Source organism: Blautia sp. RTP21359st1_E11_RTP21359_211015 (assembly GCF_040910705.1).
Taxonomy (GTDB): Bacteria; Bacillota; Clostridia; order Lachnospirales; family Lachnospiraceae; genus Blautia_A; species Blautia_A fusiformis.
In genome coordinates this window covers 1-57224 of sequence record NZ_JBDGAB010000022.1, presented here as the reverse complement: position 1 = coordinate 57224, position 57224 = coordinate 1, and the positions used below count along the sequence as shown (strand labels likewise).

The 57224-nt window shown below is 40.2% G+C and carries 40 protein-coding genes and 1 pseudogene; 3 read left to right on the top strand and 38 right to left on the bottom strand.

The features are described from left to right. Positions 1-259: 259 nt before the first annotated feature. The 11 genes from AB5026_RS09580 to AB5026_RS09530 form a co-directional block, all read right to left on the bottom strand. The gene (locus AB5026_RS09580; RefSeq protein WP_173734078.1) at positions 260-1009 is read right to left on the bottom strand and encodes a hypothetical protein; all 750 of its coding nucleotides are present in this window, start codon (positions 1007-1009) and stop codon (positions 260-262) included. A 20-nt stretch (positions 1010-1029) separates the two neighbouring features. Further along, positions 1030-2796 carry a hypothetical protein gene (locus tag AB5026_RS09575; RefSeq protein WP_173734077.1) on the bottom strand — a complete coding sequence of 589 codons (1767 nt, stop codon included), beginning with the start codon at positions 2794-2796 and terminating at the stop codon, positions 1030-1032. A gap of 111 nt (positions 2797-2907) precedes the next feature. Then, positions 2908-10230 carry a phage tail tip lysozyme gene (locus tag AB5026_RS09570; protein WP_368213216.1) on the bottom strand — a complete coding sequence of 2441 codons (7323 nt, stop codon included), beginning with the start codon at positions 10228-10230 and terminating at the stop codon, positions 2908-2910. Positions 10231-10244: 14 nt separating this feature from the next. Beyond that, positions 10245-10661, bottom strand: coding sequence for a hypothetical protein (locus AB5026_RS09565; RefSeq protein ID WP_265191238.1), 417 nt, complete (start codon positions 10659-10661; stop codon positions 10245-10247). A 390-nt stretch (positions 10662-11051) separates the two neighbouring features. Further along, entirely contained in the window at positions 11052-11876 is an 825-nt protein-coding gene (locus AB5026_RS09560; protein ID WP_368213215.1) for a hypothetical protein, read from the bottom strand. Further along, positions 11870-12409 carry a hypothetical protein gene (locus AB5026_RS09555; protein WP_195656735.1) on the bottom strand — a complete coding sequence of 180 codons (540 nt, stop codon included), beginning with the start codon at positions 12407-12409 and terminating at the stop codon, positions 11870-11872. The genes AB5026_RS09560 and AB5026_RS09555 overlap by 7 nt, the downstream gene beginning before the upstream one ends. Beyond that, positions 12376-14571 (bottom strand): AAA family ATPase, encoded by a 2196-nt coding sequence (locus AB5026_RS09550; RefSeq protein WP_173734074.1) that lies wholly within the window; start codon positions 14569-14571, stop codon positions 12376-12378. Before AB5026_RS09550 ends, AB5026_RS09555 begins: the two co-directional genes overlap by 34 nt. Before the next feature lie 63 nt (positions 14572-14634). Next, a complete protein-coding gene (locus AB5026_RS09545; RefSeq protein ID WP_173734073.1) occupies positions 14635-17283 on the bottom strand; it encodes a type IA DNA topoisomerase in 2649 nt (882 codons plus the stop codon). A 14-nt stretch (positions 17284-17297) separates the two neighbouring features. Further along, positions 17298-17549: a hypothetical protein gene (locus AB5026_RS09540; protein ID WP_110102571.1), complete on the bottom strand. Its 252-nt coding sequence runs from the start codon at positions 17547-17549 to the stop codon at positions 17298-17300. A gap of 143 nt (positions 17550-17692) precedes the next feature. Further along, the gene (locus AB5026_RS09535; protein WP_368213212.1) at positions 17693-20242 is read right to left on the bottom strand and encodes a VirD4-like conjugal transfer protein, CD1115 family; all 2550 of its coding nucleotides are present in this window, start codon (positions 20240-20242) and stop codon (positions 17693-17695) included. After that, positions 20232-21332 (bottom strand): hypothetical protein, encoded by a 1101-nt coding sequence (locus tag AB5026_RS09530; protein WP_368213210.1) that lies wholly within the window; start codon positions 21330-21332, stop codon positions 20232-20234. Before AB5026_RS09530 ends, AB5026_RS09535 begins: the two co-directional genes overlap by 11 nt. Before the next feature lie 134 nt (positions 21333-21466). Between AB5026_RS09530 and AB5026_RS09525 the strand changes: the two genes are divergently transcribed. Together AB5026_RS09525 and AB5026_RS09520 are read left to right on the top strand one after the other, a co-directional pair. Continuing rightward, on the top strand, positions 21467-22147 hold the full coding sequence (locus AB5026_RS09525; RefSeq protein WP_368213208.1) for a hypothetical protein: 681 nt from the start codon (positions 21467-21469) through the stop codon (positions 22145-22147). A 164-nt stretch (positions 22148-22311) separates the two neighbouring features. Continuing rightward, positions 22312-23913 (top strand): zinc ribbon domain-containing protein, encoded by a 1602-nt coding sequence (locus AB5026_RS09520; RefSeq protein WP_368213206.1) that lies wholly within the window; start codon positions 22312-22314, stop codon positions 23911-23913. A 350-nt stretch (positions 23914-24263) separates the two neighbouring features. Here the strand turns inward: AB5026_RS09520 and AB5026_RS09515 are convergent, their stop codons facing one another. The 27 genes from AB5026_RS09515 to AB5026_RS09385 form a co-directional block, all read right to left on the bottom strand. After that, positions 24264-25415 (bottom strand): hypothetical protein, encoded by a 1152-nt coding sequence (locus tag AB5026_RS09515; RefSeq protein WP_368213205.1) that lies wholly within the window; start codon positions 25413-25415, stop codon positions 24264-24266. A 165-nt stretch (positions 25416-25580) separates the two neighbouring features. Further along, on the bottom strand, positions 25581-26450 hold the full coding sequence (locus AB5026_RS09510; protein WP_368213204.1) for a hypothetical protein: 870 nt from the start codon (positions 26448-26450) through the stop codon (positions 25581-25583). A 181-nt stretch (positions 26451-26631) separates the two neighbouring features. Next, positions 26632-27729, bottom strand: a complete 1098-nt coding sequence (locus AB5026_RS09505; RefSeq protein WP_195656726.1) for a hypothetical protein — start codon at positions 27727-27729, stop codon at positions 26632-26634. A 100-nt stretch (positions 27730-27829) separates the two neighbouring features. Further along, positions 27830-28684, bottom strand: a complete 855-nt coding sequence (locus tag AB5026_RS09500) for a single-stranded DNA-binding protein (RefSeq protein WP_110102564.1) — start codon at positions 28682-28684, stop codon at positions 27830-27832. A 158-nt stretch (positions 28685-28842) separates the two neighbouring features. Then, a complete protein-coding gene (locus AB5026_RS09495) occupies positions 28843-29907 on the bottom strand; it encodes an SPFH domain-containing protein (protein WP_368213203.1) in 1065 nt (354 codons plus the stop codon). A 1738-nt stretch (positions 29908-31645) separates the two neighbouring features. Continuing rightward, positions 31646-32662 (bottom strand): sigma-70 family RNA polymerase sigma factor, encoded by a 1017-nt coding sequence (locus AB5026_RS09490; RefSeq protein ID WP_368213202.1) that lies wholly within the window; start codon positions 32660-32662, stop codon positions 31646-31648. Further along, complete coding sequence (locus AB5026_RS09485; RefSeq protein WP_368213201.1) at positions 32625-32921, bottom strand: hypothetical protein; 297 nt, start codon at positions 32919-32921, stop codon at positions 32625-32627. Before AB5026_RS09485 ends, AB5026_RS09490 begins: the two co-directional genes overlap by 38 nt. Positions 32922-33048: 127 nt before the next feature. Further along, positions 33049-34125, bottom strand: a complete 1077-nt coding sequence (locus AB5026_RS09480; protein WP_368213199.1) for a hypothetical protein — start codon at positions 34123-34125, stop codon at positions 33049-33051. 2 nt (positions 34126-34127) lie between these two features. Then, a complete protein-coding gene (locus AB5026_RS09475) occupies positions 34128-35366 on the bottom strand; it encodes a leucine-rich repeat protein (protein ID WP_368213197.1) in 1239 nt (412 codons plus the stop codon). 13 nt (positions 35367-35379) lie between these two features. Next, positions 35380-36270, bottom strand: coding sequence for a hypothetical protein (locus tag AB5026_RS09470; RefSeq protein WP_368213195.1), 891 nt, complete (start codon positions 36268-36270; stop codon positions 35380-35382). A gap of 62 nt (positions 36271-36332) precedes the next feature. Beyond that, a complete protein-coding gene (locus tag AB5026_RS09465) occupies positions 36333-38201 on the bottom strand; it encodes a hypothetical protein (RefSeq protein WP_368213194.1) in 1869 nt (622 codons plus the stop codon). Positions 38202-38465: 264 nt separating this feature from the next. After that, positions 38466-39326 (bottom strand): LPXTG cell wall anchor domain-containing protein, encoded by an 861-nt coding sequence (locus AB5026_RS09460; RefSeq protein WP_368213193.1) that lies wholly within the window; start codon positions 39324-39326, stop codon positions 38466-38468. A gap of 79 nt (positions 39327-39405) precedes the next feature. Beyond that, the gene (locus AB5026_RS09455) at positions 39406-42834 is read right to left on the bottom strand and encodes a hypothetical protein (RefSeq protein ID WP_368213192.1); all 3429 of its coding nucleotides are present in this window, start codon (positions 42832-42834) and stop codon (positions 39406-39408) included. Between the two features lie 454 nt (positions 42835-43288). After that, positions 43289-44125, bottom strand: a complete 837-nt coding sequence (gene srtB, locus AB5026_RS09450; RefSeq protein WP_195656717.1) for a class B sortase — start codon at positions 44123-44125, stop codon at positions 43289-43291. A 66-nt stretch (positions 44126-44191) separates the two neighbouring features. After that, positions 44192-45427: a hypothetical protein gene (locus AB5026_RS09445; protein WP_368213190.1), complete on the bottom strand. Its 1236-nt coding sequence runs from the start codon at positions 45425-45427 to the stop codon at positions 44192-44194. Between the two features lie 180 nt (positions 45428-45607). Continuing rightward, the gene (lepB, locus tag AB5026_RS09440) at positions 45608-46180 is read right to left on the bottom strand and encodes a signal peptidase I (RefSeq protein ID WP_368213188.1); all 573 of its coding nucleotides are present in this window, start codon (positions 46178-46180) and stop codon (positions 45608-45610) included. Between the two features lie 18 nt (positions 46181-46198). Then, positions 46199-47581, bottom strand: coding sequence for a peptidoglycan binding domain-containing protein (locus AB5026_RS09435; protein ID WP_368213187.1), 1383 nt, complete (start codon positions 47579-47581; stop codon positions 46199-46201). 56 nt (positions 47582-47637) lie between these two features. After that, positions 47638-48303, bottom strand: coding sequence for a hypothetical protein (locus tag AB5026_RS09430; protein WP_195656714.1), 666 nt, complete (start codon positions 48301-48303; stop codon positions 47638-47640). Positions 48304-48599: 296 nt separating this feature from the next. Beyond that, positions 48600-48974: a hypothetical protein gene (locus AB5026_RS09425; RefSeq protein ID WP_368213186.1), complete on the bottom strand. Its 375-nt coding sequence runs from the start codon at positions 48972-48974 to the stop codon at positions 48600-48602. Between the two features lie 226 nt (positions 48975-49200). After that, positions 49201-49929, bottom strand: coding sequence for an NAD-dependent protein deacylase (locus AB5026_RS09420; protein WP_368213184.1), 729 nt, complete (start codon positions 49927-49929; stop codon positions 49201-49203). A 94-nt stretch (positions 49930-50023) separates the two neighbouring features. Beyond that, positions 50024-50626, bottom strand: coding sequence for a hypothetical protein (locus tag AB5026_RS09415; RefSeq protein WP_368213182.1), 603 nt, complete (start codon positions 50624-50626; stop codon positions 50024-50026). Next, a complete protein-coding gene (locus tag AB5026_RS09410; protein ID WP_368213181.1) occupies positions 50613-52436 on the bottom strand; it encodes an ATP-dependent metallopeptidase FtsH/Yme1/Tma family protein in 1824 nt (607 codons plus the stop codon). Before AB5026_RS09410 ends, AB5026_RS09415 begins: the two co-directional genes overlap by 14 nt. 664 nt (positions 52437-53100) lie before the next feature. Further along, a complete protein-coding gene (locus AB5026_RS09405) occupies positions 53101-54561 on the bottom strand; it encodes an RNA-guided endonuclease TnpB family protein (protein ID WP_368213179.1) in 1461 nt (486 codons plus the stop codon). 423 nt (positions 54562-54984) lie between these two features. Continuing rightward, on the bottom strand, positions 54985-55203 hold the full coding sequence (locus tag AB5026_RS09400; protein ID WP_110102544.1) for a hypothetical protein: 219 nt from the start codon (positions 55201-55203) through the stop codon (positions 54985-54987). Between the two features lie 115 nt (positions 55204-55318). Next, positions 55319-56074, bottom strand: a complete 756-nt coding sequence (locus tag AB5026_RS09395) for a hypothetical protein (RefSeq protein WP_368213177.1) — start codon at positions 56072-56074, stop codon at positions 55319-55321. Between the two features lie 6 nt (positions 56075-56080). Then, positions 56081-56461 carry a hypothetical protein gene (locus AB5026_RS09390; protein ID WP_173734051.1) on the bottom strand — a complete coding sequence of 127 codons (381 nt, stop codon included), beginning with the start codon at positions 56459-56461 and terminating at the stop codon, positions 56081-56083. Between the two features lie 112 nt (positions 56462-56573). Further along, a complete protein-coding gene (locus AB5026_RS09385) occupies positions 56574-56753 on the bottom strand; it encodes a hypothetical protein (RefSeq protein ID WP_195567579.1) in 180 nt (59 codons plus the stop codon). A gap of 269 nt (positions 56754-57022) precedes the next feature. Here AB5026_RS09385 and AB5026_RS09380 point away from each other — a divergent pair. After that, positions 57023-57224 (top strand): annotated as a pseudogene (locus tag AB5026_RS09380) (RNA-guided endonuclease TnpB family protein); the annotation flags it as partial.

Here is a 57224-nt window from a genome sequence, read left to right as displayed (position 1 = left end):
AACCAATATCAACAGCAATGACCCAGTGTGACACCATTGGGTTTTTACATGCAATAATTTCCTGTGCTGTATTAAATGCTTTTAAATCCATTTTTATCCTCCTCTTTTTTCTGCAGTTGTAATTTCAAAACTAAGCAATATATGCTGTGCATTTCCTGTTCTCTTTTAATATGCAGAAAAAATTGCAGAGTGTTATATGATTTATTTTTTTTTATACAAAAAAAAGAGAGCCGTATATTTTGGCTCTCTTTTCCTTTTTTTAGAATTGTTTTTTATAAATAGAATATGTAACAAGTGCAATGCCTACTGCTAATAATACCATAAACACAAGTTTTATGCGGTTTGCAAGAGAACTTGGTTTTTCGTCTTCCTTCTCTGCTTGCTCCTCTTCTGGCGTTACTGTGATTGTATTATCGTCTTTAGACGTACTCATATCGGAAGATGCATTACTATCTGTACTTGCATCCGATGATTGTTCGCTGTTCGTACTGTCTGAAACATTTTCAGAGTCTTCTGTCTGACTGTCTTTACTATTTTTTTCAGAAAGTGCCTGTTTCTGGTCATATGTCAAATATGGATTGTCTTCTTCTTTCATTTCTCCATCTTTGATTCTTTGTTGTACAATTTCTTTTGCATTTTTATCCAACGCTTTCATGTTATCGCCAGTCATATTGTCAATAAAATCCTGAGCCGCTGGTGTCCAGTCGTAATCAGAATCCATATATCCCATGTTATACATTCGCTTGCAGTATTCTTCATACTCGTAAGATGATTGAAATAATGATTTTGGACGATAAAAAGACTGCGTATACTCTTCGTCTTTCGTGTAATCATAATCACCATTCGTCGCACTTGTATCTTCTTCTCCATTATCATCTGTAAACGTCGTAGAGTCTTCTTGTTCCGCAGCAAATGCTGGTACTACCAATGCTGACGCTACTATAGTAGAAAACATGAAAGAAACTATGATTGTTCCGGTTATTAACACTGTCATGTATTTTTTTTTCATTTTTTTACCTCCATCAAGAATTACAACCCAGGATATCTTCCGAAATGAGCAAATCCTGAATAGTTATTTATTTTAATAGCTTTTCCTGGCGCATGGTATATTCCGTCTGTATATCCTCCAGTACAATGAAGCCAATATTTTGTACCATTTACAGTTCCTATATAAATTCCCACATGGTCTTCCCCGCCAGCATTGCCGGGCCAATGCTTTTGTCCGACATCTCCTGGTATAAGTTGACTTTCTGATATCTCTGTAAACGTGCTTGAAATTGATGGAGTTGCCCAATCCGCAGCCGACTGCCCTTCTTTAGCTGCTACTCCAGACCTCCAATAGCACTGACCTACAAATGATGAGCAATCAAGATATTTGGGACTTTCATATGACGGTGAGTTCCTTGCGTTCATATCATACGTCACGCCATACAGCATAACTCCCTGCTGTATAATCTCACGCCTTTCTTTTGTCACTTTGCTATCCCATGTCGCCATACACTTTTTCAGTATCTCTTTCATATCATCCGGTAATTGTCCCATATCCAGGTTTCCAGAACCACCGCCAGAGCATTTATAATTTTCAAATACCTTTTGATAAAACTTCTGGTCCGAATATTTATATTTGCCATTTTCATCATCAGCATTAGCTCTTTCTTCACCATGGGCGATTACTTTTGCATAAGCCTCAATGATAGAGTCATAATCCACCTCTTCTTTTTCTGCGGATTGGTTTTTACTACTTGACGCCTTGTTGTTACAATAGTCCGTAAATGTAACAAACCCGGTTTCTTCATCAAGTTTTAGTGGCGACCTATTATATTGATTTTTTATTGCTTTAGAACTTCCACCAAATTCAAATCCCTGGACAACACATATCAATGAATCAGTATTATAAGGTGATGGATAGACTGCTTCTTCCACTATATTCGCAAAGGCCTTTGCCGCGGCATCTATGGATTCCTGCACTGTGTATTTTCCAGCCTCTTTTTTCTTATTTGCTAGGTTTAGCCTTTCATCTTCTCCATATTCGTCTTTCGGCGAGACATTTGCTTTGCTGCTTACCGGAGTAACGTCTCCGTTGCTTGTATCTGCCAGCCATGAACCATTGATATGAAATAAATCAAACTTATCGCTGCCCTCTCCTTTTATATCTTTTTTCATGGCTTCATACTCATCTTTATGCTCATTAAACCTTGCTTGCGCAATTGCCTTAAATATCTCCTTATACGTTTTAAAACCATTATCTTCCGCCGCTTTGTCCATCAGGTCTTCATACTTTGCAACCTCATCAGACAAAACCGCTTCGCAGCTATTACTCAGCTCAACTGTTTCATACATTCCTTCAAATTCATTCCAATTCGTAGAAGAGTAAAAATCTTTCATTTCTGATTCTGTATCTTCATTTTTCCAAAATATTGGCGTTTTTGTTCCATCAGTATTTAAATCAGATATATTATAAATCCCCTCCGCCAAAGCGAACGGCATGCCTCCGACGGTTAATCCCGCCCATTCGTATGCTTTATAATGAAACGTAGATAATCCTTTCATTATTTTTTCCAATGCTTTTTTTTCTTTTTTTGGCATTGTCGTTGGTGTTGGGGTCGCTTTTTTTTGCCCGGATTTATTTGCTTTTGATTTGACGGTTGAAGTTCCTGTAGTAGAGGCCCCAGCCGCATAAACCGGTACGCGAGACGCGGCAATACTTGTGAGTATAAGTGCTAAAACAAGGATTATGGCCACGACTCCCGCAATTAAGCGTTCTCTATGTTTATTTTGTTTTTGTTTTTTTCTCAATTTTATCATCCTCCTACCGCTTACAAACACAGCTTGCGGTTTCCTTGCCTGACGCAATGACGGGCGGAGTACTCCGCCCGTACCACAATCACGCGTCGAACATACACAATATTACGACTGTAGCATTGCCTGAATAGTAGCGATATCTGAATCCATCTCGGCTAAACGCTGCGCTTTATATTGTGCACCAGGCCTTTCGTAATTCGTAATGAAGAATTCGCCTGCTTCTCTTGCAGTCGTACATGCATAGAATCCTTCTATTCCGCTCGGGGACCAGTCACTCGTATCTTCCGTAAATTCGCATTCCAAACGTTTTAGCTGGCCTTCAAGCGTATTGTACTGATATCCATTTGCATTACACCATTGAACAAGTTTTGTTCTGCGTCCAAACGACCATTGAGTTAAGCCATATCCAGTACCGCCAGTTTCTTCTTCTGTATAATTGAATGAGCATTCTCTATAGATATTTACCAATACTCCCATTGCCTGTTCAGAGGTTAATTTTCTCGACATTTTTGTTGTCAGGAATTCATATACCTCTTTAGCAACTTTTGCTTGGTCTCCATCCCACGTTCCAGGATTGAAACTGTCTGTGGTAGAATTTTCTCCTTCTGAGCATGTTCCACTCAGACTCTTATAATAATCCGGCTTTTTAATATACTGGATTGTTCGTTTTAGCGTATTCTCTTTAGCTCTATATGTATCTGCACTTGCGTCACTGCTTTCATAGTTAGGGTTTTCCTTATCAAAATCATCTACTCCATAGATGTTTTTCTCCCACCAGTCATCAAGATTTAACAGACTATCAAAATGCAGGGTAATAACTGCTCCACTGTACTTTGTATGGCCCGGACACGGTGCATACTTTGTTTCATAAACGATGTTTCCATCCGAGTCCGTTTTATATCCGGTGTAGTATTCGATTTGGATATCTCCGTGCTCGTTTCTGACTTGTCTTGTCTTCGTTTCCATAACCGGTACTTGATAAGACATACCATCGGTATTATTTTGACCAACAATCCTTCCATCATCGTTATATACTGGATTGATTGTTCCGTCTGGGCCTGCATGGTACTGCTTAACGGCTGTTCCCGTGATAATATGTGAAGCATTAAAAAGACCAATCAAAGCCGAATATCTCAAATCATCATAGCCGCCTGCTTTGTAATTTGTCAGGTCTAAGCCTTTTTCATTCAGGTATTCTATCAGCTTCCATTTATCATCAACTTCTTTATCCGTCATACCTTTTTGATATGTGTCGTTTGTTTTTGCCTCGTCAAAGCCGGAAGCATCTTTTTTGCTAATGATTGTGCTTTTTGTTGAAGTACTAGAACTTGCCTCAAAATCAAACATAGCCATTACCATAGAAATCAGCTCTTGATTATTATTATAGAATCCATACACTTCACCTTTTGCATCTGCTTTTACATATCCTTCCGGAGTAGGTGTTGGGGTAATACCATCTGGTACTTTTTGCTCTTCCGGAAAAGTGTAGTATATGTTTTTATCTCTGTTTAAAATGTCGCGATAAACATCCTGGTCTATTTCCTGACGATACAGGATATCGGCATTTACGCTTACCGACGAAGCAGCTGAACCAGTTCCTATCGTTGATGAATCAAATGTTCCATCCAAAATACTTCCCATATTTGTTGCAGTAGTAGGAATCAATCCATTTCCATTCAATCCTGCAGGTTTAGAGCCATAACCAATAAATTCTGCAAAATCTCGGTGGCTTCCTAAGTGATGTCCATATATTCCTTCTTGCTCTGCTGGATAACCAGTATCTTTCCAAGCCTTTTCATCCGCAATAATAATGTACATAGTATTGGATGCTGGTTGGCTGCCTATTGTGAACTCGTTATTAAATTCCACTTTAAGGACATCTCCTACTTTTCCCCAATACGAGCCAAAAGCCGCCATATACATCTTTGTTCCGTTCTGGTCGACGACAGCGTAATTTCCATTGCCTTCAACTGTTACCTTGTTATCCAACGCCTGTTGCCGTGTTCCGGAAGCCCAATTACCATGAATATATTGGTATGTAAACTCATAATTCCACCAGGTCCCCTCAGTCACATCATATAACCCCTGAACCTTAGAACTATCACCCTTTTGTAGCTGTGGTGCATTCATCGTTGAGCCATCTGTACCAGACGCCGAGCCTGTGCTTGACGTTCCACCAAAATGATTCGATAATTCACTTCTGAATGAATTGTGGCACAAGGTTAAGACGTCAACCATTTCTTGTAAAACTTCAGTAGTGTCTTCATCGCCTGCATCATAATAGACTTCATTTCCTGCGTTCTTCACATATGAAATAATGCAAAGGATGATTGCCAATACAATAATCAATGCTATGATTATAGGTCCTAATGCTGCTACTAATGCTGAAATCAATGTCTGTATCAACTTTATCGCAGCCTGGATTGCTTTAATCGCGGCCTTTTGCGCTACTTTGGCGACTTTTAAAACGCCTTTTCTGACAACTTTCGTGCCTTTCATCCGTAATTTTTTTACACCTTTTTTTAGCGTTTTTTTAAGTCCGTTTTTCCTAAGATACTGGAAACCTTTTCTCGCCGCTCTTCCGCCCATATGAACTGCATGAATACCTGCTTTTGCACCTCTATATCCTGCGACCGCAGCATTTCCTATTGACTTTCCAAGCCTGATTGAGGAATTTAGCAACCTTCCAGCGTTCTCTCTCATCCATTTTATTTTTCTTGATGTGCAATACGCTTTCATAGCAGAGCCAACAATGATTGACTCCATCATGAGGAGTCCTCGCATCGTATAATCATCGCCCATATATCTATTAGCCAATGATTTTATTTTTCGGTATCCATTTTTAACCGCTTTGACAGCACCTTTGGCATATGCCGTTAATGTTGTTTCTGTCAAATTAAGCAAAAACATCCTTCTTTGCAGTTTAAATACATTTCTTATCAACTCTTTCGTTTCTTTTGAAGTTGTTCCTGCTTTTAATAATTTTTTTAGCGCCTTTTTATCTGACGGAAGTCCCCTTGCTTGAAGCACATATGGCAGCGCGGCAGCATAAAACGCTCTTTCTACTTTGAAATCGCCTATGCTCTGGTCCCCGAGCACACCTTTTCGTATAATTTTTTCTCTTGTATTTTCATATACATTCAGATAATCCGTTATTGCACTTGCTGCTTCTGGAGACAATCCGCCGCCAGCCAGAAGTTCTTTTAATGTATCTGTATTCTCAGTAAGACCAAGGTGCTTAAGTTTTGCCTTTGCGTCAAACAGATATTGACGTTCAATATCGCTCAAATAGCGTGTTTCCAAAAACACATTCATTTGATAAAACTGTTTGCTGTTTCCACTGATTGATGTCAATATTTTATCGTAATTTGCAACCAGCGTATTTAGGTCTAATTTCAAATCAATCGACTTCATATTAGCTGCTGCGCCTGCAAGCAGCTGTGCTCGGAAGACGGAATGCATTGCCATTTTTTGTTTAAAAATAAGCTGAGAGACCTTGCCTTTGTTTAATGCTTTCTGGTATAAAAGTCCACTATACGATTCTGTTACTTTGTTTGATATAAACTTATCTCCAACTTTCACAAAATCTGCGTCTGTAATAGGCTGGTTTAATGCTGGGGCTATTGTCATCGCCATTGTCATTTGTTTTGCATTGACCTTAACATCTCTTTTAATATGGAATTCCAGGCCAGCCAACGTTTTGGTCGTTCCTATGCTTCCATCCGTACTTATATCAAGGACAGTGCCTGTAGCCGTATAAATCTTGCCGCCATATACAGCCGCGTTTTTCCAACCAACAAAAGCTCTGTCTTTGTCTACTGAATATACGTTCAATACAATTCCATCTATTCTGATAGTCCCGTCAGAACGGACTGTGTATCTTTTTGATTTTCCATTTCTGGATATAGTTACCTGATTTCCTTCTTTTAGGACAAACATTCCAACGTCTGTGAAATTTGAGTTCTTTACGACGCCTGGAATTCCCAGTGTATGTATAGACGGTCTCGTTATATTAAAATTCTGTGTTGCGCCAGATGAGGTTGGTCCCACTGGGCCAGATGTAACGCCTGGAACGTTCAATCCGGAACGAGTCCCCGCTGCTATCTCTCTCGCATTCGCAAGAGCCTGCTCTACATTTATCTTTATCGTTTCTACATCAGCCTGACCTGCCAAAGCATAGGAATCGGCGATTTGTTTTCCGCTTATCTGCGTTGCTGCCTGCGCACTGTTCACTGCACTGGCATATGCAGCAAGTTCGCTGGCCGACATGATTGATGTATCTTTCAGCATCACCATGCCTTCCGCTTTGTCTGTAGCAGTCTTTGCGGCATCAGAGGTGGCCTTCGCAGCTTCTCTTGCCGCTAACGCGGCTGCTACTGCAGTTACAGCTGCAGCTCCGGACACAGTACCTCGTACAGTATGTGTCTGACCTGAGCCTGACGGTACTGTGATTTCAATAACTTTCGTTTCGTCCTTTTTTTTGATAGATTGAAGGCCATTTTTGCTTTCGCTCGAAACCGAAGAATCTCTCTTTTGTGGATACACCACATCAGTTTTATCAGACTTTAAGACACGGTTTTCGGCGACTTTTCTGTCAGCCTGTCCATCCTTTCTGCCAACGTAGCTATAGGTCTCTCCTGGACCGTATGGTTCTTTCCTCTTCTCATCTACTGGAGCCTGTCCCGAAGATTCATATGAATCCCTGCTATATGTCTGCTTTCGTTCATTGATGCCGCCAGACGCCCTATTCGCATCTTGATTTTCTTGATTAGCAGCCCTATTCCTGAGAACCTCTTCAATAGCACTCGCTCCAGGCTTTTCATCCCGATGGTTTCCTACATCTTGCCGCTGGTCATGCGTCATTGTTTTTGCTTCGGAAGGCTGGTGACTGTCCCCATCTAATCCTGGATATTGATTCGAGGCAGTATGTGAAGCTGGCATCTGAGAGATTGGTCTTCGGACAATGTTATCGGCCTGGACCCTTTCACTTTTAGATAAATCATCTACTGCAGATTGACGCCTAGATGTCACCTCTGATGCACTATTTTCTCTTGTACTACTCTTTTCATATTTTTTTTCTACTTCTCCAATTCCGTCAGAGAATGGTGGCTGCACACTTCCTGTAAGCTTATCCGCAAGCCCCTGTCTTTCCAGATTTTCATAACCACGGTCTTTACGCTCGGCTTCTCTCTGTCCAGCCATTTCATATGAACTGCCTACATATCTTTTTGCATTTTCTGAAGCCGGTTCAGCAGACGGACGTTTATCTGCGCCAAAGTTTAAGACAGAGTGTGAATCTCCATTTTCTTTTCTTGCGATGCTGTCCGTACTATTCGCTGTGGCATCATAGGCTCTTCTTTCATTCCGTGCTACGAATGTCGAAGATTGGTCTTCATTCTTAGTAGCATCATATGCCTTGGGTTTAAACGATGCGTACGTATCCTCACCGGTATCCTTGTGAGATTGAATATCAGCAGATTCCCGTTGCCCAGCCTGCTCATATGAATCATTAATGTATTTTTTACTTTCTGATGCTTCTCTTTTATATTGTGCGGTTCCATTTGACGCGTTTCCTGAGTCTGGATTGCTGATGGCATTCCCGTCATATACTGATTCCTTTTCATGCTGAGGAATGCTGCTCGCTTTATACGGTTCGCTGCTATTCGACTTATCGAATCCCTGTGTGCTTCTATAACCTTCTGTATCATGCTCTCTGCGTTTTTCTACAATAGAGCCATCTGACTCCGCGTGTTTGTTTATACCGGCATCCTTCTTGTATATAAAACCTTCGTTATATTCACTGCCTTGATTTGGTCCAACCCTTTCAGTCTTGCGATTTGTGTGGTTATTCTCAGCTTCATATAAACGGTTTTCCTTATCAGTACCACCATAACCTCCGTCATATTGATGGCGCTTATAAGTTTCACCAGTATCTCTTTGTCCAGACTTCTCATACGAATCAGATATATATTTGTTTTCCGATTCAGTCCTTCTTGTATTATCTACTGCCGCTTCTGAGCCTGCCTCTGAATGATATTGAGACGTATCCTCAGCCTTCTTTCGGTCAAGTACGCCAGCACCCACCGAATCCTCACGGCTTCCCCGCGATGACTGGTACCTTGATTCGTTATGAACGTCTGCACGATTTCTTTCATCCCTTACCTCGGGTCTGTCCTGTCCAAAAAAATCAGAATAAGTATCTCCTTTTACAACATGACTTACATCCTGAGCGCTTTTCGTGTTAAGTTCTTCATGACCAGATATTTGTTCTACATTTTCCCGCTTTGGTTCAAATACTTGAGGACCAGTTCTATTTATGTCTTCTGTAATATGGGAATCTTTTTCCGCATAGTCATTTGTGATACGAGAAGAATACTCATTTGTCGCAGACCTGTTATTATCTTTCTTTTCAGGCTCCGGCCTTTCATCTCTCTTATCATTCTTATGCGACCTGTCTTGTGCATCTGATAATGTGTCATTGTCCTTGGCCTGCATCTGCTGATACAAATCAGACGACTTATTGATAGTTCGAGCTTCGCGCTCGTACCCAGACGCTGAACGTGGATTCAAACCCTCGTGCGAAGTTAAAATTGAAGTATTTGACTCATGGGCGGATTCTTGCCGGTCATGGATTCCCCGTTCTTCGTTAAACGTATCTGGTTCATAGTATTGAGTTTTACTCTCATTGTGTTTTGTCGATTCGTCTGGAATATTACCTTTCACCACATTTGTAACACCATCTGCACTCTTGCTCTTATCGTGTATACTTGTGATATTAACGGTTGTTTCAGGTCTCTCAGCCAGTTCCTTTTGCCTTAAAGCTTCTCTTTGCCGTTGCTGTTCTTCAGCCCTGGCTATGGTCTCTCCACGTTCGTCTTCAAGTTTGGATTCCAGAGGCATACGATGTTCATTATCATATCGCTCCTGTTCAGCAGCACGAGACAATGCTTCACGGCGTTCTTCGTCAAGACGAGCCCGCATCTCGTCACCTTTTCGGTATTTTTCACTGTCCCTCTGGTTTCCGGTGTGTTCTCCACCTACGATATTCTTTAAAACTTGGTCTTTCGTTGAAAGCTCATGTGGCTCTTCCGGTCCTGGCTCCTCTTCGCCCTCTTCTACCTCTTCATCTGCAGAGACATCCTCAATGGTTCTTTCACCATGTCCATCTTCTTGTCTCTCAAGCTGAAGTTCTCGCAGATATTCATAAAATTCCGGATACTTATCTGGAATTTCTAAAATTTCCGCATTATCGAAAAGTTCATCTAGGTCAACTCTGCTCAAAGCCTCATCTGCCGCTTTAAAGTTAATCCTTTCCTCGTCTGATATATCTGGGGAATCCTGTTTTCCGTCTATATCTATCATATCCAGACATAAACCTCTCTGAAACAGATTGGCCAATAAGCTTATATATTCTTCTTTTGGCAACATCCTTTTCACCTCCCTTAATCTGAATTTTTTGCTGCTGCAATAATCTTCGACAGCCTTAGTGTATGGATATTACGAACTTTGAACATCTCGTATTTTCTCGGGTCATCCAAAATCACATCAATTTTATTTGTCATTGCATAAAGTATTGCATATGCTTCATCTTCCGATAATATTTCATCATTTCCGATAATACTTCGGAGAACTATCTTACTCGTTTTAAGCTCTGCTCTTTTGATTTCGCTCCTGAATATCTTTAGACTGTCTAAATCCAGGTTCTTCGCAAAATAGTCGTATATCTCCGGAGTCGTGTAGACCTCATCGTATAGATTCAAAATCAGGTATTCATAGCCTGAATGAAATAAAGTCTGTATAATTTCTTTATCAGCAATGAGTGCAGATTTTGCTTCTGGCAAATCACTGTATTTTGTCAATTTCCTTTCCTCCTTGCCTTTGCTTTTTCTTTTTTTTTGCATTTTGTGGTTGTCCCTGTTGCTATTTCAGAAACAGGAATTAATTACCGCTTATTCTAATATGCTAAATTTTTTAAAAAACGAATGCATTTTGTACACAAAAAAAAGAGAGGTAAGGTTTTGTCCTCATCTCTCTCCTTCCCTATTTTTCTTTTTTTTGCTATCTTGATAGCTCACGCTTCGCGCTCGTGATACATTGCCGTATCGGCTCGGTACCAATTTGCGCAGCAAATGTCAAACGAAGCCGTAAGGCTGAGTGGTTCGGCGAACTTGTGTTCGCCATCACCAGACGTTGACTGCCGTCCAGCAATGAAGCGTGTTTCGAATGGGGATTCAGACCCGCGTGCGAAGTTAAGACCTGAACCTTTGACCTACGGACGGCTTTTTGTCAGTCAGGGATTTTCGCCATTCGTAAATACTTTGTTTCATTGCTGTATCTAGCGCTATAGCCCATATCACTCCAAAGCACATTGCGCTTAGCATAAAAATACTTGCGCCCATATTCACGAACAGTCCTGAAATGCAAGCAACAGCAGAAACTAAAGCATTTGCCCAATTTCTTTTCAATAGAAAGATAAGCAACACAATTAGCATCCCTGCAATTGGAAAATACGCCAACCACCCTTGCTGCAATGGGCTTAACATTAAATGACAGTCTCCTACATGTAAAATTTCAAAAATGGCTTTTTTTACTTTTTCGAAATACCATGCACCTTCTCCTGCATTATTAAAGACAGAATCCCACTGCTTATCGTTTAAATACAGCGCCATTTTAAACAATGATTTTTTATTTTGTACATTGTCTGGCAAATTTAATGCAAATAAAAACGCATGGCGGTTTGTTTTAAATGACAGCACGTATTCAAAATTCGACATCACGCGCTGTAGCTTACTGTTCCATGTATACGCTGTATTAACAAGATAATTTATAAAATACGTGATTAACAACATGATTCCAATATACACCGGAAAGAATAAATTTACTTTTGCTGTTTCCGTCTTTTTTTTATTCTTTTTTATCCCTATTACCCAAAATAGTCCCTTCACCGTTGACCCGATAATCACTGCCGAACAAAAAGCGACAAAAATAACAGACCATGCGATTGACGTTGCACCAAAATATTTTTCAAAGAAATAAGAAGACTCAGCAAGCAACGATTTTAATATTCTCAACACATTCCTGCCCTCCTTATGTCTTCGAAAATCTTACAAATTGACTCCCTGCATTTTGAACTTGGATGCAGTGTGTCCAGATTTGAAAAATAGAATTTCGACAATTCAATTATCATAAGTTCAACATATCTTTGTTCCTTTTCTGTCATCTCCCCTCTTTCACTTATATCTTTAAACCATACAGCCGCATCCATATATTGTTTTACTTTTTCCTCCGCTACAGCATTGACTTTTTGTTCTACCTGTGCAGTTCCTTTTTCTGATTTTTTTCTTTCTTTTTCTTTCTTATCTTCGTCACTCCAGAGGTCGTCTTCTGTGGATTCATCTTCATCAACAATCTCATCATCTCTGTTATCTTTATACATCCACATGCGGTCCGTTTCGTCTTCGCACTTTTTATCAATCTTTGCCTGCGCATGAGATGCAATAAGAGCCTCTCCGCTCTCATTATCAACAAACTCCATGTCTGAATAATCAGCTATATGCTCTACCAATGGATTAATTACTTTTCTGCTTTTTTTTCTTCCTCTGGACATATTATTTCCCCCATGTTTTTTAGTTTTTCTTTTAATCTTGTTATCCTGTTCCTCTTAAAACGATTACTTGCGGCAGTCTGTAAAGCATCATTAACCACTATAAGGACAACGCTCTTGCGCGCCCTGGAAATCGCTGTATTCACCATATTCCTTGTTAACAATGAAACTGGCTTATCCGGGAGCATAATATAAATATCATTATATTCGCTTCCCTGGCTCTTATGGATGGTAATCGCATCTGCGTGTTCCATGTCCACCGCATCATCTTTGTTTATATCTATTACTTTATCTTCACCCTGCATCCTGACTTTAACTGGATTTGTCAGCGTTTCAATAAATCCAATATCACCATTACAATACCCGGAATCGTAATTATTTTTTGTAAAAACAACCTTGTCTCCAATCTTAAAATGGTCTCCGTGAAACCAGATACCGGGTTGTTCCACATCCTCAAATTCTTTATTTAAAGCCATCGTACCGACCACGCCCTTTTTGGTCGTGGATAAAATCTGCGTATTGTGAGGGTCGCCGTGATACCGTGATTTTAAATAGGCCCTGGCTTCCTCTTCCGACTTACATGTTCTTACCACAAATGATTCATTTTCAATGAAATTGCTCTTGCCAGCAAGCACTTTCCCGCAGTTATCAATAACCGCTGAGCCTTCTCCCTGACGCATGATTTTTTTGAGTTTCACCTTTGGTATAACGTCTGAATCAATCATATCTCTTAAAACTGCACCGCATCCAACACTTTCAAGCTGGTCAGGGTCTCCGCTTAGAATCAGTTTTGCACCTGATTTGACAGCTTTCAAAAGATGATATATCAGGTCTGTATCTACCATCGACATTTCATCAACTATAATAAGTTTTTCATTTAATGGGTTCTCCTCATTCTTACCGGCATCATCCGGCATATATGGATTCAACTCAAGCATTATATGTATTGTTGAAGACTCATGCCCTGAATGCTCTTTCAGCACACCTGCTGCACGTGCAGTTGGTGCGCACAGCCGTATCTCTTCATCTGGGTGTCTTTTTTTAAAAAGGTCAATAGCGCCACAGATTGTATGCGTTTTTCCGGTTCCGCCTCGTCCAAGGAGCAAGACAACACTGTTTTTATCAAAACTTTTCAGAAATTCGAGCTGTTCTTTATTGTATTTATCTTTGATAGATTCAAATACCTCTTCCTTTGTTCCCATCTCGGTATTTATCTGCATCAACCTGCTAATCTGGAACGCGATATCGGCCTCCTTATCCATTGTCCGGATAAACCCAAGCATGCCATTTTCACAATACACGCTCTTCATATCTACAAGAGTCGCCAAAAGGTAATATGGAGATACAACATAATCCTTCCATGCTGAATATCGATGAAGCCTCGCACAATTGATATAAAAATCTTTCAATTTGATTGCTGTGTTTCCAGACTGTTCGTTATTTACCAATACCTGATATATCATTGACCTGACCCGTTCTGTAGACAAATATCCAAAGCCGAGGTCCTTTGCAAAATTATCTGCAACCTGAAAATCCAGTTCCATTTTTTGCAAGACAGCATAAGGGTTCTGACACAACTTTTCTTCTGCTTCCAGCCCATACCATGCAGTCAGCATATCTATTTGCGGATACCCGATTCCATACTTTTGATACTTTTTTACGAGATGGTCTTTTTCCATCATCGCTCCCACTGTCTCTTTAAGTTCAGACAAGTAACGCTTTGAGCCCTTCAGTCCTTTCCAGAATTCCTTGTCATTCCACACATCAGAAAGCCTGCTTATGTCACCATCAACAGCATCCAGTATTCGGTTTGCAGTTTTACTTGATATTCCTTTCACCTTCACCAATAGCGTTTTTGCATATTCTTCGTCGTTATAATTAATACACGTATATGCGACTCGGTTCATGTATTTTTCTTTTACATATTTTGTAATCTTTTCAATCTTCAATTCACGAAAATCTATCTTCAAAATCTTGTCCATATTATCTGCTGCAAATTCTGTAGTAATCGGGACACCTGGGACAACATCCGGGATTTTTCCGGCGCACAACGCTTCAAATCGCGGGCAGTCTTTATCGTAATCACTTTTAAATAAAAATTCAGCATACCCGTCACTACAACGGTCTATTAAAAAATCGACAATCCTACCTCTTACTGGAATCATTGATGATATGCTCCTTTCCTGTCCTTTTTGCAAAATCAGTATGCTGAATTTTTTTCGATGATATTATTTTTGCGGTTTCTTTTTTCTCTCTGTGTCTGCGAATTCCATACCTCTTGTAAAATCGTCTTTTAAGGTTATATAAGCATTAAATGTGTTTCCACCTTTACTTTTTAAATCCTTTTTGAGGCCTGTCTTTTTCTTTTCAAGCAAATCCTTCATATCTTTTTCTGTCAATACGACCTTATCGCCTGGAAGCATTCTCCAAATCTGAAAATCGCACTTGCCGTCTTTTTTATCTGCGCAGGAGAAAGCCTTGTCTGTTGCAACAATTGGCTTTCCGCATTTCGGACACTTGAGACCGGTATCTTTTGCAATGCTATGTTCCCATTCCAGTTTTCCATCTTTCATTATCAGACTGGCATTAAAGGATGTACCATCTTTTTTCTTAAATCCTTTGATTGTTCCGGTAGACTGCCCAGAAAGCAATTTTTTCACCTGTGTATCTGTCAATGTTTTTCCACAGATTTTCGTCCAGAATATGAAACCGCACTCGTCGTCATCGCATTTATAAGACATAGGAGTCTTAACCAGCGGCTTTCCACACTTTGGACACGTCAAGTCTGTCTTACTTTCAAATGGAGCCCATGTAATTTTATGTTCTTTATTTAGTATTAACGCGGCAGAGAAAGTGCTCCCATCTTTCTTCTTAAAACTCATAACTTTCGTAGCCTTTCCGTTCAGCATATCCGCCATATCCTTATCTGTAAGGTCTGTTCCTGCAACACGTTTAAATACGGAAAAATCACAGTCAGGATAACCGCTGCAGCCGTATCCTTTTGGCAGGGCAACGACCGGTCTTCCGCATTTCGGGCATTTGCCGACCTCTTTTCTGTTTCCTGCAGCCATTTTCTGGATTTTCATCCCTTCCAGTTCTTTTAAAGCCTGATATACATAGTCAATGACCTTTTCATAGACTTCATCATATGTCTTGGTGCCTTCACGTATATCATTCATATATACTTCCCACTGTGCAGAAAGTTCAGGGCTTACAATAGAACTGCTGCCAAGATTCTCTATGTAACGTTTACCGGAATCTGTAATATGGAGGCCCTTTCCTTTCCCAGACTTTACGTCATCAATATATCCAGTAGAAACCAGTTCGGAAATGATTGCGGCTCTGGATGACGGCTGGCCAATGCCTCCTGCTTTCTTCAGCGCCTTCTTAAGCTCTGTCTCATCAGCCGCCATGTATTTCTGGACATTCTCCATCGCTTTGATAAGTGTTGCCTGTGTAAAACGCGCAGGCGGCTTGCTTACGATTTCGTGCAAGGATGTTTCTTTTTCTTTTAATTTCTGCCCCTTTTTAAAGTCTGGAAGCGGTGCCTCCTTTGGCTTTGAGGTAAGGACTGTAAAGCCAGGATTCACAACTTTGGAGCCGGTGCAGGAAAACTTAATATTATTGTCAGTCAGCACTGCTTTTGTTTTTTCTTCTTCCAATGGAGGGAAGAATATTGCAAGAAATCTTTTGAAAATCATTTCACAGATATGCATCTCATCCATAGACAGATTTGCAAGCGCTGCTGTATCGCCTGTCGGGATAAGCGCATCATGCGAGGATTTCTGTACTTCAACATCATTTACAAATCGTTTATTCCCCTGTGCAGCAGCGATTGCTTCCGGGGTAACCGTTTTTACTGCTGCAGAAAGACTCGGCATAGCCTCTACCGCTTTCAGTAATCTGGCAAAGTCTTTTGATTTTTCGGTAGACACATACCTTCCATCAGTTCTTGGATATGAAATAAGCTTATGTCTTTCATACAGAGACTGAATCAGCTCCAGAGTCTTTTCCGGGGTATATCCATACTTAGAACCGGCTTCGACCTGGATGTCGGTTAATTTATATAACTGGTCCGGCTGCGTTTTTTTTGTTGTTTTTTCAAAACTCAGCACCTCCGCTTCACCGCTTAATGTAGTCAGAACTTTCTGGGCTTCATTTTTATCAGCATAAGACACTGCCTTGCCTTCATCGTCAATCATATATGCAGTAACTTCCGGGTTTTCTGTTACGATTGCCGGCTGATATGCCGTCTTAGAGCTAAATTCGTCAATTGCCTTACAGTTGTCATACACGAGTTTTAATGTTGGCGCCTTAACTCGTCCAACCTTCATCAAAAAACCTGATTTCACTGTATATGCGACAGTCATATTAAAACCAATCAGCCAGTCGAACCGGCTTCGAATTCTAAAAGACTGTGTCATCCCTACATCACGTGGATTTGTATGATAATCTGTCAGGTTATTCATTGATTTCATGATTCCAGCCGGCGTCAGGTCAGATTCAAAAAATCGGTAAGTCTTATAATTCTGCAGCCCGAGGTATGTTTCAATCAGGTCATAGATACCGTTACCTTCCACATCACTATCGGTACCGACAATGATTGCATCGTATTTAACTTTTTTTAACTGTTCTTTTAAGTCTTTTACTTTGTTATCTGTCAAAATTCCAACCCTAAACGGGTTCGGAATCATTGGCAGCTTTCGGTCTGCCCATTTTACATCCCAGTCTTCATATTCTTTTGGTTCACATAAACGGCAGATATGTCCGGCGAGAGCGAAAAAATCAATATCGCCGAGCGGCTTATTGCTTGCATTATAAGCAGCCTTCACCGATTTCATAGCAGATGGCTTCTCCGCCAGATATAAATATCTCATTTTTTATTCCCTCCTTATAAAATCTTGATTGTTTGATTAGTTATCTTTGTAATTTTTTTTAAAATCTTTTTTTCTTCCTCTGTCTGAGGCTTTGGCTTATGTTCGCTGTACCAAAGCAAATACAGGTAATATCTTTCTGGATTTTTTTCAATATAATCAAAAACGTCTTCCTCTGACGGAATATATCCATCGTTTTCCATTTCAATCTTTTCCAGTTTATCCATTAAGGCATCAAAGTCATGCTCTGTTATTTCAATATGTTGCATATCTTTCTCTCCTTTTTTTTATTTTTGCGGTTTGCCTTCAATATGCCGAATTTTTCATTTTTCGAACGGAGTAAAAATGTTTTTTTTGCAAAAAGAAAGGGCACCGCGTATTTTATACGCGGTGCCCTTTCTAACCAACAATGTCAATCATTATCATCATCATAATCATCAAAATCTACATCGTTATTTTTTTGTGAAGCCATACAATGAGCACCATTTTTACATCCTTTTTTTAATTCTTCAAATTTATCTTCTGACAGGATATCATTAACTTTATATAAATCCTGTCTGGATATGTTTCCTCGTTTTTTCTTGGATATTGACAACTGTAATCGTTCTGCTACTTTAACGATATTACATTGGTCATTCTTTGCGCCGAACCAGCACACATGTCCATCACTGATTCCGTTGCAGGCAACGGCTAAATCCTCAAATTCCCCGTCGTGTTGCTCAAAAGCCCTGTTTATCAGACCTTTTGCAAGAGCAATATCCATATTTTTTCCGTCAAACAATATCGTTGTTTCGTCGTTACCCATAGACATCTGGATTGTGTCTTCCAGTAATTCACTGTACTTTGTAATCATTGAATTCCTTGTTTTGTTATTATCTGCATCCTTAATCAGATAATATCCATCTTCTTCCGGATAGTTGACCAGAATTCCGTCCAGCACTTCTTCCAGTGTTTTAGGCTGGTACTTTTCGCTTACTGTATCATTATTTTCTTCCTGCTCGGCTATCTCCTCATATTCTACTGACTTATCAACGCACGAAAACTCTTCGTCCTGCTCCAGGAAATAAAAGTTTTTTTCATCCCCATCACCTGTTTTCATAAACTGTGGATGCTTTTCCAGTGGATATTTACTATCATAAAATGGGTCGATTCCTCGCATCATGACAATACATTTGTCAAACGGCATGGTCATTATCTCATCTGGAAGCATCAATTCACGTCCTGTTTGGTTAAACGATAAATTGCCTCCGCTCTTGCCCACGGGCGTGGATTTACTTCTCGACGTGATGGTACCTTTTCCAAGTTTTTTACTGAAATAATCTGCCGTAGTCTGCTCATTTGTACCAAGACAGATTGCGGTGTCACAGTTACCGATGATTGTCTCATAGTCATCCTTATACAGCATTTTTATCTGTGCAATAGACTGCAGGACAATTGTTGTTGATATATTATATTTTCGGCAAGTGGAAATCTTCTGTGGGAATTCCGGAATCTTGCCGATGTTGGCGAACTCATCGAGCAGGAACCTTACATGATATGGAAGCCGGCTATTCGGTATTGTGGCACCCTTATAATATAAAGATTCAAACATCTGAGAGAACAGCATGGAAATCAAGAAGTTAAATGTGCTGTTCGTCTGCGGAATGATTGCAAAAAAGCACGTCAATTCATCACCCACCTTCTCCAGTTCCACGTTATCATCATCTGTCAGATTCTGGATTGCCGGAATACTAAATGGGTTCAGTCTAACAGCAGCTGAAATCAAAATGGATTTCAACGTTTTTGTTCCACCAAGTTTGAACGTCTTATAGTTGGTGAGGCAAAGTGAAGTTTCTATTTTATCACGCAGCCTTCCAATTTCTTTTTGGTCCGTAACCTCCACAGCATCCAGCACCGTCTGTTTCTTTCCTGTCTTTTTATCTGTAATTGTTTTTTTACCGATTTTTTTTGTTCCATCAAACAATTCATCAAGTGGCATATCTATAGAGAAGCCAAATTCAGACGATGGCTTCTGCCCTGGCCGGCCGTTTTCATCCATCTGTGCCAACTGTACCATCCACAAAATGGTTGAGAACTTCCTAAACTCTGCATCAGCAATATCAACAAGATAAAATACCAGCGCTGAGAGCAAAGCCTTTTCCGATTTATCCCAGAACGGGTCGCCGCTTTTTTGGTCCGGACCTGTTGTGTTTGAAATAAAACAGTCCACCAGAATACTGACATCTGTTTCGCTCCTGACGTATCGGAATGGATTGTACTTATTTGAATGAGACATATCGACCAAGTTAAATACTTTTATCTTATACCCATTCTCAACCAATACGTTATGCATTGATTTCAGAAGCTCTCCGGAAGGGTCTGTTACTATGTAAGAGCAGTTCATCTGTAATACGTTTGGCTTTATAAAAAATCGTGATTTACCAGTACCAGCACCACCGACAATAAAAACATTGTTATTCAAATGTGTTTTCATATCAGCTGTTGACAGCCTTACCAATTCCGATTCTATCATGTTAGGGTTTCCTGGTACTGGTGGTGTCTTTTTATTGTTCAGGTTTTCCCCACCCATTTTTTTTGTCAGACCAGGCTCGTCACTAAAAGTCTTTTCACCAAACGGCTCCGAATGTCCTTGGTTAAATTCTTCAACTTTCTTATTCCAATGAGCCGAGCCGGCCTCTTTACCGGCCGCATCATGTTTCCATTTTTGCTCATATATCATGAAAAGCGCTACACCAATCCAATATATAAACGTCCATCTCAAGCATGTACCCCAGCTTACCGGATTTAACCAATAGAAGATATCAAAATGGGATACCGCTTCCACTGCTGAAAAAATACTTGCTCCATCCTGTGTATGCTTCTGATAGCCAAATGCACCAGCTATCATCAGGCCAATAAACCACAAGATGCCATACAAGACAAAGGCAAGCTTTTTCTGTTCAAGTTCTTTATCATCTTTCATCTACCAGCCCCTCCCTGTCTTGTCTATATCCTTTCGCAAATTGTTTTATATGTTGTTCATGCATCTGTTTATAATCCTGCTTATCCTGCTTAGACATCTTGTACGCTTGGATATCTTCTATCTTGTAATCCCGACATACCCGCATCCGCATCAAAGAATAAATCGCTTTTCTTTCGCGGTCTCCATAGTCCTCAAGATTGTTTACCATCTTTCCAATTTCATCAACAGAAGGGATGTCGCTTAAATTTAGTATATCCAATGCTTCTCTTTTTTTTAGCATTAGAGGGGATTCCCGTAAACTTTTACGCGTCATATCCTTGCTCATCACATCGGCGAGTTCTCCATAAAAAACTTTCACAGGAAATTCTTTTCCATTCATCGTATTCAGAATTTCACTCAATACTTTACGCTCATAATCCGGGTCATTTTTTGGAATAAAACGTCCTTTTTTTAATGGATTCATACTGATTGCTCCATTTTTGTCAACTCTTATTCCACGCGTCCCTGCTTCGCTCCCTAAAAATACAACGCCATCATGATTTAGCGCCTTTGAAGCCTGGTTGATGGCATAGCGCCAATACAAATTCTGTGATACGAAATGTTTTTTGCCAACTTCCGTGGTTTCTTCTTGCTTTATTGTATCCATCGCGTTTTTAAATATATATTCTTTATTTTCTGCAAGCAAAAAGCTAATCCTTCCATCCTCTCCGATGGACTGCTTATAATCCACTCCTGCTTCCTTAAGAAAATCTATCATACCTTTTGCTTCGCTGTGCGAAAATCCTCCATACTGCACCAGTTTTTCTCCAAGCACCAAATGTGGCTGGATTTCCATGTATTTCTCTCTTTGTTCTCGTGGATATATTAAAACCAAGTTTCCAGCAATATCCAACAGCCATGAGTCAAAAGCATCATTTATATCTGTTTCTTTTAATATTTTTTGAGCCAGTCCTTTATCTTTCATATCAAGGACCACTGCATCAACTCCGCGATTGTAATGGATGCATTGAGCAAGAGTTTCTGCATGTCCGTTTTCATTTACTTCCTGTCTGGCTTTAAAATATCTGTATAAAATATCTGTTGTTGCCATATATTTTTCCTCCTTTATCTTTATCTCCAATATGCAAAATAAAAAAAATATCGGCACGGCTAGGTTAAAAAGGGATTCATTTCGCATATTAAAAGAAAGAAATAAAAAATATCGGAAAAAGGAGTTAAAATACAATGGGAATATTAAACGATTATGAAGATGTCCTGCTTGGAAACCGGCAGCGCATACCGACAAGCTATTTTTTGTTTGATAAAAAGGGAAACGAGAGGATTGCACTTTCTGTAATCCGATATGCGATAGAGAATTTATTAGGATGGGATATCCACAATGCAATAAAGCTATTTAATAAAAATTACATTTCGTTTATGAAACTTGACCAGATGGTAAAATACATTGCGTTTCCATCTGATGTTACCAAGGATGATACAGAATATATCCTTTATCTTCTTTATCCTCGCTATGTAGATTACGACGTAAAAAGGTATACACTTCGTGTATATGATAAGGTAATGGCAGGAGATGGGCGATACCCAAAGGACTATATGTACGGATACTTAGGTATGCTTCGCGCCAAAATATGTCTTCAATATGTAATCAACAAAACATGTATGTTCAAATCAGAAGATGAACTATACAGGTTCTTTTCTTCAAAAGAGTGTATTAAATATTTAAAACAAAATAAATTATATCAATTATATATCAGTTTTTACGCAACACCGTTGGAATACATGCACGACAGCATGCCGTCTGCAGTGAAAAATGATTTTCTTTTTCATAACTATATGTTCATGTCAAAATATGAACAATTAGAGGATATAAAGCGGGAATCCTCGGCAATTAAATTACCGAGATGAAAGCGCGAAATAAATAAAAGTATCGTTTACGATTTTTATCTTCGTGTCCAGATATAGATGCGAAGATTTTTTACTTCCATACAGAAATTTTTCGCAAAAAACGACCGGTCTGTAAATTTTTCGGCATATTAAATATGTAATGAAAAGGCAAGGAGGTGAGACGAATGGCAAAGGCGAGAAGACGCAAAGATACGCAGTTTGAAACTTCTATGACGAAAAGTGTATTTCTGTATGGCAGCCCGAATAAAGACAAATCTAAAATCATCCGGGATATGCAGAATGAATTTACAAAGATGGTAAATGGATATATCAGACTCCTTGCGGGTAATGATAAATTTACACTTCAAATCGTAAAAAATGATAAGAAGAGCAGTGACATCCGCAAGTTTGAAAAATCCATCCGTCCGAAAAATGCAAATTCTGCATTCTCTCAGAATGCCTTTGACATGGCGGTGACCCATCTTTCTAACCGTATGGATAGCATCCGGCAGGATATGTATACAGAAGAACAGTCAGTCTTTACATCATCAAAAGTCCTGTTTGCAATGTCCATTGATTCCAAGACGAAGTCTGAGATGCTGAGCACTATGAAACAGATTGCGTCTAAAACAAAGAAAGACAAGGCTTTCTATGAAGACTGTATCAGTATCCTGAATGAAATGTCAGACGACGAGTTTACATTTAAACAGGTGGAATTCATGGATATGTATATCAGTTTATCAATGGAATACCGTGTCCCAGAATTAAGACGGGCGCATATGCCTCTTGACAGCAGGCTGATGAAGATTGAAGTATCAACAGATACCGTCATGCCATATGTGATTAAGATAAGCGACGCTTTACATAAAAACGCAGAAAGAATCGTAATACCGATTAACACAAGCAGACATTCTGCCAATAAAATCAAATCACATAAAATGGCCGGTACGGTCATGGCGTCAATTGATGAAAACGGAATCCTGCAGGTCGGATGGAGTTATGAGTCAAAAATGAAACAGCCAAAGACTTCAAATGTGGTAGGCGTTGATGTCGGTATCTCTGACACACTGCATACATCTGAAGATAAAGCAATCGGCAGCATGAAGCCGGTGATTGCTTTTTACCACGATACAGTGGAAAAGTCATTCGCTTCGCTGTCTGACATGAGAAATAAAAAACGCAGTATCAGCCATTACCTGCGAAGACATAAGGCCCTTCCGGAAGATGTGAGACGTTCTCTCATCAAAAAGATGGACCGGCTTGACCAGATGATTCAAAAGGCTGATGCCCCATACCGCAAGAAGCGCTGCTATTATGAAACACTTGACCATGAGATTAAATCAAGCATAGACAGATATATAGAATCAATCTCACATGATACCCTGACAGTCCTAGAAAAACTGGATATCAGGGAATTTAACAAAAGCCGTAAGTCTAACGGTATGATGTCAACATTTGCGAGAGGGAAGCTGCAGAAGAAGCTCATGGAAACTTTAAACTGGTATGGCTATGATTTCAAGGAAATTATACCGGATTACACCAGCCAGACATGTCCGGTATGCAGCCATCTTGAAAAAGACAACCGCAATGGCAAGTCTTTTAAATGCAAGTGCTGCGGATATGAAGCGGATGCGGATTATGTTGGAAGCCTGAACATCAAGGCAAGAATCGACGACCAGGAAATACAGGAGATATGCGAAAAGTATAAGTATAAACATAATGAGTTACAGAAGAATCTTAAGATGATATACAAATCACGTAACGACCAATACAAAGCAGCGGCCTGAAACGAGTATGCAGAAAAGAAATAGTCTCTGACTATTACACCTTCTGTCGAAAGCTTCAGGCCCATAGGAGCCTCGTCGTGTCCTGCTGTAGCATGTCTGCAGCCGGGCCTCTGTCCAGGGATAGTTCTGGTGCATATGCTTGCATATGTGTCGGTTGTATTTCTCGCAGGTAAAAGTAATTGTTTTACCTGGTGTCTTCGGATACTCGGTAATTCATATTTATTCTGGTAACGACTCCGGCAAAGCCGGGGAGTTATCAATTTCCGAGAGGTTCACAAAGCGTGCAAGATTAAAAAAGCAAGAGGGCAGCCCTCTTGCTTTTTTATTATGTTAACTTTTCTATTTTTATCTTATTCGCGTTTTCTTGGAAGCACACAGTAAACATATTCGTTACTGTCCCCACAGCACATCCAGATTGGCGCTTTCGGTTCAATCACTCCGATTGTAATTTTGTCCTTAGGATAAATGCTTGCTGCTTCTTTCAGAAAATCCGGGTTAAAATAAGCAGGCTCTGGAACTTCTCCGACTGTCTCAGCCTCAATCTTTTCTCCATACTGAGAAAGACCGATTCCTCCAATCTCGAGTTCTTTTTCTTTGAATTTCAGCATCGCTGATGAGTTCACTCCAGATGCCCCGGTCTCCTGAAGTACATACTGAACACAGGAGATGGATTCAATAAAGTCTCTCTTGTCAATTGTGATAGAGAATTTGCAAGCGTCTTTTCCGATTTCTCCGTCAATCATTCGCTGTACGGCCGGATATTTTTTATCCAGGACCGGAATGCACACATGCTTTTTACTGTAATCCATATATAATTTTCCGCTATCGATAGTAATATCGATATTAGCATCATCATCTGATGCATCTACAATGTCAATCATTGTCTTAAACTGCTCAGGCGGAACAATCACAGTTCCGGTGTAGTCTCCATTCTTGACAGCATATGCAGTTCGCTGAGCCACGCGTAAGCCATCAAGGCATGTAATCGTAAGAGCCAGCAGCCCGTCCTCATCTTCACGGATATTCAGATGTACGCCATACCCTGCATTTGTCTCCTCACGGCTTGCAGCAAAAATTGTTTCTGCAACCATTTTCTTTAATGTTGCAAACGGAAGCGCAACCTTCGGTGTATCTTTTTCAGGCTTTGCTACGTCATTAAATACAACATCAACTCTTGTGAGTACAGTCTTGGCATTTCCGTCTCTGTACATCATGGTCATAGCGTTGCCATCATCACTTGATGATGCAGAGATTTTTCCGGTGCACTTTCTAAGACTAAAGATGTTAAGTTCTGAAAATGACACGACAAACTCTCCATCTTCTCCATCTGTCAATTCAACCTGGACGATGCATCCAATATTACCATTTGTAGATAATTCCAGGATATTTCCTTTTACCTCCATCTTAACAACGGCCATTTCGTTGATACCGTTTTTCTTTACAGCTTTTCCAATTGTTGCGATTGCTCCTCTAAATGTCTCATAGTCTGTTTTAAATTTCATAATATTTTTTCCTTTCTTTTTTTAGCTATTTTAGCTATATTTTGTTTAGCATCTTTAATATGCCAAATTTGATTGTCGCTAAAAAACACCAGAGCAGCATCTCCAGCCTGAGACTTCTGTCCTTTGTTACTGACTTCCCGGATTTACCGGACTCATTTCCAGATATCAGACTGCCATTCTTTTTTCTCTTTCTTCTGCTTTTTCTTTGAGCAGATTTTTAAGTTCCATCATGCTATTCACTCTATATTTATCCATCAATTGTTTTTTTACATCAAAAGTATCAACACTTTCGATACGCAGCCCATTTTCTTTTTCCTCTTTTTTTGTAATCCCCCATTTCTCAGTCAACGTGTCATAATAAATCTTCCCAATCGAAGTATCGCAAAAAATCCATTCTGCATAGTTTCGATACGAACTCTGCCAAAAATACGCATAGTTTACAACACAGGCCTTTTTATTTTGTTCCATCTTTTTCATCCTGCGGTAACTTCCGGTGCAGTCTATAAATGTTTCTTTTAGATTTTCCAGGCTGTTCTTATCTGTAAAATTTTCACCGCACTTTTTAGCCATTCTTTTTATATCAAAATATGAATTATCAATAGATTTATACTTGGATTCAATGATATCATTATTCAGCATCGAAATAATAGAATATGGTTTGCAAGAAACTATAATCCCGTCATATTTTATAAAATAATCAGACACAGCTCTTGTCATTTCCTTCTTTTCCATACCATTTCTTAATTCTTCAAGCGTTACTCCAACTTTTCTTAATGTTTCCGGTCTTCTCTTTCTTTCATCTTTACAAACGATGTTCAATTTGGCACAAGGGTCAGAGTTTGCAATGAATTTTCCGATTATATTAATAACATCGCCATTCTCAAGAACATCTTCCACATAATAGGTTTCTGCTTCGATACGCAGGATTTCTTTACCTACGCTAAATATATTCAAAAAAGTAATATTACGAGAGCCTCTAATCATATTTTCCACATTTTTTGTTTCATATTTTGCCGTTTCTGTCATAAATGCCATACCTTATTCCTCCATACCTTCTTATGCGTTTATCTCGATACCCCACCAGCTCTGCCGGATTCGTTACCAATTTGCGCAGCAAATGACAAGCGAAGCCGTAAGACTGAGTGCAGAGATTAAAATTAGTATGCCAAAAAAAGAAACCGGAGACATCTCCCCGGTCTTATATTTTTTGAAAACATTATCTTATCAGAGCGCGCCCTAACTCCAACTCATAGCGACGCTTTCCGCCGTCATATCCGCTGCTTGTATGCTTTTTGTTTTTTATATTAAATATCCCTGTCTTTATTACATCTGAAGCCATAGCGATTGGCGTATCAGTGTTAATAGATGACATATAAGTTACAAACCTCTCTTCTGCTTTTTTTGGAACAAGTCCTTTTTGCAGCACGTTTTTAATGATATCATTTGCTGTAATATTTAGATTTAAATCTGCCGTATAACATACTTCGAATCGTTTAATGATATTATCGGCAATCTCGTCTCCGGACATCTTAGTACGATGGTTAACTTCCATACTGTCAAGGATATACAGCCTGTTATCAATCTTTACTGCAAAATCGACGCGCATGCTCTTTCTCCCAGATAATGTATCCTGGAACAAAATACATACCGGGATTCCGTCGGAACGCAACCGGGCAGGTTTGCATCTAAAAGTAAAGCTTAATGCTGGTTGTCTTTTTATCTGCTCTAGGTATGCAGACTCAAACAGCATACTCCTTCCGCATTTATTATATAGACATCTAGCAATCTCTACCGCAGAAATCTGATTCTCACCATTCATAGATTTTAGCCCAACAAGCCGTGCATATACTTTTTTTCTGGCACGGACCGGTTTATAATGAATACCGATAAGCTCATCTGTCCGCCTTAATCTTCCGGCCAGTGTTTTCAATGTGTCCGGTGATGAGAAATGATTTACCGTTATAGGAGGTTCTTTTGTTTTTCCTTTGTTCATACAGTCATCAACAATATTCTTGCGGCTGTAATCGTTCAGCGTTCTGCTGTTTACTTCACGGCTTGGGATATAGCGTATTCCGTCAATCTCATAAAAGCACTCGGATTTATTGATGATATAGCACATTTTATCAGGCAATTGTTCAAAAATCGTCTCCTGTTTTCCAGTACTTACGGATGTGACCAGCATTTCCAGCCCTCCTGTTTTTATTTCCTTTGCCTGATAGATTTTTGCTTTTTTAAAATCAATCTTTGTCGATTTTATTGCAGAAGAATAGTCTTCCCATAAATCTTTCAGGCCTTCCATATTAAATGTTCTCAAATTAATTTCCCCTTTCTTATTTGTTTTTGTTTCACATTTAATATGAATGTTTTTCGTTTCATCAAAAAAGCAGCGGAGTTCATGCCGCTGCCTCATATAGTTACTCTGAATCTTCGTTCTCATCATCGTCTTCTTCGTCATCCGGAGCCAGGTTCGGAAGTCTAAGATATTCTGTATCGTATGAAAGGACTTCTAGTGTCCTTCCCCTTACGTCATACTCTTCGCCGCATACTCCACAGGTGTACTGTTCTTTAAATTTTCTTGCCTGCAGGGCACCATCTACAAATACGAGGGCACCTTTTTCAAGATTCTGGTAATCTTCGATAGATTTGTCGCCATAAGAATACACCCACGGATAGTCTGTCCTTTCGTACATTTCATTTCCGCCCTTTGGGCAATACTTACGGTTGATAGCCAGCTGGAATCTTGTATACGGCTTTCGTCCTCCCTGCAGCTCCCCGTGGATAGGAGAGTTTGTTAAATTACCAAGTACAAACACACGGTTTGCATCCTCTTCGTTTGCATGCAGATACTCGTACGCCGCCTGCTCTGTTTCAAACTTCTCCTCTACTCTTAGCGTAATTGGATATACAAAAATCTCATTACCACCGGATTTTGGCTTTCCATTTCTTACGCATGCATCAACTCTTCGGTTGACCGCATTGCAAAACGGACACTCCGCTTTTTTATCTTTTTCTCTTGTTGCTAAAAATCCTGTCATTTTTACAACATCCCATAACTGCAATGTATCCATCACATCAAGGATTTCTTTTTCCTGTGTTCTGGCACAAAAAGAAACACTGTTTAATTGATAACCGCTTGTAGCCTTGTCGTACTCTCTTCCACTCATAATCGTTGTAAGACCAACGATTCCGGCTCTTCCGTCAACTGTGTCTTTGAATTTTGGTTCCTTTCGTACCAGTGCAAGAACACTCACATAATTATGTCTTGCCATATTTTTTCCTCCTCTTTTTTTTCTATAGTTTTCTTTCTTTTAGAGAGTCTTTTTTTTCTTTTCTCTATTCTCCAATATGCAAAATAAAATAAAAAAGGTACATCGCGAAATGCTACGATGTACCTTTTTCTTATTTTTTTTGTCTATTGCAGCGCCTGTCAGTCAGTTTCGTCCTTATGCATATCATGGACCATTCCCGCATTAGTCATCGCCGACTGCATACTTACTTTCGTCCTTGGTGTTTTCATGCAGGCATCCTCAGATACCGTCTTTTTGACGCATCTTTCTTTTCGGATTTTTTCCGCTTCGGCATTTGAGAATTCCTTTTTAGGTTCCTTTGTTGCTCCCCAAAAAGCCTCGCCGGCAATCGTTGCAGGCCCGACACCTTCTGCCAGATTATTTGGGATAAAGATTTTTGTAGCCCGGCCATCGGCCACATCCTTCATCGCCTCAATAGATTTTAAACGTAAAATATTTTCATTTACGCCTGACTCCGCAAGCCTTCTAAGTCCTTCTGCTTCTGCTTCATATACAAGCCTGATAGCCTCCGCCTGGCCTTTCGCAAGAGCAATTTTTGCGTCTCTCTCAGCTTCTGCGTCAAGCAGTTTCGCCTGCTTATCACCTTCTGCCCTGGATACTACAGATTCTTTATGTGCCTGTGCTTCCAATACGGTCTGGCGTCTTTCTCTTTCAGCCCTCATCTGCTTTGTCATGACCTCTTCAATCTCTTTCGGTGGCTTGATATTTTTGACCTCCACGCGTGATACCTTAATACCCCATTCATCAGTTGCTTCATCAAGCACATCCTGCATCTGGCGGTTGATATCTGCTCTCGAAGACAGTGTCTGGTCTAATTCCATGGCGCCAATAATACTTCTGAGAGTCGTGGCTGTCAAATTCTGTAAACCAGTGATAGGTTTCTCAATCCCATATGTATACAATTTTGGGTCGAAAACACTTGCATACACGACAGAATCGATACTAATTGTGACGTTATCTTTTGTGATAACATCCTGTGGCGGAAAATCGTACACCTGTTCCTTGATGGAGATTTTCTTTACAATCTTATCAATGACTGGAACTTTCACATGCAGGCCAGCCTCCCACGTTGTGCTGTATTTTCCAAGGCGCTCAATAATGTAGCATGCCTGCTGAGGGACGATACGTATCTGGTTCGCCAGGAATACAATGATTATTACTAGAATAACTATAACAAAAAACATATTTTATCCTCCTGTGTGTTTTGTTGCCGATAACCGAAACAGGAATTTAAAGTGTTGATACAATGGCCAGTTGTCGCAAGCACGTTGTTTGTGTCCCGGGTCTCTATGTACAATATGATAAATATTTGGAAGAACAGTGTATTTGTATATGAAAAACGTATATAAAAAACATGGAGGTCATCCTAATCGGCAAGCCGATTACTCTGACCTCGAGACAAGACATGTACACTGCAAAATCGCGGAAGGTTCTATCCGCTCCGATACTGGATATCCTATAAGTTTTCTTAAAATTCATATATATCGTGATATTCAGTATCTTCGCGTTCCAGATATATAAAGATTTTGCAGTGTACATGTCTTGTCTCAGTTTTTTTCTTTCGTTAGTGCGGGCGTGATTCATATATTCTAAAAGTTTTGACATGTTGAGTGTTATTACGATGCGTGATGTCGCTTTACCGGATAAATCACACCCTTCGTTAATGGGCTGCATTCCCAGTTGCCATCTCAACGTTACACTTTGAAAAAAGTAAATTTATATTTCGTAACCTTACGTTTTGAAAGGCGGCCAAAGGCCGCCATGCAGCCCAGAGGAGGAGGGAGCTGAGCAGATTGACATAGTTTCTCCTTGCGAAAAAGCGCAGACTCTCCCTATAATGGTATGCGTCTGCGCGGAAGAAGGAGAACGCTATGCCATTCTGCTCAGATTTTATGTAGCCCGTCGGAATCGGTCGCTTCACATCATGACGGTCTTAGATAGCAGTCGCACTCATCGAAAAACTTATCGAAGAGTTTATCGGAAAGCGCAACCCTGCAGTTCAAATCAGCCGTGCTGATTTTGGCGTAGTCTAAATTATACATTTCTTCTGTACAATCTATGGCACATCCCACACGCCATGATGTTTCCATCATCCTACAGGTCCCGGCAGCCCGCAAGCTGCCTGTGCATCTGTGCTTCACTTCCTCCTGCTGCGGTTTTATTACATCAACTGTATATACAGTTTGTCTTTATTCCCGCGGATTCCGTTATCCACAAACTCCCCCGCGTCCTACTCTTAACCAGGTTTTCACCCGTGCTTTCGCATCTTACGCATACAACTACGTATTAGGCAAAGGGCTTGCAACGCACTGCACCCCCTTAGGTCATCGGATAGTCTAAGACCAAACTATTTTTTCCGCTCCCTGCTCGACTTTTGCCGCTCGGCAACACTTAACGTTGTTTTAGTAACCAGATTGGTCCTTGCTCTGCATTACTGCAGCATATGTCTCGTTCTCATCACGTTTTTTTATCATTTTTGCTGATTTTGTTTTTCCTCTCTTTATCTTTATGCAAAAAAACAATAATTAACGTCCTCTTGGTAGAGGTGACACCTCAATATTCAATTTGACCGCGTGATATTTCCACGAATCTCTTGTCTCTTTTTATTTCTTTTTTTTTCGCTTCTTTGTACAATATCAGTAAGGTCCTTCAGGACTTTTTGTAAAATTCCTGGCTGTCATCTGTATCATCAGAATCAATATGCAGAATAATTTGTGAACCGGACGGATTTTTTTATTTTTTTTAAAAACCATCGACGGGAGGAAAGCCCTCGTCCAACTTTGATACCTCCCCGGCTTTGCCGGAGTCGGTACCAGAGCACGCATGATACCTTGCCGCATCGGCTCGCTACCAAGCCTCGCAGAGGCTGACAAGCGAGCATAGCTGAGCATAGCTCGCGGTATCATGAGCCTGTATGACAGGCTACTTATTTTTTTTCGTTCTTTTCCATCCTTCCGACATGTCCATGTCATCGAACTCCTCATACATGTCGTCATCTTCATTTCCATCATCACCCATGACTGGTATGTAATTATCCTCCAATGCTTTTTCCTGTGCGATAATATAAGGGTACAATTGTGCAAACTGTTTATTATTTTTTAGCTTTGTGGTAATGCGTGATATCTTACGTTTTACTTTTGGAATATTACTGCCTGGAATCTGTTCTGCAATCTCGCGATAACTGGAGTGCTTTTTACTTGAATTCTCAGGATTTAACAACAGTTCTAAGAGATTAAGCTCTTCGTCCGTCAATACATCCTTAAGGATTGTTTTTAAGTTTTCCTCTGATTCTGATTCAATAACAGATTCTTCCGGTCCTTTAATTGATGCTGTATAGTCTGCGCCCGCATCAATTAATGCTTCGTATGAGACGCTGTCTTTTTTTGACATTAAATCAAGAGTATTCTTTACGGTCGCTTCTGACAGCCCTGTCAGGCTCATGATTGTCTCAATGTCATCTGCATTTAATCCATATTGTTTGCAGTAATTCTGCGCGCCATTGATTTTTTTCATGGCATTCGCATAATATACAGAGGTTTTTCTGAAATTTTTGCTTGCATAATCGCTTACCACATGGCGAATCCATGGCGCTATGAACGTAGTGATAGCACCTTTGTCAGGGTCGTAATTTTTTAATTCCGAAAAAATCTTAATCCACACATCTTGAACAATGTCTTCCTGGTGATATCTGTTCTGCATAAGTGTGCGATAGTTATCCCAAAGTGTTTTATAAACGTAATTTTTGATAAAATAGTATATCTGCGTAAATGCGTCCTGTACCGTTGCGTTGTCGCCCGCTTCAAGTGCCATATGGTATACTTTGACCAGTTTATTAATCTCCTGTGGGTCGTATTTTCCATTTGAACTGTAGACTACCTTCTTTTCTTCTAATAGTTGAGCATTATCGGCAGCATTCACCTTTGTCACTGACGTGTCCATCAAAAAACTCCTCCTTGTTGATTTCTGGCTTTAACATCTTTTTTATAGTTTCACGATAGCTCCTCTCCGGCACCGATTTGATGTCACTCTTATCTATCTGACATAAACTTTCTCCCATCTTTTTTAATTCTTTAGTGGTTTCTTCTAATGGTTTATATTTGGAACCCCATTCTTTCCAGATAGTTTCAAAGTCATAACTTTCGTTCCCGGCAATATATTCTGCTAGATTTTTCATTGCTGAATACATTGTTTTTCGCATATTTTTCGGCCTCCTTTTCAGGTTTTCGTGCTCTATGTTAATATGCCGAAAACAATATGAAGGATTACGTTTTTTTGCAAAAAAAAAGAGCAGAAATATAAATCTCTGCTCTTCGTGTTACTCAGAATCATTCGATTGAATTATCGTCCTCAGTGTTATCATTTTCAGCAGCATCAGAGCTGCTTGTTGAACTTTCCTGACTGTTAATTTGAACTTTTTTATAAATGCTGGTGACAACATCCTCCTCAAATAAAAGGTACTTTTTTCTTTCAATTTCATATTTCGAAAGTCCTTCTTTTTCCGATTTGTCTAGCTTTTCATACCTTTTTTCCAGGTCCGTTTTTGTCGCAACGCCATCATTCTTTATAACCGATGCGATAAAGAAAATTTTATAAAGACTATGCTTTGCCTGTTCATATGTTGCGTTTGAGTCATCTTTCTGGAGGACTTCCAGCTCTCTTTGGATAAGGCTTTCCGGAAGCTGAATGAATGTAGTCTGTTCCATCATCGTATCAATCAGTGAATTTATCGTATGTTCCCTTGCAATTTCTTTGGCCTCTCCGCTTGCATCGTTTTTTAATGCGGAACACATATCATGCACACTGTCGTATTCTGTGTTGTTCTGAATGTAATCGTCGGTAACTGGATATGGCATATTCAAAATATCAGATATCGTTATGTCTACTGATGCATCTTCGACACCATTAAAAGTTGTATCCGTTACTCTTACAGTGTCTCCTTTTTTAGCGTTATTCAATGCAGTATAGACATCGTCACTGTATATCTTCGAGTTGTCGCTATATGCCATTTTAAAATTACTTTTAACTTCTTTTACTTTGCCTTTTTGCGTTACTGTATAATCCACAATAAGGGTGATATTATCGCTACGGTCTGATTGCACTGAACCTAACCGGTCTGCAGTTTTATCGAGCTGTTCATACATAACATCTTGCACATTATCATCTGTGACCTCGATATTGTCCAAGTCTTCTGTGATGTCAATGTCTGAAAATGATTCTGGAAGCGAAACATATGATGTCATGTCAATCTCTGATAACAGTTCTGGACTTTTTACCTTTGAAACTGTTTCCTCTGTCTTTTGCGGCTCAAGCCCAGCATTCTGCCTGTTTATGTATAAACCGGCAGAGATAAAGCATGTGGCTCCAGCAAAAAAACATAAAAACACAACTATTTTTTTTACCATTTTTATTGACTCTCCTTCTCTCTGTTTAATCTTTCGTTCTGTTTTGACGCTGCTTCAGGGTCAGCCATCACGATATTACTGTTTGAAGCATTTTTTTGTATTGCAAGAAGATTACCGCAGTTTCCTGATATACTTAATTTGTCACCGTTTGTTGTTGCCCCCATCAGTACACCTTCAAATGAATCCGAGTCTGAGTTGATTTCCAACTTGCCATTTAAGGACTCGCAGCCATTGTAACAATCAGTAAAATTTATTACGGATTCTGGAATCGTTGCTCCTGTCAGCAATCCGGTGCATCCTGCATATGCTGCGCTGATTTCTTCTATACTTTTCGGAAATTTTACTGCTTCTTTAATATTGATACAGTCTTTATATGTTTCGTTCATGTAGATAACACTATCAGGTATTGTCGTTGCCTCTCTCAGGTTTGTGCACCCAGAATATAGTCCAGAGACGTTCGTCAGATTACTTGTTTTGTCAAGACTAATTGGGCTTTGGAGTGAAACGCAATCGGCATATGTGTATTTCATTGATGACACATTGACCGGGATAATGTCTGCTTCTTTTAATGCAGAGCAGCCAGAGAATGCATAATCCATAATTTTTAAATTCGAGCACTGGAAATAATCAGGAGTCTTCTCTATTGCCGTACATCCTGCGAATGTACTCTTCATCGTCTTTAACGTTTTTGGCAGATTGTCGCAGTATACCAGATTTTCATTCCCCTCAAACCAGTTGTCCATATTCTCGATTTTTAGTGAATCGTCAATATACACATGGGAATATGTACTTGATGACCACGGAAACGCTGTGAAGTTTGTAATGTCCCCCTTTCCTGTGAATTCCAAATCTCCATTTGAATAGCATGTCACTTTTGCGCTTTTCTCATTTGGATATCCGATATTTTCTTCAAGTACCGGTTCTCTTGTAATGTCAACAATTACTGTCGTCGACTGTCCTTGAGCCTCAATATTCACTTCACAAGATGCTCCGTTTTTTGCAGCAGTAGCTGTTTTTGAAGAAAAGTCATTTATCTGCACAGCCTTACCCGCCTCAGTGGTTCCAGTCACTTTAAACATGTTTTTAGATAACGACCCTCCCGGTCCTACCTTTCCAACGAATTCAGCCTGCAGTCCGGTTATCTCAGGGTCTTTGTTCATTTCTTTTGATATTTGTGTGTATCCAATCATTCCAACTGCAACAACGGCAACGGCGATGATTGCTTTTATTTTGTTGTCCATCTCCATCCTCTCCTTAGCCAATTTTGAAATCATCTAAGTCGTCATCTTCAAAAGATTCACTTTCGATTTCCTGATTTCTTTCTTTTTTGATAATGTGCGAAGTTAAAACCGGAGCACTTGACCCGCGGACGACTTTTTGTCGGTCGGGGATTTCCTGTTCTCCATTAATAATCCGCGCTTCCCTCTTGTGGCCAGTTCTTAGACTCGGTGCCTCCTGCTTTTTATCAGTATTAACGTTATCTAAAAGTTCCTGTGTGCTGTTATACTCTTCGTCTTCTTCCTCATCTTCTTCATACTCATCCTCTTCATTCGTCGGCAATTTGTCAGCAAAACTTGATTCGTTATCGAACTCAGGGCGTGAATTTAAGCCTTCATGAAAAGCAGAAACCGCAGGGCCTGGCTCACAGACGATATCATTGGCCGAGTCCCCTTCGCTCTTTGTTGATTTATTGTGACTCTCTCTTGCTTTTTCTCGTTCCGGTTTTTCTTTAGCATCTTCATGAGCGTTATTTCTATTTCCAATGTTTATATTTAACGCCTTTTTTATCGCGTTATTATGCATCTTCATGATGCTTGTATCACTGTCAACATTGATACCCTCCAATGCAGTCTCATAATCACCCTGGTCTTCTTTAAGGAAGTTAAGGGCATTGATAATCAGGTTGTACATATACTGATTTCCAGTATAAATATCAGCCAGCTGTTCAAGCGTGTCCTCAATGTTTCCAGTGTTTTCAAAACATTCCTGGAAATTTTCTGCATAATCGTCTGCAAGCAGTTTCTTGTTTCCTGATGCTTCACTCTCTTCCTGTGAGCCCATTTTTGCCAATTTAACAAACAGAGCGAAACCAATCACGACGCAAGAAACACCGGCTCCGATTAAAATAATCACTGTATTGTCCATTTTTCTACTCCTCCTTTATGCGTGCCCATCAGTAATGAGTAAATTACCGATGGGCTGTACTATTATTTTTTGAAATTTTCAGACAATGATGCTACAATGTCGTCGACATCTTCAGCAGCGGCATTTTTCTTGAAATATGACCTTGCTGCAATCCTGTCATCCTTTGTACTGTAAAATTTGACATCATTGTACTTTGTGTTAAGTTTCCTCAGAATCTGGTCTTTTAGCGCTGCGCTTCTTGATACTTCAACGTAGTTCGTCTCTCCGATACGGATTCTAACTTCAAGAGCCCCGTCATTGTATACAACAAATTCTGCATTTGGGGCATGGAATTTTTTGATTTCAGCATCGGAATACTGCTCATAATAAGAAATCAGGTCCTCCGGCGTCAGGATATGCCCGATTTCGTCCAGCTGCTTCTGGATACTTTCCGCGCGTTCTTCTACTTTTTTAACTTCATCTGCTACCTGGCTTTTGACCATGTCTTCAATATTGCTTTCAATCTTTTTGATTTCACGGTCCTTCTTTCCAATGGAATCAGAGAGTTCTTTGATTTTTGATTCTTTTGTGACAATTTTTTCTGTTAATTTTTTCTCCAAGGCAATCTTCTGTCCTACCAGCTGCTGTACTTTCTGCTTCATTCTGAACACTTCTTCTTCCGCTTCGTTATCAGTTTTTCCCAGGGCATTCTGTCTATCCTGCAATGCAGCCAGCTGCTTTGCGAGCTGCTGCAGATTCAGTATATTTTTTGTATCCCTTTCCTCATATTCTTTGATTTTATTCTGCATCTCCTCTTCATGCTCTTTTACTTTCGCCTCTTCTGATTTGATTTTCTCCTGAAGTGCAGCCCTTTCTTCTTCCAATACAGCAACCTGTTTTTGTAGTTCTGCCTCTTTTTTCTGCATCTCTTTTTCTTTCTGTTCCATTTCATTTTCACGCTCAGCGACAGCCTTCTCTCGCTCAGATACCATTGCTGTCTGTTCTGACAAAATCTGCTGTACATCTGACGCAAAGTCCGCGGAATCTTTCTTTTTTAGCGTTCTTTCATATTCCTTCATGCATGCAACTAGAGCCGTTCTACATAAATCCAGGCGCTCTTTTGTTTCATCCGGTGCGTATTTGTCTGGGCTTGAATACGTTCTTACTTTGAATACTTCATTGTCTGCGTCATAAGCAGCCATCAATTCCGGATAATTTGCATTGATGTAGGAAACATATATCGTGCCGGCATCATTATCTGCCGGAGTAGATACGGAAACCAGAATCTCCGCATCCAGAGGTAAAAAAATACAGTCTGTTGTAATTTTTTCTTTTTCGTCGGTGAGGATAACTTCATTTCCATTTAATGTCCCACCAATTTCAGCTGCTAAATCACGGAAAATTTTTTCCGCAAATTTGCGATGTTCTTCCTCATAGTCCTCTGTATCCTGCATCGTAGTTGATACCGCATGGTATGCATTATCCACGTGTACAAGATTTACGTTTTCTTCCGGGTTATAGTCTTCCTCTTTGGCCTCAACATCTTTTTCAAGAAAGTTTACGCAGTCGTTCTCAAATGTCACCACTGCGTCCTGCATCGCATCGATGATTTCTTCTGTTGTTTTTACTGCTTCTTCTACTGTCTGGTATGAAAAGAACTTTGAAAACGCAAATACCTGGCCGCTTACATATACATTGCATCCGGAATATTTTTCCATCATCTCCTGCTGAAACTCTTCTACGGATTCTTCGGAAATAGGATACTTATATTCCTGCGTACCTTTGATTTTTACTGTATTTGGGGCGCACTCAATCGCAACGCTTATACCTTTAATGCCTGTCTTTAATTCTGCATTAATCGTAATCTTGCTGTCCCCCTCTTCAATATTTGATGTGCCGGGAATATATGATTTGATTTCCTCTGCCATCCCAATTAAATAATTTTCTGCCATTATTTCTTTCTCCTTTCAAACTATCTAAATCAAAATTAATTTTCTCTAAGATAATATGCCAAATAATTTCAAGAATCGTTGCTTTTTTGCGCATTTTTTTTGCCGACAAAAAAAGCCCTCATCTGTGAATAAATGAAGGGCTTTTTCTATCTATTTTTGCTGGCTTCCTGTCGGCTGAGCGCTTTCTGTTTGATACCTCGCCGTATCGGCTCGGCACCAGATTAAAATTGATAACTCTCCGTTCGGCCCGGTACCAGATTAAAATTAATTTTTCTTTTTCTTCTTATAAATCAGCACTCCTGCGGCAGCACCAAGGCAAACAACAATCAGCACTCCGATTGCGATGATATTGTTCTCATCTCCTGTTTCTACAACATTATTCTGCACTTCTACGTTTCCTACTGCTGTATCAGCGGCTGCCTGTTCAGGCTGTGAATTACCTTCTGCTTCTGTCGTTTCAGGCTGTGCTGTATCGTCTTCCGGTTTTGCCTCTGGGGTAGCGGTTGGCTTCGGCGTTGCAGTCGGTTTTGGAGTTGCCGTTGGGGTTGGCGTTGCAACTTCGTTGACGGTACAGGTATAACCTTCTACTGTCTTCATGTCTCCATCTGCACCAAGAACCGTATAAGAGATGTCGTAAGTTCCAGCCTCTTCATTGTCTACCTCATCGGTATTTAATGTTACGGAACTTACATAATCATCGAATGTACATCCGGATTCTGTAGGCAGTTCATCCCCTTTGTCAATCTCGATATCCTGCATACCCTCCACATGTGATGCCAACTCAGGTTTTACGGTGCATTTTACAGTTGCAGTCCTGTCTGTGCCATGGCTGTCTTTAAAAGTGTATTTAACATCATATTCACCCGGCTCGCTTGTATGTACACCACTGATATCAGGTGTTATAGAATCAATATTGATATTTGATTCGGTACCTTTGAACTCTTCCTCTACGGATGGGAGGTCTTCTTTTTCGTATACCGTGATAGCCGGCAGGCTGGATATCGTTTTTGTCATATCCTGCTCATATTTTTTTTCTGCTACTTTTTTCTGGTATACAGTATAGCCCCCAGCGCCTCCAGCGGCTAAAACTGCAACAAGCACTACAGCAATTAATCCTTTTTTCATTACGTTTTCCTCTTTTCTATGAATTTTTATGTATGAGGCAGCCTGTGCTGCCTCATGTAATGGTTACATCGTTCCGTTCTTATCTTTTAATGAATTTCTTCAGTGAAATAAATGCTGCTGCAAGTGCCGCCGTGATTGCAGCCCCTGCTATTGCAATGATACCCATATTATCGTCGCCGGTTTTTACTCCGCTCGTTGTGGCAACATCGCTTCCCTTCTCTGTTGCTCCTGAACCGGAACCATCAAGAGTCGTAGATGTATTTCCGTTCGGGGCTGGGGTATTATCTGTTACATCAGACGCTCCGTATTTCTTTAATTTGGTCTTGCCTTCTTCCAGGTCATTTTTGATGGCATCTTCTGTTGTGTCTGAGTTAATCTTTTCTACGTAAGAATCAAACACTTTCTGTGCATCTTCTTTCTTGTCTGAAGGGACTGTATCAAGCATTTTCTGGAGTGTACTGATTGCGTCTGCCCTTAACTGCGCAAGTTTTGATGCATCTGCCGTGCTGCTCGCATCAACCCCTGCGTCTTTCAGTGCCTGCTGACATCCATCAACAAGTTTATTGATATCATCTTCTGACGTTGCTTTGTTGATTTTGTCTGTGTAAGTATCGATAATCTTGTTCGAAGTATCTGTAGGATTTGTTACCATTGCCTTGATTTTTGCTATCGCATCCGTTTTTGCTTGTGCAAGTTTTGCTGCTGCGTCCTGCGCGTTTACAAGCTTCGCAAGGTTGTCTTTGGCAAGGTTGTAACATTTTTCCATTGCTGTTTCATTTTTTGCTTTGTTAATGTTCTCTTTCTGCTTGTTGATTACTTCCTGTGCTTTCTGAGAATATGTATCATCTGTAAATTTGTACTCTGTAAGGAGTGCATCCAGCTTATTGTTAAATGCAGACCGCATTGATGTCAGGTATGCATTGTTGTAATCCGTTTTTGCCTGGGCGTAAATCTTAGAGCATTCAGATGCAGACTGTGCATTTTCAATGTTTGCTTTCGCAGTGCTGATGATGCTGTTCATATCTGCTGTTACATACTCAGACTTCACTTTTGACTCAAGAACAGACAATTTACTTAATGTGTCTGCTTTCACTGATGCAAGTTCTTTGTCTTTTTTGTAAGCATCTGTAGTTGTCTGTACGTCAGATTTAAATCCCTCTACTATATCTTTTACTTCATCCTCTGTTGCAGCATTCTCTATTTTTTTCAGTGCGGCACCAGCCAGCTGCTGAATTGAGGCCTTCAGTTCTTCGTCAGACTGATTGTCTACAGTATTCTGAATCTCTTTCTTGGCGCTCTCTTTCACTGAACTCAGACCCTCATTATTTGTAATTTCATCTTTCAGGTCCTTGATTTCGCTTTTAGCATCACTGACAATAGTCTCTACTTCTTCTGCAGATGCTGCGGCATCAATTTTTTTAAACACCTCGTCTTTAATCTGACCTTTCTTGTCTGTTACTTCTTCATTGTCACTTGTAATCTCATCAAGTGCTTTCTGGATTTCTGACTTTGCATCTTCTTTTACTTTTGTGAGGTCTGCATCTGGGGTTCCGTTCGTAGCTTTTACGTAAGCGGCATAAGCCTCTGCTTTTGTTTCTCCAGAAATTGTTTCACCGGCGCGTCCGGTAAGATATGCTGTAAACTCATCCACGTCGCTCGTGATAGCCTTATGGATATCTGAAATCTTATCTTCTCCATCAGAAATATCACTTGGTGTGCCGAGTAATATGATTTCGTCAATTGTTTCCGTTGTATCGCTGTCTGGAGCAATGCCCTTAAGGTCTTTATACAAAGCAAACATTGAATCCATGTCACCTTCAATCGCAGCTTTCACATGGGCAAAAGCGCTGTCTGCGGAATTTGTTACGGAATCAATTTCTTTCGCTGTTGTGCATGTATCGAGTTTGAAAATTAATGAACCGTATACATTCTGCAGTACGGTTGTTTTATCCTTGATTCCATCCATAGCAGCATTGATTTTCTTCTTCGCCTCGCTCTTCAGCGCATCAATAGATGAATTATCCTGCGCAGCGATTTTTTCGATGCTTTCAATTCCTTCATCCATTGCCTGCTTAGCGTCTTCAACTGTTTCGGATTTCTTGATTTTTGCGACTGCGTCTTTTAAGACATCGTTTGCCATGTTTTTCTGCGCATCAGTGACAAATTCCATGGACTCAAATTTACTATACATTTCGCCAACATATCCGTTTTTAGTTACATAAAGCTGCTGGTCATTAAGGATTGATGCGGCTGTTTCTGTCAGTTTATCCAACACTGCCTGCATCTCTTCTTCATTTTTCTTCTTGTTGATTTCTGCTTTTGCTGCTTTTACGGCTTCATCCCATTTGCTTTTGAAATCTTTTTCGGTAAACTTACCTTTTTCAATCTCGCCGGCTTTTTCACACATCTGTTTTCTCAGTTCCTTAAGGACCGGGTCTTCAGATACTGCACACTGTTTATTTACAATCTTAGTGGTACCATCAACTCCTTTGATGATGTAAGAAATCGTATACACTCCGATTGTGTTTTTGTCTACTTTTGAAGTGTCAAGTGATACAGATACGACTTTTGTATCATCATAGGAAACGCGTGGACTCGGAAGGTCATCTCCAAGCTGGATTTCAATATCGTCAAGCCCTTCCACATATTCATCAAGGCTTCTCTTCTCTTCCTCTGCAGAATCTGAATCTGTTGTTACGTCTCCTGGGGTATCCGGGTTTGTTGTATCAGACGGCGTTTCTTCTGTAGTTGAGTCATCTGCTCCGTTCTGGTCTTCGTCTTTAGTAACTGAATCTGTGTCGTTTGGTGAGTCTGTAGCACCTGTCTCATCTGGATTTTCCGGTTGTTCGGATACCGCTTTAAAAAGAGTAGTCGGAATCGCTGTTGTTCCGCCTGCGCTGATGTATACCGTATCAGCCTCTGCAATTGTTCCGCATACAGCAAAATCTTCATCTTTACTGCTATCTGCAATCAGTGCACGTCTGATATCCCGTCCTGGCATAAAAGCGTCCTCTCCATAAACACTTTCAAATGTCAGAGCAACCTGGTATTTTGATGCAGCAATCGCTTCTGCACTTTCATCTTTGGTAAGTTCGGCTACCTTATCTACCATATCCATTTCGCAATTGTAAATAGAACCTGTATCTACCTCGCTGCCATTGATATACTCGTTTAATGAATCCGCATATCTTCCAAATACATCATCAGAAAAAACAATGTTGCTCAGTTTAGGTCCGAAATCGTCTGGTGTATCTGCGACTTTTGCACTCTCGTCTGTTGCATAGTCAATCATTTTCTGGACAGCTGTATCAGTATCCTGTTTATCCTGGCTCTCCTCATCGTTCTGCTCTGCCTCAGACGCTCCTCCTTCTGTTTCTGGGACCTCAGCTGCGGTCTCCTCTACTGCGGTAGACTCGGAACCGTCTTCCGCTGCCATAACTACTGTGCCTGGCACAGCCATTGTTGCTGACATGCCTAAAAGCATGGCTGAAATAACTTTATTTTTCATTTCTTTTATCTCCTATTTTTTTTGCTTTCGCATATTTTTTTGCTGGTTCTTTTAGAACTATCTGCAGGTATCATTTGTCAGCGGCTAAAGCCTACTGCGTTCAGCCTTTACGAGACTTGGGTAGACGCGAGCACAGCTCGCGGTATCATCAATTGATAACTCGCCAGCAGAGCCGGACTTGTTACCTGACTTCGAACGGGGATTCCGGCCCGTGTGCGAAGTTAAAACCGGGACATTTTACCCGCGGACGACTTTTGGTCGGCCTGGGGCTTTTCGCTCTCCGTTGATAACAAAAGGGTTTGTTCCGAGTTACCAATCGGCCGTATATGCCATGCCTGCATGTTCTCTATATTCAATATGCAAAATAAATTTTTTTTTGTAACACTTTTTCTTGACAATTTATTTTTGTCAAAAAAAAGATGACCGGACATTATATCCAGTCATCTTTTTGCACTCATTCCGGTTCTACTCTTACGCCCTGTACTACAAATCTTGTTGAAGAATCGCCTGTACATGTTGAAAGTGTAACAATCTTATCAGTTTGTTTAAATTGATAATCTCCTGTATTTATCAGCGATTTTGCCTTCATACTTTCACCATATTCAATAGTCTCTTTTCCCGGGCCCTTAATCAAAGTGTACGTATCGCCATCCACATTTGCCACATACATCGCAAAAATCTTATATTTATATGCTTCTTTTGGCGTGATTACCCAGAAGTATGGACTTTTATCAATGGTCTCCTGCAGCTTATATTGTTTTAATGTTCCGAACATAGAACCATTCTTCATATTGTGCCCATAAACTATGGTATTCTGGTCGGAAAAATCTTTTGTGTTCTTGCAGTCAACAAAAATAGAACCTGCGAAAATAGATTCTTTTTTGTATGTGTGATGTAAATAAAAATCATTATCACTTCCCTGGACAATCGGGTAATTAATGTTTGGTAAAGCCTCCATATAAAGCCAACCTGCTACATCTTGATTAATGCTCTTCAACTCATCAAAATTAATTTCCAACGGTGACGTCCAATGTTTGGTCTCATGTCCTTTTGCGTCTTTCAGTTTTTTTACATCCTCCGCGTCCGCATCTCTTTCTTTGACAACCGTGTCTGCAATTTCGTTGTACTCATCGACACCCGCTTTGTATTCCATCATGATAGAATATAATTTATAACCAGAGACAGCGGCGACCGTAATCGCAACGACAAAAATCACAATCAAGACAACGTCGCTGGCTGTCATCTTCTTTTTTTTATTTTTTCTGCTTTCTTTCGCTCCTATCTTTTCCATTCAGGCAGCGTCCTCCTCTCGTCTGTTTTCAGAAAAAAGCAGGCTGAATATATCAGCCCGCGCTGCTTATCTTCCGATAAGACTATTCAGATAATTATACAGTTCAGTGCTTGTTGCCTCGTCATAATCTTGTCCGTCTGTTGTACTAAATCCAGAACTTACAAGATGATTGTAAGCATCAATAAACGGAATGCTCAGGTTCTGATACATGTAGGTATTAAATGTTGAAATCTTCTGGTTTGAAGTGGTGCTTTCAGCAGATACCGGTCCCACTGCTACAAAATAAACAGAGGCCCCTTTGTCCTGCCACTCTTTCGCTTTTGTATTGATGGAAGATGCGTAAGCCTGGTAGTTATCAAGGTCGTTAATGCCCATACTGATAAATATTTTTGTTCCATTTCCAATCTTTGTATCTACATCCGGGCATGCCGTGTCTGTCATCCATGAAAAATCACCAGATGCAGAGCACTCCCATAAATCAGACTGCCCGCTAGCGTAGTTTGCCATCGTTCGGAATCTCTCATCACCAAGGAAAATTACCTCTGCTGGCTCCTGTGACTGTGAGTCTGAGTCCGCAACAGTAGTATCACCGGTGTTCTCGGCTTCCGTACTGTCTGTTTCATTATTTGCATCAACAACATCCGTGTTCTCTTCTGTATTTGGTATGTCTGTTGGTATTGGAGTGGCAGTAGGTAATGGCTTTGGCGTTGAAGTCGGCATGGCATCGTTTTCATCTGTACTGCCATCTTCATCTTCGTCAGTGGAATCACTGTCTGCATCAGCACTGTCTGCACCGTCGTCGGTCTCCGTACTGTCGTCACCGAAGTCTTCTTCGTAGTCGCTGTCTTCACTTGCGCTGTCAGCCTCAGGCGTCGGTGTCTCTGTTACTTCGGCTGTTTGCTGCTCCTGATGCGTTCCTTCATTATTTCCTTTTAATTTCTGGTATGTACATACGCCTGCCGCTGCTACGGCCGCTGCGACAATGATTGCAATGATAATGATTTTCTTCTTTCCGCCGTTTTCTTCTTCATCGTCATCGTCGTCATAATCATAGTCATCTTCTTCCTCTTCCTCGTCATGGATTATTTCTTTTTTCTCCTTTTTGGTATTTGTCCTTTCAGTGCCCGCTGCGTTGTTAGACGTAGTCTTTCTTTCAGGTTTTTTATTAACCCGGGTCTCTGCTTCCTCCTCTCCTTCCGGCTCTTCCGGTTCTTCATCAAGGTCGTCATTGGTTCCGCCTATCATAAAGTCCTCATCTTCATCATCTTCTTCGAGATTGTAATTCTTATCTTCGTCTTTCATTATTTATTTTTTCCTCCTGTTCTTTCTCTGATATCGTTTCGATGTATGCAAAACGGCCAGCGCAACAGAAAACTGTCGCGTTGGCCGGAAGGAGTCCTGCATATCGACATCTTTTATTTTAGCATGCCCGTCTAGACCGGGCCCTGCCCATCAGAGAGTCGTTACAGGGTTGTTATTTTGTTACTTTACCACCTTGAACCCCTTCCAATACCTGAAAGAAGCCTTGGCTACTATTTGGTCAGCGGATACATATGGATTATCCCAATACCGTGAATCTGCGGATTCATTCCTGTTGTCTCCCAACATGAAATAGCATCCCTCAGGGACATTGAATTCCATATCGGGTTCTGTCTCCATTTTTTCACGGATAAACGAATCATCGAGTGGAGTGGAACTGTCATTGATGTAGACCTTTCCTTTTTTGATTGTTACTTTTTCCCCTGGTAGACCGATGATTCTTTTAATATAAATCATGCTCGGGTCATCCGGGAAATGAAACATAACAATATCAAATCTTTCCGGGTCGTGTCCAAACTTATAGGCGAGACGGTTGCCGATTACCCTATCGTCAGTCATCAGTGTGTTTTCCATTGATTCGGATGGAATATAAGCATTCATAAGTACCTGCGTATATAATACGACCATTGCAACCATTGTCATAACGGCTATCGTCAGGTATACAACTATAGTATGCCGAATATTTTTTAAATCGTTCGTTTTTTCTTCTTCTTTTTTAACTTTATCTTCTTCCATAAAATTTTCCTCGCCTTTCTATTCTGTTCCTTGTGCAGTCTGTCCCGTGATATTGGAATCATCGTAGACTATAATCGGCCAGTTGTCCTGAAATGTGGTGAATATTGCATTCATAGATGTCTCATCAACAGCAATGCATCCCTGTTTTACACCATTCGATGTTGCCGTTGCTGAAATATCTTCGTTTCCGGAGAAACCAGGCATCGCCGCAGTATCATCAAACTGATAAACAGCACCATCTCCGAAATACATGATATTTTTTGTACCGTCTTCTGCTGCTGCCTCTCTCAGCTTTAATCTATAGAATCCGGATGAGATGTCTGTGCCAAGCCTTGCCTGACATTGAACCACTGGATTTCCATCTACGTATAAGACCACGCTTCCATGTGACTTATCAATTTCCAGATAAGAATGACCGATGTCGTCTGAATTCCTGCTGACTGTACTCTGGCTGTATGTTGGATTCACAACATCAATTGTCTTATCTGTAATCATCTGTTTTAAATCCTGTGCCGTCTTTTTTATATCTATCTGCCACCCATAATCGCCTCCGGAAATGCTGGAAGTCCGATTATCATAGGTAACAAAGCTTCTTTCATTTCCAATTGTATCATATTTTTCCGCTAATGATTTCACATACTCTTCAATCTTTTTCTGGCTCAGTTTAAAATCTTTACTGAGCATATTCTTTCTTATCGTTTCAACATCCACAGTTTCTTTTCTATCCCCAAAGTCATATGTTATGATAACATCTTTGATTGAGTTTAAAAAGTCACACTGCTTTTGCAATTCTTTTTCATCTGTTTTTTCTGCTTCTTTGTAGCATCCTTTGTCTTCAAGGTTTACGCTCTTGTGCCATTGCCTTATGGACGTTTCTATCACCTGTTTTGCTTTCTCCCTGTCGAGTTCAGTTCCTATGACCTGCTGCGCTACCTGGTAAAACCCATCTGTGTCAACGATACGTGCGCTCTCAGGGCTCACCATATTGTGCATACATTTTAATTTCGCGATTGCTTTTTGTATCTTTGCTGAATCTATCGCATAACTTTCCTCATCAAGATTATGTTCCTTTATTTCTGGCATAAACCATAATCTATAATCTTGATTGTTGATGATGTCCACTAGTCCTTCTTTTCCATTGAACGTCATTCCTACATCTTTTGCAGTTAGTTTTTCGACCCCTCCATTCCTCGTATCTATGGCGATTGCGTAACTGCTGACTTCTTTTGATAACAGTGCCTCGGCCTCGTCAACCGTCTTAAACGCACAATGAAAACCGTTGATTGTAGTGCCTATTTTAAAATGTGTCTGAAAATACGCCATTCCCAGAAAATAGGATGTGCCCAGTATAATACATAGCGCGCATAACATTGTAATGATTATCTTTCTTGTTGTCTTCATTTTTTTTCTGCTCCTTTGCATATCGTTTTCTTACAGTATGCAAAAAACAGTCTGTTTTATGATGCGTATTTCTTTAAAATCTCATAATATTCATTAATCTTTTCTGCCTCTTCATTGCTGCCGCCGGCATCCGGATGTGCGGTCTTCATAAACTGTCTTCTACGTTCTTTCAGTTCTTTTTCTGTAAAAGGCATCTGAAGTTTATAAAATTCAAGTGCCATTTCATAATCGCTCTTCGTATTTGCTCTTCCAGAATAGTTATAAGAATAATCTCTCTGACCGGTTCCGGTATTGTTGTAACCATAACCGGCATTTCCGGAATTATATCCGTAACCGCTATAACCATAATATCGACCACCCTGCTGCTGATTTTGGTATCTTTGGTATCCATTTTCAGCGTTACTATATGTGTTATTGCTATCGCTATTATTGTCATGTGTATATGAATAATGGTCTTCTGCATTTGCATCGTTTCCTAATGCATACAAAATCATTCGGCAAATAAATGAAGGGATTATTATCAGAACTGAAAGGACAAGACCAAGAAGAGGATAGATAACCAATACAGAGAACAGTACGATAAAAACGTTCATGCCGTCTTTATTCACAGCAATCCAATGGCCGGTCATAATGATGCACATGACGATAGTGATAATTCGCGCAATATCCGGCGCATGATAGCCGATTACAGTGAGAATCTTTTTTAGGATATTTTTAGCCATCTTCTTTCTCCTTTCTTTCTATTTTCTATTTATATTATACGTCATTTTTGAGATTGCTGCAAATTTTTGCGGGTTAAAAGAAAAAATTACCTAACTCACGATTAAAGTCACGAGAATGCGGAGGCTAATTTTTCAAAATGTCTACACGATGTGTAGACATTTTGAACAGACTAAAACCGTGAACACCCCTCCCGACTACGTTACAAGAAATGGTAGCTTTGTCGGATGAGGTGTTCTGCGCTAAAGTTAAATAAAAAAAACAGGCTCGTTGATTGAGCCTGCCTTTTATTTAATCATCATGATGTTCCATCAAGTCTAGTATCGTTAATCTTGGTAGTATCAATCACTGTGCTATCAAGTCCAAGATTTTTAACAACAGCCGCTACTCCCATAAGTGCAATTCCACAAACTGCTGTTTGTACCGCATCAGCTTTAGAATCCGCATCCGAACGTTTTGCGGCAAGGATAAACTGAATAACAGCCCAGACAAAAATTGCAGCGCCTACAAATTTAAACATGGAACACATTAAGCTAATTAAGTTTGACATAACAGTCTTTGCTGTCACTGCTGCAAATGCCGGCACAATAAACATCATGCTTCCCAGCACCATTATCGCCAGGCACCATGCCACCTTCTTATAGTCAATCTTTCTTTTTGCTTTATTTTGCATTGGCCTTTCCTCCTGTTAGATTTTTTTGCGCTTTCTTTTGCGCATCTATATATTTATTTTGCAAAATCCAGGTGCTTTTAAAAATCGGGCCGGAGGATTACCAATTGAGGCAAAGCCCTGTTTTTTATCCCGCTTTTTTGCATCTCTTTTGCATCCATATACAATATGAAAAATAAAAAAATTTTTGTAACACTTTTTTGACCAACTTTTGAAAAAAAATTTTTTCTTATTTTTCTAGCTGAATCTGAGCGAATGTTTCTCCAATTGGCTCACGGATAACCAAATCTGCATGCATATCACGCGGTGACGGGGTTTTGTTAATCACCACCAGATGATTACCGTAAAAATAGTCAATCAAACTGGCGGCAGGCCAAACAGAAAGTGATGTTCCTCCAATGATTAGCACTTGCGCTTCACGGAGTGCCCTTGCGGCCTTAGCCATAATACCGTCATTGAGATTCTCTCCATATAGTACTACATCAGGCTTGACGATTCCGCCGCATTCACAATGCGGAACTCCATCAGAATCCTTAATGTAATCAAGGCCGTATGCCTTTCCGCATTTCGTACAATGGTTGCGGTATACACTTCCATGCAGCTCCAGTACATTTTTACTTCCGGCCATCTGATGCAGATTGTCAATGTTCTGCGTAATAATAGCCTTAACTTTTCCAGCTTCTTCCAACTCAGCCAATTTTAAATGTGCAGCATTTGGCTTTGCTGCATCGCATAACATTTTATCACGGTAAAATTTAAAAAATTCTTCCGGGAATTTTTTAAAAAACTGCTTGCTTAAGATTGTCTCTGGCGGATACTCGTATTCCATATTATACAGCCCGTTCTGGCTCCTGAAATCCGGGATGCCGCTTTCTGTTGAGACCCCTGCGCCTCCAAAAAATACAATGTTATCGTGGTTATCGATTAGTTCCTGCAACTTCTCTATTTCTTTCGTCATTTCTTTTCCTCCTCCTTTTTTATATTTACAATATGCAGAATTTCTTTCCTGAAATACGCACAATTTTCTCTGTATGCAAAATAAGAGGCAGCCGCTATTCTTCGGCTGCCTCTTCACTCTTTTCTTTTTTCTGTTCTTCCTTCTTGCTTAAAAGACTGTATATATTTTTATTTCTATCCAGTGCTATCAGGATAAATGCTGTATCTGTGTCGTTTTTGTGCATCTTTGCCATTTTTCTATTGAGTGTAAATTCCTGATAATACACATTTTCCTGTTCATCCTGAATCTTTACAGTTAGTTTGCCAAAATTTGTTCCATAGCCCGGCATCACATGATGCACTTTAACATCTCTTATCGTGTACTTTCTTTCTTTGACTATCTTGTCAAGCTTTTTATCCACAACAGCAAAGCGGTATGTATTTACAATAACAATCATGGCAAACACAGCAAGAGTGATAAAGAAATAAATGGTTATTTCTGATTTCGATTTTACATGGATATAAATATATACGATGATAAATGCAATCCCAATTATTGACCATAGAACAGATGCCAAAAGCTCTCTGCTTATTTTTTTATGCATTATATCTTCTATATATTCATGCTCTTCGTCCTCTGGGGGATGAAGACCAGCCATTTTGCTGATTGGCAGTTCACCCCTGCCGGTCATTCTGTTAAAAAAATTATCTTTCTGCAATTTTTCTGATTTCCTCCCCTGTGAGTGTTTCCTTTTTCATAAGTTCTTCTGCAATATCCCGCAGCCTGTCAATGTTTTCTTTCATTAGTATCAGAGACTGCTCCTGAAGTGCCTTTGCGAGTTTGACCGCCTCTTTTGTAATGACTTCCGGCTTTACATCGAGATTATCCAGGTTCAGCAGTCCGAACTCATCATTCATGCCATATTCTACAATCATTTTCTTGATGATGTCTGTAGCCTTTTCAATATCATTTGATGCCCCGGTTGTAACTCCTTCCTCTTCGCCGTTGCTCTCTGCCAGCAGTGCTTCAGCATTTCTTCCTGCATACAGCATGATTACCTGCTCTTTTAATTCTTTAACTGTGAATAATCCAAGTTTCTTTGGAGTGATAAAGGTTGCGCCTCCAGCACCAGATGTTGACGGGATAATGGATGCCTTTGTCAGGTCCTGACCAAGCAGGAGCCCTGCCAGCGCATGTCCTGCTTCGTGCCATGCTACGACTTCAACATTATTTCTTTCACCGTTCCTTCTTAAATGCCCTTCCATTAACTGTTTCATCCATGCTTCATCAAGGATTTTTCTGTCGATGATTCCGTTATTATCTCTTGCTGCAATAATAGCCGCTTCGTTTAATACAGTCTTGATTGTCGCCGGGCTGCTTCCCATGGTCTCTTTTGCAAATGTATCAAAATCAACGTCCTCGGCAAATTTCTTGTTATTCGTATAAAGGTCAATAATAACCCTTCTTTCTTTTGCGCTTTCCGGAAGGCAGACTGCAAAATGGTTATCAAATCTTCCTGGCCTTGTCAGCGCCGGGTCCAGGTCTTCCAGTCTGTTTGTTGCCGCAATCACCACAACACCATTGCTTCCATCAAATCCGTCCATCTCTGAAAGCAGCGTGTTCAGCGTCTGTCTGTCATAATTATTCTGTTTGGAGTGCCTGCGGCCGCCCATGGAGTCAATCTCATCAATAAAGATGATGCATGGTGCATTGTTCTTTGCATCGTCAAAAAGTTTCCTCATTTTGCTCGCTCCAACACCGACATACTTCTCATCAAAGTCTGAACCAGACGTTGCAATAAACTTTACTCCGGCTTCTCCTGCTACAGCCTTTGCCAGAAGTGTTTTTCCTGTTCCTGGAGGGCCGTAAAGCAGCACGCCTTTTGGTATATCTGCGCCTGCTTCTTTATATTTATCCGGATTTTTCAGGAAGTCAACGACCGTCATGAGGTCTTCTTTTACCTCATCCAGGCCGGCAACGTCTTTGAATTTAACATTGCTTTTTTGTTCTTTCTTTCTGGTTGATTTTATGGAACCAATACCCATTATCTTTGTCATTACATAGAATGAAGCGGCATACATAAGTAACTGAACTGCCATCATAATCGGCGTTTCATACTTCTTGAGCATTCCTGATTCTTTAACTTCTACGCCCTGCTCCAGCATATCTACTTTAAAATCATCGTATTTTGGATTTGACGTTGTATATTCTTTATCTTTTTTGTCATAGGCAGTGATGGCCTCGTCATCTTCATTCCACTTGATTTCCTTAATCTGCCCCGCATCCACCATATCCAGGAATTTTTCATATTTTATTTCTTTTGGCTTTCCTTGCCTTCCAGGACCCGAACCGACATAAAGCCCAGCTCCAGCGGTAACTATCAGAACGGCCAGTATGATATATGAAATAATTTTTACTATCTTATCTTTTCCGGGGCCCTTTCCTACTGTTCCATCGTTCCTGCCGTTATCTCTGTCTGTTACGTTTGACTTCACCGTATCTTTTTTTACGTTGTCTTTTTTTCTCATTTTTCTATTGTTTCCTTTCTGCTATATTTTTTTTCTAACTGTAATATGCAGAATCTTTTGATTTCCGTTCGTTTTTTGCGAACAAAAAACCTGGAGATGATTCTCCAGGTTAGTCTTTGCACATAGCGAGAATTCTTAAAGCTTCAGCAAATATGGCAAAAAAGCTGCCGCGAAGCGGCAGCTTGCAAGAAAATCAAAATACTTTATGCAAATGTATATGTTTTTGCGGTCTTTTCTCTGCATATCCTTTTTTTCTTTTGATTTTCCTCATTATTTTTCTTCCTTTCTTTTGCTTGCAGGTGTGGGAATCCCTCGACTTTAGTTGTGTGGAGGTGTGAAGAACCCATGACTGAAGTCACGGGCTTCCGACAGTCCGTCAGGCTTTTTCAGTCTTGCGACCCGGTTGCACCTTCCATTCTATCTTCTTTCCTGCTTCATCTGTCCGATGCATTGCCTTCCGGCCGTGTCTTACTCAGACTCTCTGTCAGCGTCCTTACGCTGACAGTCCTACTGCGGTGCAGGCTTTAAAAGTGGACTTTCACCACGGATTCCACGCTTCCCCGAGGTACCGCTGCTTCGTTATCTGGTTATTCCCGTTTCCGGAGTGCTTGTTTATATGTGACCGGTTTTACCTGTTGCTGGGTTAACAGTTATTTCTGAAGAATCAGTTTGCAGGTTTGTTGGTTACAGGGAGGCCGATAATCTGTATCCCTTCGTCCTGGAACAGCTTCGCACCAATTTTATATATATTCTGCTGAGCATTGACATCTCGGTCATGCCAGGTTCCACACTTCGGGCATTTCCATTTTCTGACGCCCAAATCCTTAACATCTGTATTTTTATATCCGCAGCAGCCGCATGTCTGTGATGATGGATACCATCGGCTGATTTTTCTGAAATATTTACCAGCACGCTCCATTTTATACTGTACCATTGTTAAGAACTGGGACCAGCCAACAGATGCGATTGACTTTGATAAATGGTGGTTCTTCATCATATTCTTGACTGCAAGGTCTTCGCATATGAACGCAACGCAGTTATCTGTAATTGCTCTTGAAAGCTTGTGGTGGAAGTCCCTTCTCTGGTCCGCAATCTTACGCTGCTCCTTTGCAACCTTCAGACGCGCCTTCTCCCAGTTCCTGGAACCAGTATGTGTTTTCTTGTCGTACTGCTTTCTGGAAAGACTCTGCTGGAATCTCCGCAGTCTTTTTGCATGGATTTTAATCCACCTCGGGTTTGGTATGGTGACTGATTCTTCCAGGTTCCCAAAAACGCCAAAGTCTTTCAGGCCAAGGTCAACAGAGACTATCTCGCTGGAGTTGATAAATGTTGGAAATACAGGCTTATCAATCACACTTTCCATCCTGAGTGAAATACGGTATGAACCGTCTGATTCCTTACTTACCGTTGCAGCTTTGATTGATACTCCATGCGGCTGGATATCTGCCAACGTTTTTCCTTTTGGAAGTATAAATCTCACATTTCCGATTTTTGGAAGTTTAACATGGGGGATGCCGCCAATCATTTTCAGCTCGATGTTATTGTTTGTGAAATTTGTTGTAAAACTGCTTCCGTTTGGTTTTGTTCTGGAAGCATATTTCGGGAATCCAGATAATCCCTTAAAAAATCTGTTGTATGCGTCATCTACATTCCGGCAGGCATTTTCATAGACAAACTTATCTGTGTTCTTAAGATATTCCTTCCCCTCCTTTAATGCCGGAAGGTATTCTTTTTTATACTGTGAGACCGTTAAAGTCTTTTTGGTCTCCTTATAGTATTCCTCACGTTTAGAAAGGTAGTCATTATGTACTACACGGGCATTCCCAATCTGCTGGTTAATCGCAGTCTGTTTGTCTCCTGGAATCAGCTCTAAAAGGATGCCATAATTATGTATGCATTTTCCGTAAGGCTCTAATGCTTTATTCTTCTGCTTAATGATATTGAATCCGCCTTTGCCTCCGTGAAACTCAAAAGTACCGTCAGCCTGTTGTTCTGCTGTGACAGTGTACTTTATCGGTTTTTCTTCGGCAGGCTTTACCTTCTTAACGGTCTTCTCTTTCTCGGCGGCTTTCGTCTTCTTGGCAGTCTGTAATTTACTGGCTTTCTTTCTGTTTGAGTTTGCCATATCGTACCTCCTTTCTGTAAATTTCTTATACATTTAATATGCCGAAAAAATTAGAAATGGGACGATTTTTTGCGAAAAAATTTGATGGAAATAAAAAATCTCTACGCCGAAACGTAGAGAAATAAAACGTCGTAAACGATATTTTTATGTACTCAAAAAAAACGAGCCGCCTAACTCATCGACGGACGGGAAACCGCGGTTAAGCTTGCTTGCCCGTCGGTCTGAAGGTAATTGAACGCATACGAGGGAATAGAAACCCCGTCCGCGTCTGGTGCAAGCGAGCGTAAGCTCGCTGCATCACGACTGAAGTCACGAGAATGCGACGGCTAAATTTTTTTCAATAAAAATTTTCATTCTTAATATGCCAATTCTCCATTTTTACAAAAAAAAATACAGCCAAAATTTCTGGCTGTATCAAAAAACTTAAACCTGCTGGCAGATTTCTCCATATCCATAGCATCCGCCCCCCTCTGCGTCCACAGTCCAATGTGGCATATTGTTGTCATCTACCCAAAAATATGCATCATGTGCCGCAGTTATGATTCTGGCAGCATTCGGATTGAATTCGCCATCCACAAAAAATTTGTCTCCTTTTCTTATTTTCTGAATAGCCTCTTCCGGCATTAGAATGTATTTTACCATTTCTTTTTTCTCCTTTCTTTTTTTATATAAATAATATCATATATCTATAATAATATGAAGGATTTCTATTTTTACAAAAAAAACAAGCGCCACCGAAGGCAGCGCCCATTAAATCTCAATCCCACAACGCGAAGAAATATTTCTTCATTAAGTCAAACACCTCATCCTTACACTTTTCTCTATACTCCACCAGCCTCTTTTCCTCTTCCATATGCAGTCTGCTGATTTCTTCGTACTCCGGCAGTTCACTCATAAAATGCACTCTCCTGGAGCCTGTCTTTTTTGCTTTTTCTTTTTCTTCTTCTGTTTCCAGGCCTTCCCCGAAGAAACCGTATTTATCAAAGAATTCATCAGAGGCTTTTGAATATTCTTTTTCGTATTTATTTTTCTCACTGCATGTCTCTTCGTCAAGTTCCCGCCAGAGAAAAATCATCCGGTCAAGAATTTTGTCCCATTCTTTGTGGCAAGCATCGTTCTGCATTATGCCATGCTCATCAGTATAGTTTTGGCCGAGCATCGCCGGGCTTCCCATCCGGTTATCTTTCAGATGCTGCAGCATCGCCGGCATCAGTTCTTCAAGATATCCGTACATGTTCCAGACATCGTAGTCTGCAAAACCTCTTTTTGCTCTTTGCTTTGACCATTTGATGCATTTGAAAAAATGTTTGACTTTTGCTAGAAACATGGATTTCTTGCCCAGGCCACACATTGCGAAGCCATGTCCATTCCAGATATTCAGCAGAGAGTCATCTTCGTACATCTTCTTATTGCGGCTCTGCTTGCGCGAAGGCCGTTTCCGGATGGAGGATTTTGTTTTTAGACTTCTTTTTGGTTTGGTTTTTGTTTTTGTTTTGAGCTTCTTTTTAAGCATTTTGAATCATCTCCTTTTCAGGGTGTATGTATCCTTCGTGTTGCCGTGTATGTCGCATATATTCAGCTTAGCAAAAGAATTTCTTTTCAGCAAAGCTGTGACATCGCTGGACAGAAAACATACTGTTTCGGTGTGTGTGTTACCGTTCTGACGGTATTGAAGTCCAAGATATTTGTTTTCGGCATGCTTAGCAATCCAGTCTGCATCCAGAACAATAGTCTCACACGTGTGGTCTGAGAGAATCTCCTGGCTTGCTGCATTTTTGTCGTCTGACAGAAACCAATCCAGATTCTGTGCATTATTTCGTATATCTTTCTCGTCTTCTGCTACTGCGTGGCAGATTACGAAAAAAGTTGAGTTATCCAAGACTAGTATTTTTTCAGGCATTTTTTGTCTCCTTTGTTTTTTCTATACATAATATGCGGGATTTTTTGGAGAGAAGAAAAATTTGTGAAAAAAGAGCCTGCAGAATTTCTGCAGGCAAAATTGCTTCACGGAGTTATCTTCCGTACTGGAAATCTCCGTTAGAATCCACGAACTCATCCCACCAGTCCTCGCCATCAAAGACCTCATATCCGGTAGCGTGACAAAGTTCAGAGTTTCCGTCCACATCAAAACGCTTATCAAACGGCATTTCCTCAAGGCGGCGGCGTTCTTTCCAAAATTCATGTTCGTTCATATCTTTTTTTCCTTTCTTGAATGGTATTGCTAGATACATCTAATATGCGTAAAATTTTCTCTACTGAAAATTCAGAAAGTTTTAGGATTTAAAGCGGGAATCCTCGGTTATTCTATATCCGAGATGAAAGCGCATAAAAAATAAAAATATCGTATACGACTTTTTTATCTCCGCATCTCATGCGGAGATTTTTTTCGCAAAATTTTACATTTTATCACAAATTTGGCATATTAAATATAAATAAGAAATTCAAGGAAGGAGGAATCTATATGCTGCTATCACAAAAAACAACTATCAAATTAAATAACGCAGAATCTAATATCATTGGGCATATGTGCTATGCAGCATATAAACTTTGGAATGTCTGTAACTATGAGCGACAGAATTACAAAGGCTTATCACTGCCAGTAGAATATCCAAACTGGTACTATCAGAAGGCTGCGCACAAGGATGGTTTGTGGTTTAAACAGC

Coding starts and splice junctions, on each gene's coding strand:
- AB5026_RS09385 (WP_195567579.1), bottom strand. CDS start 56,753: ATGAACGAACATGAATTTTGGAAAGAACGCCGCCGCCTTGAGGAAATG.
- AB5026_RS09545 (WP_173734073.1), bottom strand. CDS start 17,283: ATGAGATATTTATATCTGGCGGAGAAGCCATCTGCTATGAAATCGGTG.
- AB5026_RS09420 (WP_368213184.1), bottom strand. CDS start 49,929: ATGACGAAAGAAATAGAGAAGTTGCAGGAACTAATCGATAACCACGAT.
- AB5026_RS09525 (WP_368213208.1), top strand. CDS start 21,467: ATGGGAATATTAAACGATTATGAAGATGTCCTGCTTGGAAACCGGCAG.
- AB5026_RS09515 (WP_368213205.1), bottom strand. CDS start 25,415: ATGAAATTTAAAACAGACTATGAGACATTTAGAGGAGCAATCGCAACA.
- AB5026_RS09410 (WP_368213181.1), bottom strand. CDS start 52,436: ATGAGAAAAAAAGACAACGTAAAAAAAGATACGGTGAAGTCAAACGTA.
- AB5026_RS09465 (WP_368213194.1), bottom strand. CDS start 38,201: ATGGCAGAAAATTATTTAATTGGGATGGCAGAGGAAATCAAATCATAT.
- AB5026_RS09500 (WP_110102564.1), bottom strand. CDS start 28,684: ATGGCAAGACATAATTATGTGAGTGTTCTTGCACTGGTACGAAAGGAA.
- AB5026_RS09480 (WP_368213199.1), bottom strand. CDS start 34,125: ATGGTAAAAAAAATAGTTGTGTTTTTATGTTTTTTTGCTGGAGCCACA.
- AB5026_RS09455 (WP_368213192.1), bottom strand. CDS start 42,834: ATGAAAAATAAAGTTATTTCAGCCATGCTTTTAGGCATGTCAGCAACA.
- AB5026_RS09535 (WP_368213212.1), bottom strand. CDS start 20,242: ATGAAAGATGATAAAGAACTTGAACAGAAAAAGCTTGCCTTTGTCTTG.
- AB5026_RS09460 (WP_368213193.1), bottom strand. CDS start 39,326: ATGAAAAAAGGATTAATTGCTGTAGTGCTTGTTGCAGTTTTAGCCGCT.
- AB5026_RS09510 (WP_368213204.1), bottom strand. CDS start 26,450: ATGGCATTTATGACAGAAACGGCAAAATATGAAACAAAAAATGTGGAA.
- AB5026_RS09580 (WP_173734078.1), bottom strand. CDS start 1,009: ATGAAAAAAAAATACATGACAGTGTTAATAACCGGAACAATCATAGTT.
- AB5026_RS09470 (WP_368213195.1), bottom strand. CDS start 36,270: ATGGACAATACAGTGATTATTTTAATCGGAGCCGGTGTTTCTTGCGTC.
- AB5026_RS09400 (WP_110102544.1), bottom strand. CDS start 55,203: ATGGTAAAATACATTCTAATGCCGGAAGAGGCTATTCAGAAAATAAGA.
- AB5026_RS09405 (WP_368213179.1), bottom strand. CDS start 54,561: ATGGCAAACTCAAACAGAAAGAAAGCCAGTAAATTACAGACTGCCAAG.
- AB5026_RS09520 (WP_368213206.1), top strand. CDS start 22,312: ATGGCAAAGGCGAGAAGACGCAAAGATACGCAGTTTGAAACTTCTATG.
- AB5026_RS09540 (WP_110102571.1), bottom strand. CDS start 17,549: ATGCAACATATTGAAATAACAGAGCATGACTTTGATGCCTTAATGGAT.
- AB5026_RS09550 (WP_173734074.1), bottom strand. CDS start 14,571: ATGATTCCAGTAAGAGGTAGGATTGTCGATTTTTTAATAGACCGTTGT.
- AB5026_RS09395 (WP_368213177.1), bottom strand. CDS start 56,074: ATGCTTAAAAAGAAGCTCAAAACAAAAACAAAAACCAAACCAAAAAGA.
- AB5026_RS09490 (WP_368213202.1), bottom strand. CDS start 32,662: ATGGACACGTCAGTGACAAAGGTGAATGCTGCCGATAATGCTCAACTA.
- lepB (WP_368213188.1), bottom strand. CDS start 46,180: ATGGAAGAAGATAAAGTTAAAAAAGAAGAAGAAAAAACGAACGATTTA.
- AB5026_RS09530 (WP_368213210.1), bottom strand. CDS start 21,332: ATGGCAACAACAGATATTTTATACAGATATTTTAAAGCCAGACAGGAA.
- AB5026_RS09495 (WP_368213203.1), bottom strand. CDS start 29,907: ATGTTTTTTGTTATAGTTATTCTAGTAATAATCATTGTATTCCTGGCG.
- AB5026_RS09445 (WP_368213190.1), bottom strand. CDS start 45,427: ATGAAAGACGAAGATAAGAATTACAATCTCGAAGAAGATGATGAAGAT.
- AB5026_RS09435 (WP_368213187.1), bottom strand. CDS start 47,581: ATGAAGACAACAAGAAAGATAATCATTACAATGTTATGCGCGCTATGT.
- AB5026_RS09430 (WP_195656714.1), bottom strand. CDS start 48,303: ATGGCTAAAAATATCCTAAAAAAGATTCTCACTGTAATCGGCTATCAT.
- AB5026_RS09485 (WP_368213201.1), bottom strand. CDS start 32,921: ATGCGAAAAACAATGTATTCAGCAATGAAAAATCTAGCAGAATATATT.
- srtB (WP_195656717.1), bottom strand. CDS start 44,125: ATGGAAAAGATAGGAGCGAAAGAAAGCAGAAAAAATAAAAAAAAGAAG.
- AB5026_RS09390 (WP_173734051.1), bottom strand. CDS start 56,461: ATGCCTGAAAAAATACTAGTCTTGGATAACTCAACTTTTTTCGTAATC.
- AB5026_RS09570 (WP_368213216.1), bottom strand. CDS start 10,230: ATGTTGCCAAAAGAAGAATATATAAGCTTATTGGCCAATCTGTTTCAG.
- AB5026_RS09475 (WP_368213197.1), bottom strand. CDS start 35,366: ATGGACAACAAAATAAAAGCAATCATCGCCGTTGCCGTTGTTGCAGTT.
- AB5026_RS09425 (WP_368213186.1), bottom strand. CDS start 48,974: ATGCAAAATAAAGCAAAAAGAAAGATTGACTATAAGAAGGTGGCATGG.
- AB5026_RS09555 (WP_195656735.1), bottom strand. CDS start 12,409: ATGTCCAGAGGAAGAAAAAAAAGCAGAAAAGTAATTAATCCATTGGTA.